Below are 57671 nucleotides of genomic sequence, written 5' to 3'. Positions count from 1 at the left end.
GTGATAGCGCGCGGCGACGTCGCCCTCGTTGAGGATATCGACGGCCTGCCGGTAGAAGCCCGCCGTTTCGGCGTCTGCCGGAATGGTCAGGACGATGCGGTCGCTGGGGCCGCTGCGGGAAACCGCGCAGACGAAGCTGCCGGCGGGCGTGTGCAGCCGGTAGACCGTTTCCAGGAGTTCGTTGAGCGCGGAGGAGAACAGGTTGGAATAGAGCAGCGAATCGCTGCGGTTGTGGCTGATCATGCGGGCGAAATAGGTCGACAGCCGATCGCAATAGGCCCAGTTGGACGCAAAGCCGCCCATGTCCATGTCGAATTCCAGAAGCAAGGCATAGTCGTCCGCTTCCCTCTGCACTGCTCGAAGATCCATTCGCCCCTGCCTCGTGATGTCGTAAGCGGGAACGGCGGCCGCGCGCTTACCTATCTTTCGGGAAATTCCTAGACTATGTAATGTTCGAAGTGCGGGCGATGCGCGGGGCCTGCCAGCGGAGACCGGCACGCACGACATGATATCGGTAGTTGCGCGGCCCCCTCCGAACGTGTGAGGAGCTTTCCATACAATCATGAAGGATTCGTCAAACTTGTCTTCCGCTTCTTCAGCACCCTTCACGGACGGCGATGCCGCGGACCTCGTTCGGCTGCGTCAGGATTTCGCACAACTTGAGGCAGAATACGCCGATCTGAAGCTTCTCTACGAGGCGATGATCGAGCACGGCGAGGCCGTGGAGGACCAGCTGGCCGAGCAGAACCTGCTGCTGGAGCGCACCCAGGCGCGGCTCGACGAGGAGCTGAACGACGCCGGCCGCTACGTCTTCTCCATCCTGCCCGACAAGCGCACTGAAGCGCCGGCGACCGACTGGCTGCTGCTGCCCTCCACCGAGCTCGGCGGGGATTCCTTCGGCTATCACCGGATCGACGACGACCATTTCGCCATCTACCTGCTGGACGTGTGCGGCCATGGCGTGGGCGCGGCGCTGCTCTCCGTCACCGTCATCAACGTGCTGCGCGCCTCGGCGCTCGCGAGCGCGGATTTCCGCGATCCGTCCACGGTGCTGAAGGCGCTCAACGACACGTTTCCGATGGAAAAGCAGAACAACATGTTCTTCACCATCTGGTACGGCGTCTACAAGGCGAGCACCGGCGAACTCCGCTACGCCACCGGCGGCCATCCGCCGTCGATCCTCCTGCGCGGGCCGAACCGCCCAGAGGCGGCGCCGTCCTGCGAGCTTCTCATCACCGTCGGGGGCGTTGCCATCGGCGCGCTCTCGGACATGGACTACGACAGCGACGTCACCCGCGTCTTCCCGGGCGACAGGCTGCTCGTCATCAGCGACGGCACCTTCGAGGTCAACGGGCCGGACGGGGACATGCTGAGCGTCGAGGCGCTCGCCGCGCATGTCGAAGCCCATGCCAGCGGCCCGGGCGACGTCCTTTCCTGGGTGAAGTCCTTCAACGGCGAGGGGCCGCTGCCGGACGATTTCTCGCTGCTGGAAGTGCGCTTCTAGACGCTTTTGCGATCACGCGATCGTGTTCGCGGCGCGGGCTTCATGAAACCCCCTCTGCCTGCCAGCATCTCCCCCGCAAGGGGGGAGAAGGCGGGCTGCCTGCTTTTCCCGACGCTTTTCCCTGCGAGCGTGCCGCAGGTTAAGCCTCTCCCCCTTTGTCGGGAGGGTCTTCAACCCATGGCGATAGCCTTCCGCCCCATCGATTTGCCGATTGCCGCTGGGCGGAATTTCGCTATCGTTCCATCGTCGTAACATCGATTTGGGCAGGCGTGCGGGAGGGCGGCATGATTGCGTTCGTGAAAGGCGGCCTTGCCGCGCTGGCGGTGTCCGCCCTTGCCGGCGGCGCTCTTGCCGCCGAGGCGGACCCGGCGGACCTTGCCGTCGCCCGCAGCCTCGCGACCATGCTGCAATCGGCGCGCGCGGTCGTCTCCACCAACCAGGCGCGGATCAACGATCCCGCGCTCGGCGACAAGGGCCTTTCGGGCGCGGCCGTCCTGGAAAAGGCGATCGCCAATTACCGGGAGGCGACGGGCCGCGATCCGGCCAGCATCGATCCGGCCTCCTACGAGGGCCGGCTCATCCGGGCGCAGATGGACGCCGTGGTCGAGGTGATGGACGCCAACCAGGCGACGATCAACGCCAAGGGCACGGGCTTCAAGGGGTTCATCCCCGCCACCTTCACGCGCCTCGTCAACGAGGCCTTCGAGGCGCGCGTGGGCGCTGAGGCGAGCATGAAGTTCACCGCGCCGCCCGTGCTGATCCGCAACCGCAAGGCCCGGCCGGACGCCTTCGAGGCCGCGGCGATCCGCGACTATCTCGAAAAGGCCGACTGGCCGAAGGGCCAGATCTACTCGGCCCTGGTGTCGGAGGCGGGCGGGGAGCGGGCGCGCGTCATGGTGCCGGAATATTACGTGCCGTCGTGTCTCACCTGTCACGGCGACCCGGCCGGCGAACTCGACGTGACCGGCTATCCCAAGGAAGGCGCCCATGAGGGCGATCTCGGCGGGGTCATCAGCATCGGGCTCATCCCGCAATGAGCCGTTCGTCCCCGTCGTTCCTCTCGCTGCGGCGCCTGTCGATCCGGGTGCGGCTGGTCCTCCTGGCGGCGGTGCTGCTTTTTGCGACCATCGGCAGCAGCCTCTTCACCCGCAGCGAGCTTTCCGCGGCGTTGGAATCGGGCGAGGAGGCCAACCGCATCGCCGAGATCATCGCCCTGTCGGACGACGTGCGCGCCGCCTTCAACGGCCTGCGCTACTGGCAGGCCGACCTTTCCGTCAGCCTCTTGACGCTGGCCGAGACCCGCGCCGGCGAGGCCCGCACGCGGCTTGGCGAACGGCTCGACCGGCTGGCCGAGCATCGCCCGGCCGAGGCCGAGGCGATCCGCAAGGAGGTCGCCCGCTTCGACGCGCTCGCGACCCAGGCGGTCGATGCCTATACCGACGACCAGCGCGTCATCGGCAACACCCATTTCGCCGAGGCGCGGCGCTCCGGCATCAGCGTGGACGAGCAGTTGACGGCGCTGCACGGCGAGCTTTCGCAGCAGGCCGCCGCCGCGCGGGCGAACATCCTCAGGCAGTTCGAGCGGGCGGCCAATGTCGCCTCGCTGCTCTCGATCGCCGCCGTCATCGTCGGCGCGGTGCTGACCATCGTCATCCTCGGCTCGATCCTCAAGCCGCTCGGCGAGATCGTCGCGGCCGTGCGCGGCCTGACGGCGGGCGACGCGGATGTCGTGGTGCCCGAGGCCGCCGCCGACGAACTCGGCAAGGTGAGCGCCGCCCTCCAGCTTCTGAAGGAAGGCCAGGCGGAGCGCGCGCGGCTGACCGAGGAGGCCGAGCACCAGCGCCGCACCCTCGTCGACGCCATCGAGAGCATCGCGGAAGGTTTTACGCTCTACGGGCCCGACGAGCGGCTGCTGATCGTCAACCAGCGTTTCCGCGACATGCACCCCGTGCATGACGAGATGGTGCCCGGCACCTCGACCTTCCGCGACGTCATCGAGGCGGGCGGGCGCCATGTCGTCGAACTCGACAAGCCCTTCGACGAATGGTTCGCCGCCCGGATCGCCTCGCACGACCACAGCGCCACCCGCGTCACCCCGTTCCGCGACGGGCGCTGGATGCAGATCAGCGAGCGCCGCACCCATGAGGGCGGCTTCACCATCGTCTATGTCGACATCACCGAGCTGCGCCAGCGCCAGCAGGAGCTGGAACTGGCGCGCGACGAGGCGCAGCGTGCCACGCAGGTGAAGTCCGAGTTCCTGGCCAATATGAGCCACGAATTGCGCACGCCGCTGAACGCCATCATCGGCTATGCGCAGATCCTCCAGGAGGACGCGGAGGATACCGGCCAGGCGGATTTCCTGCCGGACCTGAAGAAGATCGAGAGCGCCGGCAACCACCTGCTCGGCCTCATCAACGGCATTCTCGACCTGTCGAAGATCGAGGCGGGGCGCATGGAGGTCTATCGCGAGCGCTTCGACATCGGCGCCCTGATGCAGGACGTCGCCGCGCTGATCCGCCCGCTCGCCGCCAAGAACGACAATGCGTTCGTGGTCGAGTGCCCGGCCGATATCGGCACGATCGAGACCGACGTCACCAAGGTCAAGCAGGCCCTGCTCAACCTTCTCAGCAATGCCAGCAAGTTCACCGAGAAGGGGACGGTCACCCTCACCGTGGCGCGCGAGGGCGCGGGCGCCGACCGGCTCCTGTCGCTGACCGTGCGCGACACCGGCATCGGCATGAACGAGGAACAGCTCGGCCGCCTCTTCCAGGCGTTTTCCCAGGCCGACAGCTCGACCTCGCGCAAGTTCGGCGGCACCGGCCTCGGCCTTGCCATCAGCCGCAGCTTCGCCCTCATGCTCGGCGGCGACCTGACGGTGGAGAGCCGGCCGGGCGAGGGCTCGCGCTTCACCTTCATCCTGCCCGATCCGGACGAGGACGCGGCGGACGACGAAGGCCCCGCCGGCGCGGAGGCAGGCCTTGCCGGCAAGCCGGAACAGGGCGAACGGCCCGCGATCCTCGTCGTCGACGACGACGAGGCGTCGATGAACATCATCGGCTCGCATCTCAAGCGCGACGGCTACCGGGTGCTTTATGCCGGCACGGGCGAACAGGCGCTGGAAATGGCGCGCAAGCACCGCCCCGCCGCCATCACGCTCGATATCCTGATGCCGCAGATGGACGGCTGGTCGGTGCTCGTCGCGCTGAAATCCGATCCGGAGCTCGCCGCCATCCCCGTCGTCATCGTCTCCATCAGCAACGAGAAGGCGCTCGGCTTCACGCTCGGCGCGGCCGCCATGCTGGCAAAACCCGTCGACCGCGGGGAACTCAGCGATTTCATCGCGCGGCTGACCGGCGGCAGCCAGGGCGGCACGGTGCTGGTGGTGGAGGACGACCCGGCGACGCGGCTGCTGATGCAGCGCACCGTCGAACGGCTCGGGCGCAGCGTGGCGCTGACGGAGAACGGGCGCCAGGGCATGGCGTGGCTGGCCGCCAATCCGCCGCCGGTCGCCATCCTCCTCGATCTGCAGATGCCGGAAATGAACGGCTTCGAATTCCTCGCGGCCCTGCGCGAGCGGGAGGAATGGGACGCGGTGCCGGTGCTCGTCGTCACCGCCAAGCATCTCAGCAATGCCGAACGGGACCTGCTCAGCGCGCGGGCGACGCAGATCATCGGCAAGGGCAAGGGCGCCCATGTGGAACTGACGCAGGCGCTGCGCGAGGTCATCGTCTCGCGCGCGCGCAAGATCGATCGGGAGTTGACGCCATGACGAGGATCCTGCTGGTCGAGGACAACGAGATGAACCGCGACATGCTCTCCCGCCGGCTGGAGCGCAAGGGCTACGAGGTGATCCTCGCCGAGGACGGCGAACAGGCGGTGGTGCGGGCGGGGACGGACGCGCCGGACCTGGTGCTGATGGATATCGGCCTGCCGGGCATCGACGGCTGCGAGGCGACGCGCCGCATCCGCAGCGGGCCTGCCGGCGCGGGCCTGCCGATCATCGCGCTCACCGCCCATGCCATGAGCGTCGACGAGGCGCGGGCGCGCGAGGCCGGCTGCGACGACTTCGACACCAAGCCGGTGGACCTGCCGCGCCTGCTCGGCAAGATGGAGAAGCTGCTGTCCGGCGCGCCCTGATCCCTCAGGCGAGGCGGTAGGGGATCGTCTCGCGGATGTCCGGATCGACCTGCAGGCGGCCGCGGATCGGCGGCACGGCGCGGCTCGGACAGTTGTTCCGCTCGCACAGCCGGCAGGAAATGCCGATCGGCTCGAAGCGCGAGCGCTCGCCGATCTCAAGGTCGTCCGCATAGACGAACTGGTCGGCATAGGAGACCTCGCAGCCGAAGGCGAGCACGTAGCCCGTGCGCGTGGCGGCAAAGCCGCCGGTGCCCTTGAAGGTCTGCGTCGCAAGACAGAGATAGCGCACCCCGTCGGGCGTCTCGGCGAGCTGGCGGATGATGCCCTGCGGCACCTCGAAGGCCCGGTGGGCGTTCCACAGCGGACAGGCCGCGCCGAAGCGGGCGAATTGCAGTTTCGTCGCGCTGTGCCGCTTGGTGATGTTGCCGGCGCGGTCGATCCGCGCGAAGAAGATCGGCACGCCCTTGCTGCCCGGCCGCTGCAGCGTGGAAAGCCGGTGGCAGACCTGTTCCAGCGAGGCTTCGAAGCGGGCGGAGAGCAGTTCGATATCGTGGCGCAGTTTTTGCGCGGCGGAAAGGAAATCGCCGTAGGGCATGACGAGGGCGCCGGCGAAATAGTTGTGCAGGCCGATGCGACAGATGTCCTTGGCCTCGTCCGTGCGGAAATTCGCCCGCTGCACGATCTCCTCGATCTCGCGCGCCGCATGGAGCTGGGAGACCTGGTGGGCGAGCTGGAAGACCTGCGTCGGGTTCGCCGAAAGCCGGTTGAGCGTCAGGACCTTCCGGTCGCGGTCGTAGTGGCGCAGCGGGCTGTCATTGCTCTCGGCGAAGGCGACCGAAATGCCGAACTGCGCCTTGAGGTGGCCTACGAGGGCCGATTTCCGGTCGAAGCCCGTGCCGTAGAGGCCGGCCGCCAGCGTTTCGGCGAGAACATCGAGCGCGTGCACGTAGTTGTCGACGAAATGGAAGAAGTCGCGCACCTCCTCGTAGGGCGTGGCGCCGAGGCCGGGGGCGTTCTCGCGGTCGTGGTCGAGGCTCGCCAGCTGCTCGCTCTTGCGGCGATAGGCCTGGTGGGCGAGCACCAGCGCATGGGCGAGCGCCGGGGCGTTCTGCGAAATCAACTTGAGTTCCTGGAGGGAAGGGCTGAAACTCTCGAAGATCGGGTCGGCGAGCGCCTCGCTCAGCGCCGAGAGCAGCCGGTCGGTCTCCCCGCGCGAAAGCTCGCTGATGTCGAGATTGAACTTGTCGGCGAGCTGCAAGAGCACGGCGGCGGAGACCGGGCGCTGGTTGTTCTCGATCTGGTTGAGGTAGCTGGTGGAAATGCCGATGCGCTTGGCGAACTGGCTCTGCGTCTGCTGGCTTGCCACGCGCAGCTCGCGCACCTTCAGGCCGATGAACAGTTTTCCGAGCGCCATGTTCGCAATTTCGCAAGTTTCAATTCGCGGATTTATAATTCCACATTCGCGCCCGATCAAGACTTCAGCAAATCCGTGCGAACCGGTATGACTGCCATAGGACACAGTGGGAGCCTTCATGCGCGACATTCTTGAACAACTCGAACAACGCCGCAGCGAGGCAAGGCTCGGCGGCGGCCAGAAGCGCATCGACGCCCAGCACGGCAAGGGCAAGCTGACGGCACGCGAGCGCATCGAGGTACTGCTAGACGAGGGCTCCTTCGAGGAATACGACATGTACGTCACCCACCGCGCCGTCGATTTCGGCATGGCGGGGCAGACCTTTGCGGGCGACGGCGTCGTCACCGGCTGGGGCACGATCAACGGCCGCCAGGTCTATGTCTTCAGCCAGGATTTCACCGTGCTCGGCGGCTCGCTGTCGGAAACCCATGCCCAGAAGATCTGCAAGATCATGGACATGGCGGTGCGCAACGGCGCCCCGGTCATCGGCCTCAACGACAGCGGCGGCGCGCGCATCCAGGAGGGCGTCGCTTCGCTCGCCGGCTATGCCGAGGTGTTCCGTCGCAATGCGGAGGCCTCCGGCGTCATCCCGCAGATCTCCGTCATCATGGGTCCCTGCGCGGGCGGCGCCGTCTATTCGCCGGCCATGACCGATTTCATCTTCATGGTGCGCGATACGTCCTACATGTTCGTGACCGGCCCGGACGTGGTGAAGACCGTCACCAACGAGATCGTCACCGCCGAGGAACTCGGCGGCGCCGGCACCCACACGAAGAAGTCCTCGGTCGCCGACGCGGCCTATGAGAACGACGTCGAGACGCTGGAGAATGTCCGGCTGCTCTTCGATTTCCTGCCGCTCAACAATCGCGAGAAGCCCCCGGTCCGCCCGTTCCACGACGATCCCGCGCGCCTCGAAATGCGCCTCGACAGCCTCGTGCCGGAAAGTTCGACCAAGCCCTACGACATGAAGGAACTCATCCTGGCTTTGGCCGACGAGGGCGATTTCTTCGAATTGCAGGAAGCCTTCGCCCGCAACATCATCACCGGCTTCATCCGGCTGGAGGGTCGCACGGTCGGCGTCGTCGCCAACCAGCCGATGGTGCTGGCCGGCTGCCTCGACATCGATTCCGCCCGCAAGGCCGCGAAATTCGTGCGCTTCTGCGATGCCTTCTCGATCCCGCTGCTGACGCTCGTCGACGTGCCCGGCTTCCTGCCCGGCACCGCGCAGGAATATAACGGCATCATCAAGCACGGCGCCAAGCTGCTCTTCGCCTACAGCCAGGCGACCGTCCCGATGGTCACGCTCATCACCCGCAAGGCCTATGGCGGGGCCTATGACGTCATGGCCTCCAAGCATATCGGCGCCGACGTCAACTATGCCTGGCCGACCGCCGAGATCGCCGTGATGGGCGCCAAGGGCGCGACCGAGATCCTCTACCGCTCGGAACTCGGCGACGCGGAGAAGATCGCCGCCCGCACGAAAGAATACGAGGAACGCTTCGCCAATCCCTTCGTCGCCGCCGAGCGCGGCTTCATCGACGAGGTGATCATGCCGCATTCCTCGCGCCGGCGCATCGCCCGCGCCTTCGCCGCGCTGAACAACAAGCAGGTGGAGACGCGCTGGAAGAAGCACGACACGATCCCGCTCTGACGTTCACCGCCGTCGTGCCCGGGCCTGGCCCGGGCATCCACAATCTGATGCCCGTGGCCGCGATGGATCCCCGGGTCAAGCCCGGGGATGACGGGCGGATAGGCAAGAGACCTGATGTTCAAGAAAATCCTGATTGCCAATCGCGGCGAGATCGCCTGCCGCGTCATCAAGACCGCCCGCAGGCTCGCCATCCCCACCGTCGCGGTCTATTCCGATGCCGACCGCAACGCGCTGCATGTGACCATGGCCGACGAGGCCGTGCATATCGGGCCGGCGCCGTCGGCGCAGTCCTACATCGTCATCGACCGCATCCTCGACGCCATCCGCAAGACCGGCGCTGACGCCGTCCATCCCGGCTACGGCTTCCTGTCGGAAAACGCCGCCTTCGCCGAGGCGCTGGAGAAGGAGGGCGTCGCCTTCATCGGCCCGCCGGTCGGCGCCATCCGGGCGATGGGCGACAAGATCACCTCGAAGAAGCTGGCGGCGGAGGCGGGCGTCAGCACGGTGCCCGGCCATATGGGCCTGATCGAGGATGCCGACGAGGCGGTGACGATCGCCTCGCGCATCGGCTATCCCGTGATGATCAAGGCGTCCGCCGGCGGCGGCGGCAAGGGCATGCGCATCGCCTGGAACGACGCGGAGGCGCGCGAGGGCTTCCAGTCCTCGAAGAACGAGGCGAAGAGCTCGTTCGGCGACGACCGCATCTTCATTGAGAAATTCGTCACGCAGCCGCGCCATATCGAGATCCAGGTGCTGGGCGACAGGCACGGCAGCACGCTCTATCTCGGCGAGCGCGAATGCTCGATCCAGCGGCGCAACCAGAAGGTCATCGAGGAGGCGCCCTCGCCCTTCCTCGACGCGGCAACGCGCAAGGCCATGGGCGAGCAGGCCGTGGCGCTGGCCAGGGCCGTCGGCTACCATTCCGCCGGCACGGTGGAGTTCATCGTCGACGGGAGCCGCAATTTCTACTTCCTCGAAATGAACACGCGCCTTCAGGTCGAGCATCCGGTGACGGAACTCATCACCGGCATCGACCTCGTCGAGCAGATGATCCGCGTCGCCGCCGGCGAGAAGCTCACCTTCGGGCAGGACGACGTGCGGCTGAACGGCTGGGCGATCGAAAGCCGCCTCTATGCCGAGGATCCCTACCGCAACTTCCTGCCGTCGATCGGCCGCCTCACGCGCTATCGCCCGCCGGCGGAAGGCAAGGCGGCCGACGGCACGGTCGTGCGCAACGATACCGGCGTCTTCGAGGGCGGCGAGATTTCGATGTATTACGACCCGATGGTCGCCAAGCTCTGCGCCTGGGCCCCGGGCGAGGGGGCGGAGGCCCGGCTTGCGGCGGTGGACGCCATGGCCCGCGCGCTCGACGGTTTCGAGGTCGAGGGCGTCGGCCACAACCTGCCGTTCCTGTCGGCCGTCATGCAGCAGCCGCGGTTCCGCGAGGGCCGGCTGACGACCGCCTATATCGCGGAGGAATTTCCGGAGGGCTTCCATGGCGTCGAGCCGGGTGGCGAGGCCGCGCGGGTGCTTGCCGCCGTCGCCGCCTCGGTCAACCAGGTGATGCAGGCCCGCGCCGTGCAGATTTCCGGCACGATCGGCAACCACCGCCGCGTCATCGGCAAGGACTGGGTCGTGCGCTTCGGCAGGACCGAGCTTGCCCTGACGCTGGAAACCGGCGTGGAGGGCGCCAGCGTGCGCTTTGCCGACGGCGCCGTCCTGCCCGTCGCCGGCAGCTTCGTGCCGGGCTCCACCCATGCCACCTTCACCATTGCCGGCGGGACGGTCGGCATGAAGGTCGACCTCGTCGGCCCGGCCATCCGCCTGCGCTGGCGCGGCATCGACGTCAGGGCCCATGTCCGCTCGGGCCGGGTCGCCGCGCTCGCCCGGCTGATGCCGGAAAAGCAGCCGCCGGACATGTCGAGGATGCTGCTCTGCCCGATGCCGGGCGTCATCACTTCCGTCAGCGTCAAGGCGGGCGATACCGTCGAGGCCGGGCAGGCGCTCGCCGTCGTCGAGGCGATGAAGATGGAGAACATCCTGCGTGCGGAAAAGCGCGCGGTCGTCAGCCGCGTCGCCGTCGAACCGGGCGCCAGCCTTGCGGTCGACGAGCTGATCATGGAGTTCGAATGATGGCAAACGAGCTTGACCGCAACCGGCAGGAGGGCGTCCGATGAGTGACAAGACGATCGCCGACTGGCAGGCGCTGGCCGAAAAGGAGCTGAAGGCCTCGCCCGAGACGCTGACCTGGCAGACGCCCGAGGGCATCGCCGTCAAGCCGCTCTACACGGCCGCCGATATCGAGGGCATCGACCACCTTGCCTCGCTGCCGGGTTTCGCGCCCTTCGTGCGCGGGCCGCGCGCCACCATGTATGCGGGGCGGCCGTGGACCATCCGGCAATATGCCGGCTTCTCCACCGCCGAGGCCTCGAACGCCTTCTACCGCAAGAACCTGGCCGCCGGCCAGCAGGGCGTGTCGGTCGCCTTCGACCTTGCCACCCATCGCGGCTATGACAGCGACCATCCGCGCGTCGTCGGCGATGTCGGCAAGGCGGGCGTCGCCATCGACAGCGTCGAGGACATGAAGATCCTGTTCGACGGCATCCCGCTGGAGAAGATCTCCGTGTCGATGACGATGAACGGCGCCGTCATCCCCATCCTCGCCAGCTTCATCGTGGCCGGCGAGGAACAGGGCGTCCCGCGCGAAAAGCTGTCGGGGACCATCCAGAACGACATCCTCAAGGAGTTCATGGTCCGCAACACCTATATCTACCCGCCGGCCCCCTCGATGCGGATCATCGCCGACATCATCGAATATACCGCGCGGCAGATGCCGAAGTTCAACTCCATCTCGATCTCCGGCTACCACATGCAGGAGGCCGGGGCGACGCTGGTGCAGGAACTGGCCTTCACGCTGGCCGACGGGCGCGAATATGTCCGCGCCGCGCTTGCCAAGGGGCTCGACGTCGACGATTTCGCCGGGCGCCTCTCCTTCTTCTTCGCCATCGGCATGAACTTCTTCATGGAGGCCGCCAAGCTGCGCGCGGCGCGCCTCCTGTGGACGCGCATCATGCAGGAATTCGAGCCGAAGAAGCCGTCCTCGCTGATGCTGCGCACCCATTGCCAGACCTCCGGCGTCTCCCTGCAGGAGCAGGACCCCTACAACAACGTCATCCGCACCGCCTATGAGGCGCTGTCGGCCGCGCTCGGCGGCACCCAGTCGCTGCACACCAATGCGCTCGACGAGGCGATCGCGCTGCCGACGGAGTTTTCCGCCCGCATCGCCCGCAACACGCAGCTCATATTGCAGAACGAGACGGGCGTGACCAAGGTCGTCGATCCGCTCGCCGGCTCCTACTATGTCGAAAGCCTCACCAGCGAACTGGCGGAAAAGGCCTGGGCGCTGATCGAGGAGGTGGAGGCGATGGGCGGCATGACCAAGGCGGTCGATGCCGGCCTGCCCAAGCGGCTGATCGAGGAGGCGGCGACGCGCCGGCAGGCGGCGGTCGACAAGGGCGAAGAGGTGATCGTCGGCGTCAACAGGTTCCGCCTGGAGGACGAGGCGCTTATCGATACGCTGGAGATCGACAACACCGCGGTGCGCTCGTCGCAGATCAAGCGGCTCGAACAGATCCGGCGGCGACGGGATTCCGCAGCGGTCGCGGCGGCACTCGCGCGCCTTGGCGAGACCGCCCGCACCGGTAAGGGCAACATCCTGGAGGCGGCGGTCGATTGCGCCCGCGCCCGCGCCACCGTCGGCGAAATATCGGATGCCATGCGCGACGTCTTCGGCAGCCATGTCGCCGAGCCGAAGGTCGTCAGCAACATCTACGGCAAGGCCTATGAGGGCGAACCGGAACTGGCGGTCCTGACCGACCGCCTCGGCGAGGTTGCCGGCCGGCTGGGGCGCAAGCCGCGCGTCATGGTGGCCAAGCTCGGCCAGGACGGCCACGACCGCGGCGCCAAGGTCATCGCCTCGGCCTTCGGCGACCTCGGCTTCGAGGTGCTGGCGGGGCCGCTGTTCCAGACGCCGGAGGAGGCGGCCGCCATGGCCGCGGCGAAGGGCGTCGACGTCATCGGCGTCTCCTCGCTCGCCGCCGGCCACAAGACGCTGATGCCGCAGCTTGCCGAGGCGCTGAAGGCGAAGGGCGGCGAGGACATCATCGTCGTGTGCGGCGGGGTCATCCCGCGGCAGGACTATTCCTATCTGATGGAGAACGGCGTGGCCGCCGTCTTCGGCCCGGGCACCAACGTGCTCGATGCCGCCCGGACGGTGCTCGACCTGATCGAAGGCCGCCGCAGGAACCAGTGAGGCCAGCATGCTGAAGCGCGTCAACCACATCGCCATCGCCGTTCCCGATCTCGCCGCGGCCGCCGGACGCTACCGCGACCTCGGCGTTGCGACCACCGAGCCGCAGGACCTGCCCGAACACGGCGTGCGCGTCGTCTTCGTGGAGTTGGAGAACACCAAGATCGAGCTCCTGGAGCCGCTGGGACCGGACTCGCCCATCGCCGCCTTCCTGGAGCGCCAGCCGGCGGGCGGCATCCACCACATCTGCTTCGACGTGGACGACCTGTCCGCGGCCATAAGCACGGCGACGGAAAACGGCATCCGCCTGCTCGGCGGCGGCGTGCCGAAGATCGGCGCGCACGGCAATCCCGTCGTCTTCGCCCACCCCAAGGATTTTCAGGGCACGCTCGTCGAATTCGAGGAGAACTGACGGGCAGACCTCACACATTCGCTTGAAGGACGGGGGAACAATTTGCAGTCGATTGCGTTGAGGCGTACATTGCAAGCGGGAGATTCGACACTCCCGGCTAACGACCGCGGGAGGGTTCCATGGGAACCACTGGCAGCGACGTTTTCGATCTCTTTTCAAAGGCATATGCCAGCACTGCGCGCGAGGAGCTGAGCCTTCAGGAGTACCTGATCGCCTGCCGCGACGACAAGAGCATGTATGCCACCGCGCCCGAGCGCATGGTGGCGGCGATCGGCGCGCCGACGCTGATCGACACCAGCGCGGACGAGCGCCTCGGCCGGGTCTTCGCCAACCGCACCATCAAGATCTACCCCGCCTTCGCCGACTTCTTCGGCATGGAAGACACGATCGAACGCATCGTCGGCTATTTCCGCTATGCCTCCCAGGGGCTGGAGGAGCGCAAGCAGATCCTCTACCTGCTCGGCCCCGTCGGCGGCGGCAAGTCGTCGCTCGCCGAACGCCTCAAGAAGCTGATGGAAGAGCAGCCGATCTACACGCTCGCCATAAACGGCACGATCAGCCCGGTCTTCGAATCGCCCCTCGGCCTCTTCTCCCGCGAGCGCATGGGCGAACTCCTGGAGGACAAGTACGGCATCGCCCAGCGCCGGCTCACCGGCCTCATCTCGCCCTGGGCGACCAAGCGGCTGGACGAGATCGGCGGCGATATCTCCAAGTTCAGCGTCGTCAAGCTGATGCCCTCGCGGCTGCGCCAGATCGCCATCGCCAAGACGGAGCCGGGCGACGAGACCAACCAGGACGTCTCCGCCCTCGTCGGCAAGGTGGATATCCGGCAGCTGGAGAATTTCAGCCAGGCCGATCCCGACGCCTATTCCTACAGCGGCGGCCTCAACCGCACGACCCAGGGCTTGCTCGAATTCGTCGAGATGTTCAAGGCGCCGATCAAGGTGCTGCACCCGTTGCTCACCGCCACGCAGGAGGGCAGCTACAACGGCACGGAGAATTTCGGCGCCTTCCCCTATCAGGGCATCGTGCTTGCCCATTCCAACGAATCCGAATGGCTGCAGTTCAAGCACAACAAGAACAACGAGGCCTTCCTCGACCGCATCCTCGTCGTGAAGGTGCCCTATTGCCTGCGCGTGACCGAGGAGCGGCTGATCTATGAAAAACTGCTGCGCGAGAGCGAGCTGGCCGACAGCCCCTGCGCCCCGGAAGTGCTGGAAAACCTCAGCCGCTTCACGGTCGCCACGCGCCTTTCCCCGCACGAGAACTCGCCGACCTACACGAAGATGCGGGTCTATGACGGCGAGAACCTGAAGGACACCGACCCCAAGGCGAAGTCGTTGCAGGAATACCGCGATGCCGCCGGCATCGACGAGGGCATGACGGGCGTCAGCACGCGCTTCGCCTTCAAGGTGCTGTCGGAGACCTTCAACTACGACACCAAGGAGGTGGCGGCCGATCCCGTGCACCTCATGTACATCCTCGAACAGGCGATCCGGCGCGAGCAGTTTCCAAAAGAGGTCGAGGCGAACTATCTCGACTTCATCCGCTCCGAGCTTGCCGCCCGCTATGCCGAGTTCATCGGCCACGAGATCCAGAAGGCGTATCTGGAATCCTACAGCGAATACGGCCAGAACCTGTTCGACCGCTACATCGCCTATGCCGATGCCTGGCTGGAAGACCAGGACTTCAAGGACCCCGACACGGGCCAGATCCTCAACCGCGAGATCCTCGACAGCGAATTGTCGCAGATCGAGAAACCCGCCGGCATCGCCAATCCCAAGGACTTCCGCAACGAGGTGGTGAAGTTCACCCTGCGCGCCCGCGCCCGCAACAACGGGCGCAACCCCTCATGGACGAGCTACGAGAAGCTGCGGGAGGTCATCGAGAAGCGCATGTTCGGCCAGGTGGAGGATCTTCTGCCCGTCATCAGCTTCGGCTCGAAGAAGGACAGCACGACCGAGAAGCAGCACGCCGAATTCGTCCAGCGCATGACGGCGCGCGGCTATACGGGCCGCCAGGTCCGCCGGCTCGTCGACTGGTACATGCGCGTCAACAAGGCCGGCTGACCATGCCGAAGCGGGGGACTGGCGCATGCCGAATTTCATCGATCGCCGGCTCAATCCCAAGGACCGGAGCCTCGGCAATCGCCAGCGCTTCCTCAAGCGCGTGCATGACGAGCTGAAGCGCACGATCCGCGACCAGGTGAAATCCGACAGGATCGCCGACGTGGACGCCGCCCATGGCGTGCCGATCCCGCGGCGCGGCGCGGACGAGCCGAGCTTCCGCCATTCCGGCGCCAGCGGCGAGCGGCACCATGTGCTGCCCGGCAACCAGACCTTCTCGCCCGGCGACCGGATCCGCAAGCCCGAGACGGGCGGCGGGGGCAACGGCCGCGGCCCCGGGCGCGGCGAGGCGGCGGACGATTTCCTCTTCATCCTGTCGCGCGAGGAGGTGCTGGACCTCTTCTTCGAGGACCTGGAGCTTCCCGACCTCGTCAAGCTCAACCTGCGCGAGACCGTCACCTACAAGCCGCACCGCGCCGGGCTGACGACATCCGGCACGCCCACCAACATCAATGTCGGGCGCACCATGCGCAACAGCTTCGGGCGCCGCATGGCGCTGCGCCGCCCGAGCGAGCGGGAATGCCGGGTGCTCGCCGACGAGATCGCCGCGCTGGAAGGAGAGGAGCGGCTGTCGCTTTCGCAGCGCAACCGGCTCGCGCAGCTTCGCCAGGAGCTGGAGGTGCTGGAGCGCCGGCGCCGGCGCATCGCCTATGTCGATCCCGTCGACGTGCGGTTCAACCGCTACGAGCGCCAGCCGCTGCCCAATGCGAGCGCGGTGATGTTCTGCCTGATGGACGTTTCCGCCTCGATGGGCGAGCGCGAGAAGGACTTGGCGAAACGCTTCTTCGTGCTGCTGCACCTCTTCCTCAAGCGCCGCTACGAGCGCATCGACATCGTCTTCATCCGCCACACGGACGAGGCGCACGAGGTGGACGAGGAGACCTTCTTCTTCAGCAAGCAGAGCGGGGGCACGGTCGTGTCGACCGCGCTGGAGGAGATGCAGCGCATCATCATGGACCGCTATCCCTCCAATATCTGGAACATCTACGCCGCGCAGGCCTCCGACGGCGACAATGCCAACGGCGATTCCGAGCGCTGCGCCGCGCTTTTGCGCGACGAGCTGATGAAGCTCTGCCAGTACTACGCCTATGTCGAGATCATCGACGAGCGCGAAAGCGATATCTTCGGCACGACGGACAACGGCACCTCGCTGTGGCGCGCCTATCGCACGGTCGACGGGGCGGTGGGAAATTTCCAGATGACGCGCATTTCCCGGCCCGCCGATATCTACCCCGTCTTCCGCAAGCTCTTCGCCCGGCACCAACCCCGCTCCGTGCGCGGCTGAGGGGGCAGGCGGATGGCGAAACGACCGGCTTCCTCCCTGCTGTTCGAAGGCTCCGAATGGAATTTCGCGACCCTGTCGCATGCCTATGACGCGATCGAGGCCATCGCGATCGGCGAGATGGGGCTCGACGTCTACCCGAACCAGATCGAGGTCATCTCCTCCGAGCAGATGCTGGACGCCTATTCGTCGGTCGGCATGCCGCTGATGTACCAGCACTGGTCCTTCGGCAAGCGCTTCGTCTTCGAAAGCCACCTCTACCGCAAGGGCTATCGCGGCCTCGCCTACGAGCTCGTCATCAATTCCAATCCCTGCATCACCTATCTCATGGAAGAGAACACCATGCCGATGCAGGCGCTCGTCACCGCCCATGCCGCCTTCGGCCACAACCATTTCTTCAAGAACAACTACCTGTTCCGCCAGTGGACGGATGCCAGCGCCATCCTCGGCTACATGGATTTCGCCAAGAAATACGTCGCCAAGTGCGAGGAGCGGCATGGACCTGCGGCGGTGGAGGAGATCCTCGACGCCGCCCATGCCCTGATGGACCAGGGCGTCTTCCACTATCGCCGCCCGCCGCGGCTGTCCTCGGAAAAGGTGACGGAGCGGGCGCGCGAGCGGCTGGAATACGAGGAACAGACCTATAGCGACCTGTGGCGCACCCTGCCGACGGCGAGCGGCAATGCCGGCATCGAGGCGGCCGAGCAGGAGGCGCTGGAGCGCAAGCAGGCGCTGAACCTGCCGGAGGAGAACCTGCTCTACTTCCTGGAGAAGCACAGCCTGATCCTGGAGCCCTGGCAGCGCGAGATCCTGCGCATCGTGCGCGTCATCGCCCAGTATTTCTATCCGCAGGGCCAGACCAAGGTGATGAACGAGGGCTGCGCCACCTTCGTGCACTATACCATCATCAACCGGCTGTTCGACCAGGGCCGGATGAGCGAGGGCGCCATGCTGGAGCTTCTGGCGAGCCACGCCAACGTGGTGTTCCAGCCCGATTTCGACGATCCGCGTTTTTCGGGCCTCAATCCCTATGCGCTCGGTTTCGCGATGATGCAGGACATCGAGCGCATCTGCACCCGGCCGACGAGCGAGGATCGGGACTGGTTCCCCACCATCGCCGGCAATGGCGACTGGCGGGCAACGCTGCTCGACGCCTGGGAGAACCACCGCGACGAATCCTTCATCCTGCAATATCTGAGCCCGACGCTGATGCGCCGCTTCCGCCTGTTCCACCTCACCGACCGCGCCGACGAGCGGTTCTGCGAGGTCGCCTCCATCCATGACGAGCGGGGCTATTCGGCCGTGCGCGCCGCGCTCGCCCGCAATTACGATCCCGGCGTCAACCGGCCGGATATCCAGGTGGTCGACGTCGACCTCCTAGGCGACCGGCAGCTTCGGCTGCGCCACCGGGTGAAGAGCGGCATCCTGCTGAACGAGGGCGACCGCGACGCGACCCTCGCCCATGTCCGCCGGCTGTGGGGCTACGACGTCAGCCTTGCCGGCGTGGACGCGGAGACGGGGGCTTCGCTCTATGAGTGTTCGGCGACGGAAGAGTGATTGGCGTCGGAATGTAAAGCTCCCACAAGGGCAGGGCCATCGCCTGTGGAGGAAACCGGTGCTTCCTTCCCTTCTCCCCGCGGGGAGAAGGGGAGAACGGCAATGTCGAGTTCCACTTGCAACGATCCCACCCCTGTGGGGAAGGCTCTTCACGCCCTCCGCGATTGCCCCGCCTTCTCCCGCACCGGCGGGACGGCGTCGGTGCAGTACTGGTCGTAAAGGCTGCGGTATTTCTCCGCCGCGCCGAAATCGCTGTAGCGGGGCAGCGCCGTCATGTCCGTCTTGTTGAGCACGACGCCGACGACCTTGGCCTCGATGCGGCTTTCGGCGGCAAGCAGGTCGCGCACCAGCGGCGAGGGGGTCTTGCCCCATTCCACCACGAAGAGGAAGCCGTCCGCCAGCGGCTCGAAGGTCTTCACGTCGACGACCGGGGCGAGCGGCGCGAGATCGACGACGATATAGTCGAAGGTCTGGCGCAGTTCGTCGAAGAGGCGCTTCATGGCGGCCGAGGCCATCAGCTCGTGGGGATGGTGGGCCTCGCCCGCGCCCGGCCGGCCGCCGGCCGGCAGCACGGCGAGCTTGCTGCGGCGGTCGACCTTGATCGCCTGGTTCCAGGCGGCCTGGCCGAGCAGCACCTCCACGAGGCCCGCCTGCGGGGCGGGTTTCAGCATGCCGGTGAGGCTCGGCCGGCGCAGGTCCGCGTCGATCAGCAAGGTGCGCTTGCCGCCGGCGGCCAGCAGCGCGGCGAAGTTGATCGCGACGGTCGACTTGCCCTCCTGCGGCAGGGCGGAGACGATGCCGATCACGCGGCTCTCGCGCCCGTGCAGCATCGTGTCGGCCGCGAGCCGGGCATGGCGCAGCGTCTCGGCGAAGGCCGAGCCCGGCGCGTCGAGCACGATGCGCGTCATGCGCTCGAAGGGGATGACGTCGCCCTCCTCCGTGCCGCCGTCCTCGGGCCGGGCGGGCTGCGCGCGCTCCTTGCGGGCGCCGACCAGCGGCAGGTAGCCGAGCGGGCGCAGCCCCAGCACGGCGCGGATGTCGTTGCCGACGCGGAAGGCGCGCTCGCGCATCTCCTGCAGGACGGTCAGCGCGCCGCCGCCCATCAGGCCGAGCACCAGCGACAGGCCCATCACCAGCGTCTTGCTCGGGCTGGAGGCGGCCGTCGGCACGCCGGCATCGGAGATCACCCGCGCCTTTGCGATGGGGAAGGACTGCTGCTGCGTCGCCTGCTCGTAGCGGGCGAGATAGGCGTCCGACAGCGTCTTCAGCGCCGCGGCCTGCTGTTCCAGCGTGCGCAGCTGCACCAAGGAGCGGTTCGCCGCCGCATTGCTGCCGGCGACCTTCTCGATGTTCTCGCGCAGCGAGGCCTCCCGCGCGCGGGCGACGTCGTAGTCGTTGCGGTAGCTCGACGTCAGCTGCTGCAGTTCCTGGTAGATCTGCCGGGCGACGTCTTCCTTCTCGGTCCTGAGCGCCGCCGCCTGCGGATGGTCGGCGCTGAAGGCGCGGGTGATCTCCTCCTCGCGCTTGACGACGGCGTTGTAGCGGCCGCGCAGTTCCTGCATGGCGGAATTGTCGCCTTGCCGGGCCGGGATCGTCGCATTGGCGACGGCCTTTTCCGGCCCCTCCTCGACGATGGCGCGGAACTGGTTGTAGCGGGCGGACGCGCTGGCCGCGTCGGCCTGCGCCACGATGAGCTGGCTGTTGAGGTCGGCGAGCTGCTGTTCCGACATGAGCTCGCCGCGCGCGGCGGTCAGGCCGTTCTCGTTGCGGTAACGCTCCACCGCCAGCGCCGCGGCCTGCGAGCGCTGCTGGATATCGGCCAGCCGCTCCTCCAGCCAGGCGCTTGCCTGCGCGCTGGCATCGACATTGGCGTCGAGCTGGCCGGCGAAGAAGGCCTCGGCATAGGCCTTGGCGATGGTCGCCGAAAGCTGCGGGTCGGGCGAGCGGAAGGAGACCGCGACGACGGAGCTGCGCGCGACGCGCTCGACGCCGAGGGCCTGTTGCAGCATCGCCGCCGCCTTCTGCCGCCGGCCCTCCGCTTCCGCTTCCGCCGAGGGGGCGGGACCGTCCGAGCCGAGGGCGGCGAGCGCCTTCACCCAGCCCTTGGCGACAGAGACGGGCGATTGCGGCGGGTTGAGGATCGTCTCGTTCTGCGAAAGATCGAGCGTATCGACCACGCGCAGCGCCAGCCGGCCCGATTTCAGGATCTCGATGGCGCTCGCAAGGTGCGTATCCGCCTGCTGGCTCGTCTGCGGCGTGGTCTCGGCCTCCTCGGCATAGCGCGACAGCTCCTCGTCGAGCAGGATCTGGGTCATGGCCGTATAGAGCGGCGTCGCGAAGACGAGGTAGAGGACGCCGAGCGCCAGCGCCACGACGACGGAAAGCGCGATCAGCCGCGCCCGGCGCATGAGGATCGTCACCAGCCGGTTGAGATCGATGAAGCTGTCGGACGCATCCGGCTCCCTGCGGAAAAGACTGCCGTACGGCACGGTGCGGTGATGCATGGGGCTCCGTTCTGCCTTTCGGCTCCTTGGTCGCTGCCTATGCGGATCCCGAGCCCGGTGGTCCGGGATCCGCTTTCGTCAGGCGGCGCGTACGCCGCCGCCGTGGGCCATCACGAGATTGCGCAGCGGCTCGTAAAGCGCGCCGCCGAGGTCCGGGCGGGCCAGCGCGAAGGCGACATTCGCCTCGATGAAGCCCTGCTTGGAGCCGCAGTCATAGGTCCGCCCCTCGTAGGTATGGGCGTGGAAGGGCTGCGTGGCGGAGAGTTTCAGCATGCTGTCGGTCAGCTGGATCTCGTTGCCCGCCCCGCGCTGCTGGCGGGCGAGATGGCCGAACACCTCCGGCTGGAGGATGTAGCGCCCGTTGAGGAAGAGGTTGGAGGGCGCCGTGCCCGGTGCCGGCTTTTCCACCATGTGGGTGACGGCAAAGCCGTGGCGCACGGCCGCGCCCCTGCCGACGATGCCGTATTGCGAGGCGTCCTCGGGCGCGCATTGCTCGACGCCCACCACGTTGCCGCCGACCTCGCCATAGAGGTCCATCAGGCCGGACAGGCAGCCGCGCGGGCCGAAGGACACCATGTCCGGCAAGAGCAGCGCGAAGGGCTCGTCGCCGATCAGGTCGCGCGCGCACCAGACCGCATGGCCAAGGCCGAGCGGGGCCTGCTGGCGGGTGAAGCTCACCGCGCCGGCCGCCGGCAGCAGCCGGCCGAGCTCGCTGACCGCGGCCTCCTTGCCGGAACGCTCCAGCGAGGAGATCAGCTCCGGCGTGTCGTCGAAATGGTCCTCGATGACCTGCTTGTTGCGGCTGGTGACGAAGACGACATGCTCGATGCCGGCCTCGCGCGCCTCGTCGAGCGCATATTGCACGACTGGGCGATCGACGATGGTCAGCATTTCCTTCGGCATGGCCTTGGTGGCCGGCAGGAAGCGGGTGCCGTTGCCGGCAACCGGGATGACGGCCTTTCGGACGGTCTTGGTTCGCTCCATGGCATTATCCTTTGTTCTTGAGCGGCAGGTCTTCCGCTGTCGTTGGGGAAAGGGCCGAGGGCGCCGTCAGGCGGCGCCACCGGGCGGCGATCGGCATCGAAAGATGCCGGAGCGCGACGGGGTCGCCGAGCGCCACCTTGAGGGCGGGCCCGAGCGAACGGTTCTTCAGATGCTGGACGAGCGCGAGGAAGGAGCGCGTCTCCTTCAGGTTGCGCGTGCGCCGGCGCTGGGCGGCCGCGGCCGCGCCCTGAAGCGGGAAGCGGGCGAGGAAGCGCCGGTCGCCGGCCAGCATCGCATCGACATGGTGGAGGCGCAGCACGCGCGAGATCGAGCCCGCACGGATGTGGTAGACATAGCCCGCCTCGGGCACGATGGCGGAGGCGCCGCCCGCGGCGAGCACCGAGGCGAGCAGGAGATAATCCTCGCCGATGCGCAGCGCCTCGTCGAAGGCAAGGTCCTTCTCTTCGAGGAAGGACCGGCGGAAGACCGGCTTCATGTAGCCGAAATTGTGCGTGGCGCGGAAGATCCGATTGGCGTCGATGAAGACGGGCAGCGTCAGGCCCGGCATGGCGGCAAGGTGCGCCGCGTCGAACATCGGCTCCCTGCGGCCGTCCGCATGCAGCACGTCGATATTGTCGACGACGACGACGGCGCCCTTCGCCTCGGCGGCGGCGATCATGCGGCAGAGGCGATCCGGCCGCATCGTGTCGTCGGCGTCGAGCACCGCGATCCAGCGGCCGCGCGCTTCGGCAAAGCCGGCATTGCGCGCCCCGCCCGGCCCGCGGTTGCGGTCGAGCGGCAGGAGCGTCAGGCCGGGCGTGCCGAGCGCGGCGACGGTCGCGCGGGTTTCGTCCGTCGAGCAATCGTCGACGACGAGGATCTCCACCGTCAAGCCCTCCTGCGCGGCGGCGCTGCGGATCGCCTCGCCGATCGTGTCGGCCGCGTTGTAGGCGGCGATGACGACGGAGACGTCGGGGCCGGTATCGGGGGGCGGAAGCGTCCGGTTCATCGCGCCGCGGCCTCCATCCGTCCGTAGGGTTCGATGGCGCGGGCACCGTAAAGCCCGCCGATCACGCCGGCATGCAAAAGGCCGCGCAGCAGGAAGCGATTGCGCCGCGCCGGCAGGAGGACGAGGGCCGTCGCCGCCGCAAGGCAGAAGCCGGCTTTTACGGCCGCCAGCCCCGCCGCGCCGGCCCGGCCCGTGCCGCGCCCGGCGAGAAGCCGGCCGTGGGTCTGGCCCATGCGCAGCCGGCGCTGCGCCAGCCAGGAGAACCGGGCGCGCGCGGGCGGAACCGGCTCGTTGACCCAGGCCTTTCCGGCAAAGGCGATACGCCCGCCGGCGGCGTGCACCTCGGTGAAGAAGGCGGTGTCCTCGCCACCGCTGCGACCGAGCGCATGGTCGAACCGGCGGCCGGCGATGGCCGGCGCGGCAAGGCGCAGCAGCACGTTGCAGGTATAGCCGGTGCGGATCTCGCCGCTCACCCAGACGGGGCGGGTGGAATGGAAATCGCCGCGCCGCATCCAGCCGGGGGCGTCCGGCCCGTACTGCGCCCTGACCGGGCCGAGGACCACGTCGGCGCCGCCCGTCGCCGTGGCGAGCAGGCTTTCGAGCCATTGCGGCTCCGCCGTCTCGTCGTCATCGATGAAGGCGAGGAAATCGGCATCGGCCGCCTCCAGGCAGGCATTGCGGGCGAGCGAGATGTTTCCGGCCGGGCAATGCACATAGGCAAGCGCCATCGGCAGGTTTTTGCGCGCGGCCTCGGCGCAAGGACGGGCGCTCGGCTCCACGTCGTTGTCGGCGACGATGACGCGCAGGGTAACGCCCGGCGGCACCTTAAGCGCGGCGAGCGAGGCCAGTGTCTCGCCCAGCGCCGCCGTCCGCCGGAAGGTGCAGACCGCGATGTCGATGCGGAGGGCAGCCGTCATGCCGCGACCCTCCGCTGTCGGATGTCGAGAAGCTCGCGCCAGAAGCCGGCGGACCAGGCGAAATGCATGATCATGGCCGAGACGGCGGCGAGCGGGCCATAGGGGTTGCGCTGGCCGAGCGCCATCCAGGCGCCGTAGCCGAGGCAGGCGGCCGCCCACAGCGCGAAGGGCACGGCGGCGATCCAGGTGATGGCCGCCAGGAACGCGCCGGCCGCCACCGGCGCCACCATCAGGGGCAGAAGCTGGCGCAGGCTCGGGCGCGCGCGGTGCTTCAGGAAATTGCGCGCCCGGCCGCGGCCGTAGCGGAAATATTGCCGGAACAGCGGCCCGGCGCTGGCGCGCGGATAGTAGACCATTGCGGTGCGCGCGGTCATCCAGATCCGGTAGCCGGCTTCCCGCAGGCGGTAGTCGTATTCGGCATCCTCGTTGGCGGTGAAGCTCTCATCGTAGCCGCCGACCGCGCGGAAGGCGGAAATGCGCATCAGCGCGTGGTGGCCATGGTCTGCCCAGTGGCTTTCCGCCCCGGCGCGGTGCTTCGCGCCGCCATTGCCGAGCACGGAATTCTGCGCGAAGGCCGTCGCCTTCTGGAAGGTGCCGAAGCCGACGGTCTGCATGGCGACGACGACGGAATCGGCCCCGGTCGACAGCGCCTCCTCGACGAGCACGCGGCAATAGTCCGCGGGATAGGTGCCGTGCGCGTCGATGCGGATGAGATAATCGTGGTCCATGCCGAAGGCCTCGACGGCAAGGTTCACGGCGGCGCTCTGGATGCGCTTGGGATTGTCGAGGAGGTGCAGGTTCGGCATGCTTTCCGCAAGGTCGGCGGCGATGGCGCGCGTGCCATCCGTGCTGCCGCCGTCGGCGATGACGAGCGTGGCGTTCAGCCCGGCCAGTGCCGGCTCCAGTTGCCGCACCAGCGGCTCCAGGTAGCGCGCCTCGTTGAGGCACGGGATCACGATCAGGCACCGCACGGATGAGATGGGATCAATGGTCATGGCAATCCACCTTGCTTGTCAGAAGGGAGGGAACGGGCGCGGGCTCCGGCGCGCGCAGCGCGGCGAGGCGCTGGACGAGCGCCGCGCAATCGGCCCGGTCGTGGATCCAGGGTTTCGGTCCGAGTTCCGCGAGGGCGGCGTGCAGCGCGCGGTCGCTGTCGCCGTCGAAGGCGGCAAAGCGCGTCACCAGCGTTTCGAGACGGGCATCGCGCAGCGCGATGCCGATGCCGTGCCGGCCGGCAAGCCGCGCCGTCTCCGTGCCCCCGAGGACGATGGGCAGCGCGCCGTGGCGGCAGCTTTCGTAGAGCCGGTTGGGCAGCAGCCAGGCGGAGTTCAGCCCCTCCTCGAAGAAATCGATCGCCCAGGCGAGGTCGACGTCGCGGTAGATGGCGGCAAGGTCTTCCGGGTTGCGGTAGGGGCCTTCGAAGCGGAGGAAGGGTTCGCGCGCCACGAGGCCGTCGAAATCGTCGAATTCCGAGCGCGCCGGCCGGCCGCGCAGGATCACCTCGAACCGACCCTCCATGCGCCGCGTGAAGGCGGCAAGGAGGTCGAGCGACCTGCGGCAGCGGATCGCGCCGAACCAGCCGATGCGCCAGGGCTCGCCCGCCGGCTTTTCTGCCCGCGGGGGCAGGGCGGCGGCTGGGCCGTCCAGTTCCAGCACGCGGTTCTCCACGAGGTGGACCGGCGCCGTGACGCCGGAAAGCGGCCTGAAATAGTGCTCCACGAAGGCCGGCGAGCTGGTGACGAGGAGGCCGGCCTTGCGGGCGAAATGGCCTTCGGCCGCGCGCAGGCCGCGGCTCGCCATGCCCTTGCCGGTCAGCAGCCGGTGGATGTCGAGGCATTCATAGGCGATCGGAACGGCGCCGCCGAAGATACCCTGCGCCCGGCCGACCAGCGCCAGCATTTCGAGATTACGCGCCAGGATGACGTCCGGCCGCGCCGTGCCGGCCAGCCGGCGGGAAAGTGCGGCGGCGGCGCGGGCGACGGCGGCAAGGCGCTGGGCGAAGCGGGCATCCCGCGTCGCGCCGAGCTCCACGGGCACGACGCCCTCCACCGCCGCGAGCCGGTTCTCGCCGCGCCGGAAGCCGGCCAGCGTCACCTCCGCCCCGCCCGCCCGCAGCATCAGCACGCGGCGGCGCACGGCGGGGTCGGAAAGATCGTGGACGAGATAGAGCACCCGGAGCATCGGCGGTTTCCCGGTCAGTTCAGCAGGCAGGCGACGGAGCCGGCGAAGGGGCAGGCATCGCCCTCGGCGGTGAAGGCGACGCGCTCCACCTCCAGCGTGGTCGGCCCGGCGAAGGCGAAGCGGCCCATCCAGCCGGTCAGCGTGTCGCTGCCCCAGAGCGAGAGGAACACCTTCTGGGCATTGTCCGGCAGTGCCGCGGGGTTCGTCACCTCGTGCACGAGGGCGCCGTTGACGTAGTAGCGCAGCCGCTCCTTCTGCCAGACGAAGGCATAGTCGTTGAAGCCGCCGTCGGCCGGGGCGGCAAGCGGCACGAGCTTCTCGTTGCCGCCCTTGCCGGCGACATACTGGTTGAGCTGGACGCGCGAGGTGTCCTTGCCCAGCACCTCGAAATCGATCTCGTCGTGCGGCTTCTTGTCGGCCGGGCCGATATAGGTGAAGAAGGCCGAGTTGAGGCCGGGGCCGGTCGCCGCCTTCATGCGCACCTCATAGGTGCCGTAGCCGTAGCGCTTGCGGGTCTGCACCTCGCCGCAGGCATAGTCGCGCTCGCCGGCCTTCGCGGCGTCGAAGGAGAGCCGCAGCCTGCCGTCCTTGACCGCGACCTGATCCTTCGACCAGGTGCAGTTCTGGTGCGCGCCGTTGTTCCAGCCGTCGGAGACGTACCAGAGGGTCTTGTCGAGCGTATCGAACTCCTCCACGAAGGAGGCGCCGCCGGCGCCTTCCTGCGCGGCAAGGGGGGCGGCTGCGGCAAGCGCCGCAAGCAGCGCGCCGGCGCGAAGGGTGTTCTTCGGGAAAGCGGTCATTCCGGTTACCTCCGTTGGGCGATGGAACCGTTCGGCTCCATCGGCGGATGCGGGCGCCGGCCGGCGGGCGCCTGCGGGCGGCCCTGCCGGCGGCCGGTGAGGATGGCGTGCAGCGATGGCGTGAAGCGCCGCGCCGCGGCATGGCTCACGACAAGCACGGCGAGGGCGAGGAGAGGGCTTGCGACATAGAAGAGCGGGTAGGCGTCCGCGCCGCCGATGCGGTTCCAGACCATCCAGAACAGGACGAGCAGCGGATAGTGTGCGCAGAAGATCCAGAAGCTGAGGCCGCCGAGCTTCGCCAGCGCTTCGCCCGGCGCGGTGCGCACCAGGGGCGCCGAGAGCGCCCAGGCCCCGAAGATGCCGGCGATCGCCGTCAGGCTGCGCAGCATGTCCAGCCAGGCCGGGAATTGCGGGCCGAAGGCGAAGAGGGCGAGCGACAGCGCCACCGCCATGGCAAGCACGGCAAGGACGAGCGGCACGGCGAAGCGGTCGAGGCGGCGGATGTCGAAGCGGTGCAGCGCGGCGCAGACGCCGAAGCTGAAGCCGAACAGGATGGATTTCTTCAGGAAGATGCCGTTCGGCAGCGGCAGCACCGCATAGGCGAGCATCAATGCCAGCACGGTGCGCGGATAGCGCAGCACGGCCATGGCGATGAGCGGCGAGAGCAGAAGGCAGAGGAGCAGGTCGCGCAGGAAATAGAGCGGGATGTTGACCGGCCAGGCTTCGATGGCGAAGGCGAGGTTCATCCAGTCGCGCGGCGTGGCGTTCAGGACGTCCGGCAGGTAGCCGAAGCCGATGCCGCGCGCCTGCGCCGCCAGCACGAGGAGAAGGAAGGCCGTGTTCCACAGGAGGAACGGCAGGAGGATCGTCGAGGCCTTGCCGCGCAGCGTCCGGCGATAATCGAACCCCGCAAGCCCGCGCTGGAAGAGCAGGTAGCCGGAAATCGCGCTGAGGCAGGGAACGCCGATCCTGAACAGGCTGTCGCCGAGGAAGACGCGCAGCCAGTCGAAGGCGCCGAACTGCCCGGCATAGGGGCTGGTCGCCGGATCATAGGGCACATGCACGAGGATGATGCCGCTGATCAGCATGATGCGCATCAGGTTGATCCGCTGTGAAACGGTCGCGTCGATATCCACGGTGTCCGTCACCCCTCTGGTGTGCCGCTCCCCCAAGCGGCCGTTCAAACAAGAGCAGACTCGAGCCTACGAAGCGGAGTCTGGGTGACGGGACGGAGAAAAATATGGCGGCGCAACAAATTCGCGGGAGCGGAAGGTTGCATTGCAGCATAATGACAGGTTCGGCGCCGCGCGCGGAAGGGGAATTCAGGGCCCTGTCCGGCAAGACCAAGCGCCGGGGCATCAATTCTTTGAAGCCTATTCGAATATACTGATCTGCCTGCAATTATGGGGTGCAAGACCCCCGTGAAGTTTTTTCCGAGACTTTGCCGAATCGGCCCGGCATCGGCGCGATTGCGGCCGGCCGGAGCCGAAATGCGGCGGGCTCAGGGCAGGACGGGCGATGGCTTGGGCCGGCGCGCGAGGTCGAGGAGCTTGCGCAGCAGCGGGCGCTCCGTCAGGAGGACCAGCCCGCCGTATAGCAGGCCGCCGAGCGCGATGCCGGCGGCAAGCTGCAGGCTGGCCGGCAGCCGGTCGGCGAGCACATGGTCGAGGGCGTAGCGCACGGCGAGCGCCATCAGCGCGGCCGTCAGCATCGGGCGCACGGCGCGCGCGAAGCCGGAGAGGAAGGGCGTGCCGTCGGCGCTGAACACCAGTTTTGAATAGCCGACCAGCACGAGTGCGTTGACGATGCAGAGTGCCGTCATCGCCGCGACCAGCGTGCCCTGATGGGCGCCGTAGGCGACGGCGGCGGTGGTGACGACGGCGCGGCCGACCGCCCAGCGGAACAGTGCGCCGCCATGGCCGGCGCCCTTCAGATAGGGGATGAAGGTGCTGCAGGGCGTCAGGATGCCCTTCGACAGCGCGAGCAGGCCGAGCACCGGCCAGGCCGCCGCCCATTGCGGGCCGAACAGCAGGAACATTGCGGGTTCGGCAAGCGCCCACAGGCCGAACATCATCGGGGCGAGCAAGAGGGTCGTCACCTGCGTTGAGAGCATCAGCGCCTGCGAGCGGCGTTCGCGGTCGTGCATCATCGCGCTGAAGGCGGGGAAGAGCACGCCCATGACGGCCGACAGCACCACCTGGTTGGGAATGCTGGAAAAGCGGTTCGCCGCGGAATAGGCCCCGGCCTCCGCCAGCCCGAGGAAGCGCGAGATGACGACCATCGGCGACTGGAAGGTGACGAAATTGGCGATCTCCGAGCCCATCAGCCCGAGGCTGAAGCGCGAAAGCCGCGTCACCTCGCCGAGACGGAAGCGAAGGCGCGGCAGGTAGCGCGAGACGAAGAACAGGCCGGCCAGCCGCACGACGCCCGCCACGAAAAGCTGGACGACCAGCGCGACGACGCCGAAGCCGGCAAGCGCCAGCGCGACCGCGGCGATCGCCGCCAGCGATTCGGACATCATGCTCCACAGCGCGTCCTTGCTGAACTGCATGCGCCGGGCGACGAGCGCATAGGCGACGTCGCCGGCAAGCTGCAGCGGAACGAGCAGGCTCATCAGGCGGAGCAGGGGGGCGGCATCGGCCGCGCCGAGCCAGCCGGCCAGCGGTTCGGCCCAGAAGAACAGCCCCGCCGCCATCAGGAAGGCGAGCGCCAGATTGGCCCAGAAGACCGAGTGGATCGTCTCCTCGTCCTCCCGCGGTTCGAGGATGAGGGCCGAGGCGAGACCCGCCCCGCCGATCATCGCCAGGAACTGCACGAGGGCGAGCGCGACGGCCACCGCGCCGAACTCCTCGGGCGAAAGCAGCCGGGCGAGAATGGGCACCGTGACAAATTTAAGCCCGAATGTGCTTGTCTTGGATAGGACGCTCCAGCCGACGTTTCGCGTCACCGACTTTGCGTTCACCTCGTGGGACATGGCGGATACCTGCTCGAAAAAGGAGCCCAGCGACGACAAAATGCCTGCGCCGGAAACGGCCGCGCCCCGTGGGAGGAGACCATGCGAAACTCTTTCTAGAGAAACCACAGGGACGAAAAGATGGCGAAGCTGACAGTTATCATCCCCTTCTACCAGAAGGAGCCGGGCATCCTTGGGCGTGCGCTCAGGTCTGTTTTTGCCCAGGAACTCAACGACGTCGACGTGATCGTCGTCGACGACGAATCGCCCTATCCGGCCGATGGCGACATCATCGCGCTTTTACCGGAAGAGCAGGCGCGCGTGCGCATCGTGCGGCAGGAGAATGCCGGGCCGGGCGGGGCGCGCAACACCGGGCTCGACCATGTCGCGCCGGAAACCGAGCTCGTCGCCTTCCTCGATTCGGACGACACCTTCGCCCCCGGCCACCTTTTCCGCGCCCATGCGGCGATGACCCGGTACGGGGCCGATTGCTACTTCGCCTCCATCACCGGGGGCGATGCCTTCTACTATCATTTCGGCGTCGCCGATCTTGCGCAAAGCGAGGCCGTGGTGCGGCTCGAGGAGGATCCGCTCCTCGTCGAGATCCCCGGCCTGACGCAGGTCATGCTGAAGAACTGGAGCTTCCTGCACCTCTCCGCCATGGTCATCGGCCGGCCGCTGATCGAGCGCGTGCGCTTCGACGCGGCGCTGCGGCTTGCCGCCGAGGACGTGCTGTTCTTCTGCGATTGCGTGATGGCGGCACGGCGCGTCGTGCTCGGTGCGGAGGCGGGCGCGGTGCGCGGCGAGGGGGTCAACATCTTCCACGGCGTCGACAACGATTCCCCGCAATTCCTGCGCCAGCAGTTCAACACCTGGCTGGCGCTCGACCGGCTGGAGACGCGCTTCACCGGCCGAACGGCGGAGGTGGCGTCGCTGCGCGCCTACAAGCAGACGGCCCGGCGCCAGGCGCTGTGGGGCCAGGCGCGGCGCGTCAGGCGGCGCAAGCTGCCGCAATTCGACATGCTGGCCCGCTGGGCGCTGCGCGATCCGCGGCTGATAGCCAGCGCCGTCGCGCTCGCCGTCGGCAAGGTGTCCGGCTGACCTTTTCCCCGATCCGCTTTTCCAAGGAGGTGACATGAAGCCCTATTACTGGGAATCGCAACACGGCAATTTCGGCGACGACCTCAATCTCTGGCTCTGGGATTTCCTGCTGCCGGGGTTTCGCGCGGTCCATCCCGACGTGCTGCTCGTCGGCGTCGGCACGGTGCTGAACAGGGCGCTCCTGCCGGAAGCGGGGCGCAAGCTCGTCATCGGCAGCGGCTTCGGCTATGGCGAACTGCCGGACATGCGGGATGAAAGCCTCTGGGACATCCGCTGCGTGCGCGGGCCGCTGACGGCGGAGAAGGTCGGCGTGCCGGAGGCGCTCGGCATCGTCGACCCGGCGGTGCTGGTGGCCGACATGCCGGAATTCGCCGACCTGCCGAAGCGGCACGGCTGCAGCTTCGTGCCCCATTGGGAATCGGCGGTGGCGGGCCTCTGGCCCACCGTCTGCGCAACCGCCGGCCTCACCTATATCGACCCGCGCGGCGAGGCGAAGGCGGTGATCCGGGCGATCGCGCAGTCGGAGCGGATCGTCGCCGAATCCATGCACGGCGCCATCCTCGCCGACGCCTTCCGCGTGCCCTGGGTGGCCGTCAGCACGTCGGACGGCATCAACAGCTTCAAATGGCGCGACTGGGCGGCGACGGTCGGCGTGGACCACCGGCCGCGGCGCGTGCCGATCTCCAGCCGTGCCGAGGCCATCGTCAAGGGCGCCCGGTTCTGGGGCGTCGATTACGAGGGGCGCAGTACCGAGCCGGCGCAGGCGGGGGACGTGGCGGTGGCCGACCGTGCGCCATCCGGCACGGGCCTTCGCCTTGCCGCCAAGCAGGTGCTCGCCGCCCCCTCGACGCTGGCGCTCTGGCAGGCGAGCCGCGCCGAACCGCAGCTCAGCGCGGATGCCCGTCTCGCCGCGCGCAAGGCGCGGCTCTACGAGGTGCTGGAGGGCGTGCGGCGCGACTACTCCTAGAGCGATTCCGGCAAAAGTGCGGAGCGGTTTTGCGTTCGGAGTTGCGGCAGACGAAAGGTCAGAGCGGTTCGGCGGGCAGCAGGTAGCGCAGGCCCGCCGCGGCCGGGGCCTGCGGGCGAAAACGCCGCCAGGCGGCCTCGGCCTTGTCGCGCAGGATGCCGCCGGCGATGGCCGGCAGGGTGGCGGGATGGCCGAGGGCATGGGCGAGCGCCGCCCCGGCGCCGCGCTCCCGCTTGCGGTCCAGGAAATGGCGCAGCGCATGGCGGTCGCCGACCTGCCGGCAATGCCGGCGCATGACGTCGCGCGCCTCCGGCGGAAGACCGCCCGCCGCAAGGATCGCTCGCTCGGCAGCGTGCAGCGCCGCCAGGTCCTCAGTGCGGTGCCGGCCGCTGAGCGAGGTCTCGCGCACCAGCGCGCCGTAGCCGCAGCTCTCGATCACCGTATAGCGCGCGCCGTTCGCCAGCGCCCGCACATAGAGTTCGTAATCCTCGCCGAGCCGCATCTCCTCGCGGTAGCGCAGCCCGTACGCGTCGAGGAAGGCGCGGCGCATGACGGGCTTGAGGAAGCCGAGCTCGCCGCGCGGGGCGCCGCGGCGGGAGATGTTGCCCTCCACGAAGGTCCTGAGATCAAGCCGGCGCGGGCGCGGCGCGAACCGCGCGGGCTGGCGAAGCGGCTCGGCCTTAGCCATGAAGGCGATGTTGTCGGCGATGAAATCCCAGTCCGGGCAGGCGAGCATCTGGCGAAAGCGGCCGGGAAAGAACACGTCGTCCGCATCGAGGATGGCGACGAGCGGCGCGCGCGACACCGCGATCGCCCGGTTGCGGGCGGCCGACGGCCCGCGATTCTCGGTGAAGCCGAGGATCTCCAGCCGGCCGCTGGCATCGTTCGCGGCGGCGGCCGCCGCCATGGTGCGGTCGTCCGATCCGTCGTCCACCACCACGACCTCGGCCACCTCCGGCTGCGCGAGGGCCGAGGCGACGGCCCGCCCGATCGTGTCCTCGGCATTCCTTGCGGCAATGATGACGCAGACCGTTTCTTCCCGGGTCATGAACATCCCCCGTCACGCGTTGAACCATGGCGCGGACCCTGTCCGCTGCGATGCAGCATGGAAGGGGAAAGGGGCACAAAAACGGCCTGGAGCGGGTGGGGCATCTCATAGGGAAGGAAATCGTCGCGGCAGCTTCCCCCCGCGGGGGAGAAGGCAAGAGTGGCGATGTGGCACAGAGAGGACGGCCGGTCAGGGCTTGGAGTGGCCGGGCTCGTTGATCGAAACGGCAACCTTGCTCTTTGCCGTATCCCGGGCCGTATCCCGGGCCGCATCGCGGGTCTTGTCGGCATCGGGCGCGCCGGGGTCCATCTGGCGCCGGCGCTCTTTCGCCTCGCGCCGGACGAGGAAGAGCGTGGCGAGGAAATAGCCGACCTGGATGAGGATGGCGCAGAGGAAGGTCTGGAGCGCGGTGGTGGCGAGCGAACCGGTGGAAAGGTAGGTCACCACGGCAAAGGCGACGAGCGCGATGGCCATGCTCAGGAAGAAGCGCGGCGCATAGGCCGTGCTGTCCCGCCATTTTTTGTCCGGCACGCGTGTCATCGTTGGATTCGCCTTCTCCTCGCAGGCTGCTCGGCACTATACCGGGCCGATTCAACCGGTGCAATCAAGGGTGAGAACCCGTGGGCCGTCGCACCGGTTCCACCCTAGCCCGGCTCCCCTTGCGCTTCCGTTAAGCCGATTCGCTGCCTTCTTCCTGCCCAAATCCGGGCCGGGTTCACGCCACATGCGGGTTGTCGCGCCGCCAGCCTATCCAACCGGTTGCGCCGGCCGCGCCGGCCGATCAAATTTTGTTACGGTTTCAGCGGCTTTTCGCCGAAAACTGTGCGTTGCAAAAACAATATTGCAGTGCAAAATACCCTGCTGTTTGCATGTATAGTTTTGCTATGTACAGTTTTATTAAAATCTATATGGTATTATGAATCGTAATTAACCCTCAGAATTTTCGCCAAAAGAAGTGATATCCAAGTTTATCCAGAAAGAGAAAAGAAACTATCACGTCTCGTTGACGGGAGATAACTTCAGTAGCGACGGCGATAAGATAGAAGAACTTCAATTTAGCACATCACTGATTTCTGAAATACAGACGCGACCGCCTTGTCCGTGGTTTCACATTTTAAAAAACAAACTGTGACCACACAATCCGCATTGGATGCCGGGGCGCGTCCGATGGGACCGACCCTATCGCAAATCCAAGTGGAGCCATCTCTATGAAGTCCGCGACACGATCGGCCAGTTCGCCGTATTTCAGTTCGTTCGCCACCGGCGCCCCGCCGGTGGGGGGGATATCGAAACGAAGCTTCGACATCCTGGTGGCGCTGGCCGCCTTCATCCTCATCAGCCCCGTCTTCCTGATGATCATGGCGCTGGTGAAGTTTTCCGACGGCGGCAGCGTCTTCTACGGCCACCGCCGCATCGGCTATAACGGCACGACCTTCCGCTGCCTGAAATTCCGCACCATGGCGGAAAACGGCGATGCCATCCTGCAGCAATACCTGAAGGACAACCCCGCCGCCTACGAGGAGTGGCGGGCCTCGCGCAAGCTGCAATACGACCCGCGCGTGACGGTCGTCGGCACCGTGCTGCGCAAGCTCAGCCTCGATGAGCTGCCGCAGCTCTTCAACATCCTGCGCGGCGAGATGAGCCTCGTCGGGCCGCGCCCGGTCGTCGAGGACGAGCTGGAGCTCTACGAGGCCTCCGCCGTCTACTATCTCCAGTCGCGCCCGGGCCTCACCGGCCTCTGGCAGGTCAGCGGGCGCAACGACGTGTCCTATGCGGCGCGCGTCGCCTTCGACACGCACTATGTGTGCAACTGGTCGCTGGTGAGCGATCTCATGATCGTCGCCCGCACCATCCCGGCCGTCTGCCTTTCGCGCGGCAGCTATTGAACCGGAAGAGCGTCCGCGGCCAAGGTCGCGGGACGCCCGGAAGACAGGGGTTTTCATGAAGACGAAGACATCGCGCGCGGCGCTCTGCCTCGCATTCCTCCTCCTTGCGGCTCCGGCGGGCGCCGAGATTTCCGAATACCGGCTCGGGGTGATGGACAAGCTGCGCATCCGCGTTGCCGAATGGCAGACCGCCGAAGGGGCGGTGCGCGACTGGAGCGCCGTCAGCGGCGACTACGGCGTGGGGGCCGACGGGTCGGTCTCCGTGCCCTTCCTCGGCGCCCTGCCGGCGGACGGCCGTACCGCCGCCGAGCTTGCCGAGGAGATCGGCAGCAAGATGCAGGTGCTGTTCGGCCTGCGCGACCGCCCGTCCGCCTCGGTGGAGATCGCCGAATACCGGCCGGTCTACCTTGCCGGCGAGGTCCAGACGCCCGGCGCCTATCCCTATGCGCCGGGGCTGACGGTGCTGAAAGCCGTCAGCTTCGGCGGCGGCCTGCGCCGCGCCGATGCCGGCCAGCGCTTCACGCGCGATTTCCTGCGCTCCGAGGGCGAGGCGGCCGTCTTCCTTGCCGAGCGCAACCGCCTGCTGGTCCGCCGTGCGCGCATCCAGGCGGAGATGAACGACGCCAAGGGCATCGCCATGCCGAAGGAGCTCGGCGATACCGAGGAGGCGCGCGCGCTGATGGAAAGCGAGGAGGCGCTGATGGTCTCGCGGGAGAAGCGCCTGCGCCTGCAACTGATGGCGCTCGCCGATCTGAAATCCCTGCTCGACACCGAGATCGGGGCGCTGGCCAAGAAATCGCAGACCCAGACGCGGCAGCTCGAACTCGTCGCGGCCGATCTCGACAAGGTCGACACGCTCGCCGAAAAGGGCCTGGCGATCAGCTCGCGGCGGCTGGCGCTGGAACAGCGCACGGCCGACCTGCAGGCGGCCCTCCTCGACATCGACACCGCCTCGCTGAAGGCCAAGCAGGACATCAACAAGGCCACCCAGGACGAGACCACCTTGCAGAACGACTGGGACGCGCAGCTTGCCCAGGAATTGCAGAACACCGAGCAGGAGCTCGACACGCTGGCCCTGAAGCTCGGCACCAGCCGCAGCCTCATGTCGGAGGCGCTGATGCAGTCGGCCGATGCGGCCGCCTTCAAGGACGGGCTCTCCTCCGCCAATATCGGCTATTCGATCCTGCGCACGGTGCAGGGCAAGGCCGAGCGGATACCCGCCACCGAGACGACGCCGGTCCTGCCGGGCGATATCGTCAAGGTGGAGCTGAGCCTGAAGACGCAGTGAGGCGGCCATGCGGATCGCCAAGGCCAGCCTGATCGACCCCGGCGCCAACGCGGCCTATGCCGCGACGGCCGTCGCGCTGTCCTTTTTCGTCTTCGCCTATTCCTTCCGCTTCGGCCAGGTGTCGATCCTCGCCTATTACGCGCTGTGGCTGCCGCTGGTTGCCGTCGATTACCGGCGGGTGCTCGGCAACTATACGCGCTACGGCTGGATTTTCGCCTTCGCCGTCTTCGCCTGCCTCTCGGTCTTCTGGTCGCAGGCGCCCGGCGTCACGGCGCGCGCGGGCGTGCAATATCTCTCCCATGTCGTCTGCGCGCTCATCGCCATGCGCGTCGTCGACACGCGCACGCTGGTGCGCGGCGGGCTTGCCGGCACGGCGCTCGTTTTGTGCTATTCGCTCCTCTTCGGCGTCTACCATCTCGATCCGCTCGATGGCACCTACAGCTTCGTCGGCGCCTTCGCCTCCAAGAACCAGCTCGGCTTCTACGCCTCGCTCGCCGTGCTCTTCGCCTGCGCCGCGCTCGTCCTCGGGGCCGAGCGCGGGGCTTGGAAGCTCGTCGCGCTTGTCTGCGTGGCCGTCGCGCTCTATTGCCTGAAGGCCTCGCAATCGGCGACCTCGGTGCTGACCACCGCCGCCGTCGCGGGCCTCTGCCTCGGGCTGAAGGCGCTGGAATGGCTGGCGCCGGCGCATCGCAAGATGCTGTTCCTGGTGCTCGCCGTCTTTGCCGTCCTCGTGCTTCTCGCCGGCGCCTATGGCGGCGGCTATGCGATGCTGCTCGGCGCCTTCGGCAAGGATGCGACGCTGACGGGGCGCACCTATCTCTGGCAGCAGGGCATCGAGACGGCCATGGCTGCGCCCGTCGTCGGCCTCGGCTACCAGGCCTTCTGGGTGCAGGGTTTTGCGGAGGCCGAACGGCTGTGGGCCGCCTTCTTCATCGGCACCCGCTCGGGCTTCCATTTCCACAACACCTTCATCGCCGCGACGGTGGAGACCGGGCTGGTCGGCTGCCTGCTCCTGTCGATGGTGCTTTTCGCCGCGCTCGCCGGCCATCTCCGCCGGCTCCTTTCGGCGGCGCACGACCTGGAGGCGCTGGTCCTCTTCACCGTGGCGGCGCTGCTCGCGGTGCGCACCTTCGTCGAGATCGACATCCTAAACCCCTATCATGTCGGCTCGTTCCTGCTCTATTTCGCCGCCGGCAAGCTGGCCGATGCCCGCCGCGCCGGAAGGGCGAAGCCGGTCCATCGTGTCCTGTTGCCGCCGCGCGCAGAAGGCCCGGTCCGCTCATGACGGAAGAAACCCGGCCGGCGACGCTGTACGGCATCCAGTACCTGCGGGCGCTCGCCGCGCTCGCGGTCGTCCTCTTCCACGCCGGCGAACGCAGCGGCCATCCGCTGGCGATCGGTGCGGCGGGCGTCGACGTCTTCTTCGTCATCAGCGGCTTCATCATGTGGGTGATCGTCGCGCGGCGCCCGGTCCCGCCCGGCCGCTTCCTTGCCGAGCGCCTGCGCCGCGTCGTGCCCGTCTACTGGCTGGCGACCGGTGTCATGGTGGCGGGCGCGCTGCTGGGCCTCTTTCCCAATCTCGTGCTGACGGCGCCGCATCTCCTCGCCTCGCTGTTCTTCGTGCCCTTTGCCTCGCCGAGCAGCGGCGAGGTCTGGCCGCTGCTCGTCCAGGGCTGGACGCTCAACTACGAACTCTTCTTCTACGCCGTCTTCGCCGCCTGCCTGTTTCTGCCGGCGCGCCTGCGGCTTGCCGCCGTCGCCGCCGTCTTCCTCGGCCTCGTCGCGCTCGGCCTCACGGTGGCGAGCGAGAATCCGCTCTTCGTCACCTATACCCGGCCGATCATCCTGGAATTCGTTGCGGGCATGCTGATCGGCCGGCTGTGGCTCGCCGGTCGGGTGCGCGGCCGGGGGCCCGGCCTTGCGCTCGTCGTGCTGTCGCTTGCCGGCTTCGCCGCGATCGGCCTCCTGCGGCTGCCCTTCGACGAATGGACCTGCGGCCCGCTCGCGGCCATGCTGATCTACGGCACGGCGGCGCTGGAGCGGGCGGGCGGCGTGCCGCATCTGCGGCTTCCCGCGCTCCTCGGCGATGCCTCCTATTCGATCTATCTCTGGCATACCTTCGCCATCTCGGTCGTGGCCAAGGCGGGAACGATGCTCGGTCTGGCGCCCGCGCTCGTCTTCATCGCCGCGGTCCTCGCCGGCGTCCTTGCCGGCCTTGCCGGCTACGGCCTCGTCGAGCGCCCGCTGCTGCGCGGGTTTTCCGCAAAGCGCCGCCCGGAGGCCGTCCGCAAGGCAGTCGCCGCCGAGGGATAACGCATCCATCTGCCTGCCGGCACCTTCTCCCCGCGGGGGAGAAGGGGAAGGAGGCAATGCTGAATTCCACATGCGACTGCCTGGCCCTCAGGGGGAGAAGGTTGGGCGCCCGCATTTCTGGCGCAGAGGGTGTCGCGGGTTAGCCCCTCCCCCTTGTTGGGAGGGGACTTCACACTGGGCGATTGCCCTCCGCCCCGAGCGGCGGAAAGGTGAGCTCCACCACCGTGCCCTTTCCCGGCGCCGAGAGGATGCGGGCGTCGCCGCCGCTCTGGCGCACGAAGCCGTAGACAACGGCAAGGCCGAGGCCGGCGCCGCCTTCCTCGTCGCGCGTGGTGAAATAGGGCTCGAAGGCCTTGTCGGCAGCTTCCGGCGTCATGCCGATGCCATCGTCGGCCACCGAGACCACGACGCCGGCCTCGCCATTCAGGCAGCGGATGAGGATCGTCCCGCCCGACGGCATGGCGGCGGCGGCATTGAGGCAGAGGTTGAGCACGGATTGCTCGAACAGAGCCGCGTCGAGCAGCACCGCCGGCAGACCTTCGGCGATGTCGAAGACGAGCCGGCACTTCTCGCCGACGGCGATCTCCAGCACGTCCGCCATGCCGCGCAGCAGCGCGCCGATCTCCACCGCGCCGGGATGGATCGGCTGCTGGCTGCCGATGGAGAGCATGCTGCCGGCGAGCGACCGGCCCCGGTCGGCCGCCTTGCGGATGCGGGCGAGGTGCCGCTTCTGCCGGTCGTTGAAGCCGGTCTCGCGCTCCAGCAGGCCGAGGCTGCCGGTGATGATGCCGATCATGTTGCCGACCTCGTGGCTCACCTGGTGCGTCATGCGCATGATGCCGTCGAGGCGCTGGATCTTCGCCGTCTCCGCCTCCTGCCGGTCGATATCGGTGACGTCGCGGGCCAGAAGCACGATGCCGCCGTCCGGCTGGCGCGACAGCGAGACCTCCGTCACCCGCCCCGCCGCGGAACGGTGGCGCAGCACGGAACGGTCGCCGAGCGCGCCCGCCTCGCCTTCGGCCGGCAGCAGCGACGGGTCGATCTCGGGGATCGGCGTGACGAACCTGCGCACCGGCAGCTTGCGCGCCGAGCCGGACCAGCCGACCAGCTCGATGACGCGGCGGTTCATGGTGATCGGCCTGCCGCGCGGGTCGAACAGCGCGATGCCCTCGTTCATGGTGCGGAAGGTGGAGCGGATGGTGCGCGCGGCGGCCTCGGCGGTGCGCCGCAGCCGCGAGACGCGCTCGACGCTCTCGCGGAAGGCGCGGAAGGCTTCGAGCAGCCGCACCAGCTCGGTCTCCGTGCCGTCGTAGCGCGGCGCGTCGACATCCTTGCGCCCTTCCGCCAGCGCGTTCATGCCGGTCGACAGTGCGACGATGCCGCGCGAGACGCGCATGACGGAGCGGATGGAGAAGATCGCCATCACCAGGACGAGAAGCGCGGCGAGGGCGACGATGACGAGCAGGCGGCTCAGCGCGTCGGAGGTCGAGACGAGGTCGTCGTTGAGGCTGCGGGCGACGGCCTCGCTCTGGGTCTCCGTCGCGTGCGAGAGGTCGCGCGAGACGGAATGCAGGCGCGAGACGGCGGCGCGGATGGCGAACATTTCGAGGAGGTAGCGCGTCTGCGCCTCGAAGACGCGCTCGTAGGGCGCGAATTCGGCGGTGGAGAACCCGTCCGGGGCGGCGCGCGCCAGGCGCGGCGCGGTTTCGGCGACGTAGCGGCGGCGCAGCTCCCCGAGCTGGAACAGGCTGTCGGAATTGGAGGCCGACTGCACGATGGCGTTCAGCCGTCGGCGGAAATCGGCATCCGCAAGGCCGCTGCCGGTGGCGATCTCGCCGAGCGCGGCGGCGGCCTCGGCCTTGTGCTGCTGGGCGCTGTCGGCGTCCCCCGCCAAGGTCGTGGTCTGCGTGCGGATCGTCTCCAGAAGCTCGACGATGCGGGTGCTGGCAAAGCCCTTGGCGCCGGCCTCGCGGCTGTCCGGCGCCATGGTGCGCAGCAGCGCGTCGACCTGCGCGACCACCGAGCGGCTCTCGCTGGAGACCCGGTAGGGCGAGGTGGCGTTCATCAGGAAGGGCGCGCTGGAGACGAGGTCGGAGACCTGGCGCGAGACGAGCGAGGCCTTTGCGAGGCTCGAAAAGGCCTGCAGGCCGTAGCTCGCCATCTCCTCGCGCGCCCGCTGAAGGCCGTAGATGGCGATGGTCGAGAGGCTGAAGACGAGCACGCAGATGAAGACGATCGCAAAGGGCAGACGGAAGGCGATCGAGGAGAGGAAGGGGCGGCTGATCACGGCGAAGGCTCGCCGTCGTCGGTATCGAGCACGTAGCCCTTGCCGCGCCGCGTCTTGATGTGGCGCGGCAGGTCCGGGTTGCGCTCGATCTTGCGGCGCAGGCGCAGCACCAGCACGTCGACATTGCGGTCGATGTAGCGGTCGCTCTCCGCGCCGAGCCGGTCGAGGATCTGCGCGCGGCTGACGGGGGTGTTCGGCGTCTCGGCGAGGATCTCCAGCAAGGCGAATTCCGCGCCGGTCAGCGACTTGCCGGGATCGGTGCGGCAGACGGCACGGCGGTTCGCAAGGTCCACCGACCAGTCGCCCAGCCTCAGCGCGGCCGGCTCGTGCTCGCTGTCGCGCTCGGGCTTCAGCGAGGGGATCGTGCGGCGCAGCACGGCCTTGATGCGCGCGGTCAGCTCGATCGGCTCGAAGGGCTTGACGACATAGTCGTCCGCCGCCGTCTCCAGCCCCAGCACGCGGTCGGCGGCGCTGCCCGCCGCCGTTACCATGACGATGCCGATATTGGCCTGCGCGCGCAGGCGCTGGGCGAAGACGCGGCCGGAAATGCCCGGCAGGTTATGGTCGACGAGCACGAGATGCACGCTTTCGCGCGCCAGCACGCCCGCGGCCGCCTCCGCCGACGGCGCGGTCACCGGTATCCAGCCCTCCGCCTCCACCAGGTCGGAGATGAGTTCCGCCATGTCCGGATCGTCCTCGACGATCAGAATCCGCACCCTTTCGTTCAACACATGCCCGTCCTCCCGCGCCCATCATAGTGAGGCCCGCCCGATTGTTCAAAGCGGCTCGCATTATGCGGCCTTGTCACATTTGTAACCTTTGTCATCTTTGAGGGAAGGCGGGGGCCGGCGCTGTAAGAACGGTAACCATTCTTCGATTGCGGCGCGCGGCGGATATGCCATTGTGAGCGCGGAGATCGGGATGCCCGCCGTTGCGAGGCATTGCGAATGGGAGGAACATCGTGAGAGGCATCAGCGCTTTCGGCGCGGGCATGGCCGTGTGGCTGTGCACCGCCACGGCCGGCATGACGGCCCCCTCGCTCACCGTCCTGTGCGGTGTGGACGAGGCGTGGTGCGCCGTCATGCAGAAGGCCTACGAGGCGAAGACGGGCCTTGATATCGCGATGACGCGGCGGAGCACCGGCGACATCCTCAACCAGATCCGCGCCGAAAAGGCCGCGCCCACCGTCGACGTCTGGTGGGGCGGCACGGGCGACACGCATCTTCAGGCCGGCTCGGAGAACCTGCTGGAACCCTACCAGCCGGCGCATGCGCGCGACATGCTGCCCTGGGCGCAGAACTTCTTCGCCATGTCCGGTGGCCGCTCGGCCGGCATCTATGCCGGGGCGCTGGGCTTCGCCTACAATGCCGAGCTGCTGCGCGCGGCAAAGCTGCCGGCGCCGACCTGCTGGAAGGACCTGACGGACATCGCCTATCGCGGCCGCATCCAGAGCGGCAATCCGAACTCCTCCGGCACCGCCTTCACGACGCTCGCCACCCTGGTGCAGCTCTTCGGCGAGGAGGAGGCCTTCCGCTATCTCGCCGCCCTCAGCCGCAACATCGAGCGCTACACGACCTCGGGCGCGGCGCCGGTCAAGGCGGCGGCGCGCGGCGAGGTGCTGATCGGCATCTCCTTCATGCACGACGCCGTCACGCAGAAGGAGGCCGGCTCCCCGCTCGTCATCGTCGCGCCCTGCGAGGGCACGGGCTACGAGATCGGCGCGGTCAGCATCGTCAGGGGCGCGCGCCATGTGGAGGCGGCGAAACGCTTCGTCGATTTCGCGCTGAGCCCGGAAGGCCAGGCGACGGGCGCGGCCGCCGGCCAGAACCAGGTGCCCTCGAACGCCATGGCGAGCCTGCCGCTCGCCGCCCCCGATATCTCGCTGATCAAGATGGTGGACTACGACTTCGCCACCTTCGGCTCGCCGGAAGAACGAAGTCGGCTGCTCGAGCGGTTCGACGCGGTGGTGTCCGCGACGAACTGATCGAGACCGGAAGCAACCCTATTCGACAACACGCGAACGCGCCGCCCGCGGGCAGCCCGAAGGCCCCGCCGTGCCCGTTCGCACCGCAGATCAAAACCAGGCAACAGGAGGATGCCCCATGAAGACCACAACCCTTTCCCTCATGCTTTTCGCCGGGACGGCGCTTGCCGCCCTGCCGGCGCAGGCGGCCGGCGAACTCAACCTCATCTGCTCGGCCGACGTCGTCATCTGCGAGCAGATGAAGGGCGATTTCGAGAAGGCGCATAGCGACATCAAGGTGAACATGGTGCGCCTGTCCTCGGGCGAGACCTATGCCAAGGTGCGCGCCGAGGCCCGCAACCCGAAGACCGACATCTGGTGGGCCGGCACGGGCGACCCGCATCTCCAGGCGGCAGCGGAGAACCTGACGCTGGAATACAAGTCGCCGAAGCTCGATGAGCTCAACGACTGGGCGAAGAGCCAGGCCGAAAGCTCCGGCTACAAGACGGTCGGCGTCTATGCCGGCGCGCTCGGCTGGGGCTACAACACCGAGATCTTCAAGTCGAAGGGTTTCAAGGAGCCGCTGTGCTGGGCCGATCTGCTGGCGCCGGAACTGAAGGGCGAGATCCAGATCGCCAACCCGAACTCCTCCGGCACCGCCTATACGGCGCTTGCCTCCCTCGTGCAGATCATGGGCGAGGACCCGGCCTTCGACTACCTGAAGAAGCTCAACGACAACATCTCGCAATACACCAAGTCCGGCTCGGCGCCCGTCAAGGCGGCGGCGCGCGGCGAGACGGCGCTCGGCATCGTCTTCGTGCACGACGCGGTGGCGCAGGCCTCGGAAGGCTTCCCGGTCAAGTCGGTCACCCCCTGCGAGGGCACCGGCTACGAGATCGGCTCCATGTCGATCATCAAGGGCGCGCGCAACCTCGACAATGCCAAGATCTGGTACGACTGGGCGCTGACCCCGGAAGTCCAGTCGCGCATGAAGGATGCGAAGTCCTTCCAGCTTCCCTCCAACAAGAGCGCGGAAATCCCGAAGGAAGCGCCGCGCTTCGAGGACATCAAGCTGATCGACTACGATTTCGCCACCTACGGCGACCCGGCCAAGCGCAAGGCGCTGCTGGAGCGCTGGGACCGCGAGGTCGGCGCGGCCGCCAATTGATTGCTCATGGGCGGTAGCCTTTGAAAACCCCCTCTGCCTGCCGGCATCTCCCCCCACAAGGGGGAGAAAGCGGGCGGCAGGCGCAGAGCCCGGATCTTGAAAGACGAGGGTGCTGCGCGTGAAGCCCCTCCCCCCGTGGGGAGGGGTTGGGGAGGGGTCTTTCCGGCACCTGCCCCCCGGTGTTCCTACACTCGATAAACAGCGAGGTCGGCCATGAGACATGGCAATCGCAGGCTGGACGCGGTCCTGATCCTGGGCGTGGTCGCTTTGACCCTTCTGCCCTGGTACCGGATCGACGGCGGCTTCTACGGATTCGGTTGGCTGGCCGGTTTCCCCCTTTCGACCGAGGCCGCGCCCGGTCTCGTGCAGATCGCCGTGCATGGCCGCCATTGGCTTGCCGGCGTCGTTCTGCTGCTTCTCCTTGCGGTCGCCGCGCGCGGCATGGCGGACCCGATGCGCCGCGGCGGCGCGCTGGCCTGGCTCGGCGCGCTCGGCGTCTTCTTCCTGACGTTGCAGGGCCTTGCCATCGGCTTTTCCGGCTGGACCTGGGCGGTGAGCGAAAGCCTGTTCGGCGCGCTTTCGGACGGCCAACCCTCGATGGGCGCGGGCGCCGTGCTCTCGGCCGTCGTCTTCGTGCTGCTCTTTTCCTTCGGCCTTGCCGAGCGCGGCGTCATGAAGGGCGATGCCTTCGTCGTCAGCGCCATTTCGCTGCTCGTCTTCCTCGTCGCGGTCTTCGTCTTCTATCCGATCAGCAGCATGTTCGCCGGCGCGGTGCAGGATTTCGACGGCTCGTTCAATCCGGCGGGCTTCATCCGCAACATGCAGGATCCCGGCATCTGGAGCCTGAACTGCGTTATCGGCGGCGCACGCTGCGGCGTCGCCTGGCGCACGCTGTGGCTCGCCATCATGACGGGGCTCGGCTCGACGCTGCTCGGCCTTGCCTTCGCGCTCGTCGCCACCCGCACGCGCTTTCCCTACAAGAAGGGCCTGCGGCTCCTCACCATCCTGCCGATCATCACGCCGCCCTTCGTCATCGGCCTCGCGCTGACGCTGCTCTTCGGCCGCGCCGGCGTCATCACGCAGGGGTTGTCCGATCTCTTCGGCATCGAGCCCGGCCGCTGGCTCTACGGCCTCACCGGCATCTGGATCGCCCAGGTCCTCTCCTTCACGCCGATCGCCTTCCTCGTCCTGATCGGCGTCGTCGAGGGTGTCAGCCCGTCGATGGAGGAGGCTTCCACGACGCTGCGCGCCGACCGCTGGCGCACCTTCCGGCGCGTCTCGCTGCCCCTCATGAAGCCGGGTCTCGCCAATGCCTTCCTCATCGGCTTCATCGAGAGCATGGCCGATTTCGGCAATCCGCTGGTGCTCGGCGGCAGCCACGGCGTGCTGTCGACGGAAATCTTCTTCGCCGTCGTCGGTTCGCAGAACGATCCCTCGCGCGCGGCCGTCCTCGCCATGGTTCTGCTCGTCTTCACGCTCTCGGCCTTCCTCGCCCAGCGCGTCTGGCTGGCCGGCAAGAACTTCGCCACCGTGACGGGCAAGGGCGACAGCGGCTCGCATATCGCCCTGCCGCGCGGCGTGTCGATCGGCGTGCACGCCATCGTCATCCCGTGGGGCCTGTTCACGCTGGTCGTCTACGGCATGATCCTCGTCGGCGGCTTCGTGAAGACCTGGGGCCTCGACAATTCGCTGACGCTCGACCACTACGTCAAGGCTTTCTCCATCGGCTTCGACGGCGGCGCTGCTTGGGGCATCGCCTGGACGGGCGTCGCCTGGAACTCGTTCTGGACGACGATGGAGATCGCGCTGATCTCGGCGCCGCTGACGGCCGCCGTCGGCCTTCTGACGGCCTATATCATCGTGCGCCAGAAGTTTACCGGCAAGAACGTCTTCGAGTTCGCGCTGATGATGAGCTTCGCCATTCCCGGCACGGTCATCGGCGTCAGCTACATCATGGCGTTCAACCTGCCGCCGCTGGAGATGACCGGCTCGGCGCTGATCCTCATCGCCTGCTTCGTCTTCCGCAACATGCCCGTCGGCGTGCGCGGCGGCATCGCGGCGATGAGCCAGCTCGACAAGAGCCTCGACGAGGCCTCGCTGACGCTGCGCGCCGGCAGCTTCCGCACCATCCGCAAGGTCATCCTGCCGCTGTTGCGGCCCGCCATCACCGCCGCGCTCGTCTATTCCTTCGTGCGCGCCATCACCTCCATCAGCGCCGTCATCTTCCTCGTCAGCGCCGAATACAACATGGCGACCTCCTATATCGTCGGCCTCGTCGAAAACGGCGAATACGGCGTGGCGATCGCCTATTCCTCCATGCTGATCGTCGTGATGATCACCGTCATCACCGGCTTCCAGCTTCTCGTGGGCGAACGGCGCCTGCGCCGCGAGAACCGTGTCGCCGGCCTTGCCCCCTCTCGTCAGGAGAAAACCGCATGATCAACCAGAAAGCCGGTTCCGTCACGTTCGAGAACGTGAAGAAGACTTTCGGCGCCTTCACCGCCATTCCCGACCTGTCGCTCACCATCGAGCCGGGCACGCTCGTCACCCTGCTCGGTCCCTCGGGCTGCGGCAAGACGACGACGCTGCGCATGCTCGCCGGGCTGGAACATCCGACGGCCGGGCGCATCCTCATCGGCGGCAAGGACGTCACCATGCTGCCAGCCAACGAGCGCGACGTCTCGATGGTCTTCCAGTCCTATGCGCTCTTCCCGCACATGACCTCGCTCGACAATGTCGCCTACGGCCTCGAATCCTCCGGCCTCTCGCGCAGGGAGGCGCGGGAGAGGGCGGAGGAGGGGCTTTCGCTCGTCGGCCTTGCCGGCATGGGCGGGCGCCTGCCGGCCGAGCTTTCCGGCGGCCAGCAGCAGCGTGTCGCCGTCGCCCGCGCGCTGGTGCTGGAGCCGCAGGTGCTGCTGCTCGACGAGCCGCTCTCCAACCTCGACGCGCGCCTGCGCCGCCGGGTGCGCACGGAGATCCGCGAACTCCAGCAGCGCCTCGGCTTCACCGCCGTCTATGTCACGCACGACCAGGACGAGGCGCTCGCCGTCTCCGACCGCATCATCGTCATGAAGGACGGCGAGATCGCCCAGTCGGGCGCCCCGCGCGAGCTTTACGAGTTCCCGGCCTCCTCCTTCATCGCCGATTTCATGGGCGAGGCGAATGTCATCGCCTGCGAGGTGGTCGGCATCGACGGCGCCGAGGCGGATATCCGCATCGGCAGCCTCACGCACCGCGTGCCCGCCGGCCGGGCGAAGCCGGGCGCCGCCAGCCTTGCCGTGCGCCCCGGCGCGGTGACGCTCGCCGAAGGGCGCGGCGAGGGGCTTGCCGGCCGCATCCTGCATTCGGCCTATCTCGGCGACCATGTCGAATACGAGGTGGAGACCGATGTCGGCACGCTCTTCATCGTCGACCATGCCGTGGACCGCATCCTGCCCGCCGCCTCCGACGCCACGCTCGGCTTCAAGAACCGCGGCATCGCCCTCATCAGCAACTAGAGCAATTCCGCTTTTCTTCGAATCGCGGAACCGCTCTATCTTTTTGTTTTTACGCAATTCCGGACGCAAAACCGCTTCGCACTTTTGCTGGAATTGCTTACCCAAGGAAGAACAGCATGACGTCGCAAGAGACGGACCTCGACAGGCGCTTCGTCCTCGCCAAGGCCATCGCCCAGGAGGCGGGGGCCATGGCGCTCGATTATTTCAATCGCCGCGACAGCCTGGTGATCGAGACCAAGCACGACCCGCAGGACGTCGTCTCCATCGCCGACCGCAATGTGGAGAAGCTGCTCCGCGAGCGGGTCGCGGCGACGTTTCCCGACGACGGCTTCCTCGGCGAGGAGTTCGGCCACACGGCGGGCGCCTCCGGCTATACCTGGGTCGTCGATCCCATCGACGGCACCGCGCCCTTCGTCAGCGGCATGCCGAACTGGTGCGTCTCGGTCGCCGTGCTGCACGGGAACGAGCCGGTCATCGGCGTCATCGGCGCGCCCTGCCACAACGAGCTCTATGCCGCCGCGGCCGGCAGGGGCGCCAAGCTCAACGGCAAGGTTCTGGCGCTCGACCCCACCCGCAACGTGCGCAACGCCATGACGGGCATCGGCGCCAACGGCCATGTGACGCCGGAGGCCATGGCCGACATCGTCAGCCGGCTGCTCCAGGCCGGCGGCACCTTCATCCGCAACGGCTCCGGTGCGCTGATGCTCGCCTATGTCGCGGCCGGCCGGCTCGTCGGCTACTACGAGCCCTACATGCACGCCTGGGATTGTCTTGCCGGCTATTGCCTCGTGAAGGAGGCCGGCGGCTGGCACCACCCGTTCCCGGTGGAGGGCGAGCGGCTGACCAAGGGATCGCCGGTCGTCGCCGCCGGCCCGGGCGCCCGCGCCGACCTCGCAAAGCTGGCCGGGCTTGCCTGAAAACGCGGTTTGCCTATCGATGCACGGCTGTGCAATATTGTATTGACAAGCGCCGACCCTTGATGATTGACTGCACCCATTGAGAAGCCGGGATGGGAGGAAACGATCCCGGTTTCCCTGAAGGAAGTGCGGCGGCCGGCATATGCCGGCGGGGGAGGCGGCATTGCACGGCTTTGCGAACGAGGTTGAGCGCAGGAAAGGCGGGGCCCATGGTCGCGCCTGATGCGCTCCTGGCGCCGGCGGCGCGTGGCGGCGCCCGCTGGCGTTACAGATTGCGCCTTGCGCTGCGCGAGCCGACCACGGTGATCGCCATCCTCATGGCGGCGCTGTTCAGCTATCTCATCGTCGTGCCGATCCTGTCGATCCTTGCGGACGCGGCGACCGTGCAGTTCGGCGACGAGCGGCGCACGGCGGGCGAAACGGGCAGCGTCACCGCCTATTATTTCTACCGCGCCTTCGCCTCGCCCGTCGCCTACGATCTCTTCTGGGAGCCGCTCGCCAACACGCTGAAGGTCGCCTTCGGCGCCATCGCCATCTCGCTGTCGGTCGGCGGCGTGCTCGCCTGGCTGGTCGCGCGCACCGACATGTTCGCCCGCCGCTGGTTCGCCACCGCCCTCATCGTGCCCTACATGCCGCCGGCCTGGACCTTCGCGCTCGCCTGGACGACGCTGTTCAAGAACCGCACCGTCGGCGGCCAGCCGGGCTGGTTCGAGGCGATCGGCCTTTCGCCGCCGGACTGGCTCGCCTATGGCCAGGTGCCGATCACCATCATCCTCGCGCTGCACTACACCCCCTTCGTCATCCTGCTGTTCGGCTCGGCGCTGCGCCGCTTCGACAGCCAGCTGGAGGACAGCGCGCGCATTCTCGGCGCACCGGCCCGGGTCGTCGCCCTGCAGATCATCCTGCCGCTGATGCGCCCCGCGCTGCTGTCGGCGGTGCTGCTCATCTTCGCCAAGTGCCTCGGCGAGTTCGGCGTGCCCTATGTGCTCGGCCTGCCGGTGAAGTTCGACGTGCTGGCGACCTCGCTCTACCGTTCCATCGGCTCGCGCCAGACGGGCGTTGCGGGCGTGCTCGCCGGCGCCATCATGCTGATCGGCGTCCTGGCCATCATGGTCGACGCGCATCTCGCCCGCGAGGCCCGCCGCTTCGTCACCGTCGGCTCCAAGGGCGCGATGAACCGGCTGTCGCGGCTGAAAGCCTGGCGCTGGCCGGCCAGCGGCTTTGCCGCCGCCGTCTTCCTCGTCTCCGTCGGCATGCCGCTCCTGACGCTGGCGCTCTCGACGGTCATGCACCAGCCCGGCAGCTTCGCCTGGTCGAACTTCACGCTCGACTACTGGATCGGCCGGGACCTGCCGACCATCGCCATGCGCACCGGGATCCTGCTCAGCCCCGATCTCTGGCAGGCGGCGTGGAACACGATCACGATCGTCGGCATCGCCTCCGTCTGCTCGGGCATCCTCGGCGTGCTGACGGGCTATGTCGTGGTGCGCACGACCATCCGGCCGCTGGCGATCTTCCTGCGGCAGGTCACCTTCATGCCCTATCTGGTGCCCGGCATTGCGTTTGCCGCGGCCTATCTCTCGCTCTTCGCCGTGCAGCGCGGGCCGATCCCCGGCCTCTACGGCACGACGCTGATCCTCATCCTCGCCCTGATGGCGGACCAGATGCCCTATGCGTCCCGCGCCGGCATCTCGGCCATGATGCAGCTCGGCAAGGACCCGGAGGAGGCGGCGCAGATCGTCGGCGCCGGCTGGTTCCGCCGCATGACGTCCATCGTCATCCCCATCCAGAAGGGCTCGCTCGTCACCGGCATCCTCCTGCCCTTCATCTCGGGCATCAAGGGGCTCAGCCTCTTCGTCATCCTCGCCGTGCCCGCCACGGACGTGCTGACCACCTTCTCGCTGCGCCTCGTCGACTACAACTACACCCAGGCCGCCAATGCCGTCGTGCTGATCATCGCCGGCCTTGCCTATGGCGGCACGGTGCTCGCCCAGCGGCTCACCCGCACCAACCTTGCCGAGGGACTTGGAAACTGATGCCCGATATCGTTCTCAGCAACGTGCAGAAGTCCTACGGCGCCGGCGCGCCCAACGCGGTGAGCGACCTCGACCTTCACATCCGAGACGGCGAGTTCATGTGCCTGCTCGGCCCCTCCGGCTGCGGCAAGACGACGACGCTGCGCATGATCGCGGGTCTGGAGAACCTGACGGACGGCGAGATCGGCGTCGGCGAGAAGATCGTCGACAGCCCGGCGCGCGGCGCCTTCGTCGGCCCGGAAAAGCGCGGCATGGGCCTCGTCTTCCAGTCCTATGCGCTCTGGCCGCACCTTACCATCGAGCGCAACACGGATTTCGGCCTGCGCCTGCGCAAGGTGCCGAAGGCCGAGCGCGAGGCGCGCGTGACCGAGGTCATGACGGCGCTGGACATTGAGAAGTACCGGCACCGCTATCCCTCGCAGCTTTCCGGCGGCCAGCAGCAGCGCGTGGCGCTCGCCCGCATGCTGGCGGTCAATCCCGGCGTGCTGCTGCTCGACGAGCCGCTGTCCAACCTCGATGCGCGTCTTCGGCTCGAAATGCGCGCCGAGCTGAAGCGCATTCATGCCGCCTTCGGCACCACCATCGTCTTCGTCACGCACGACCAGTGGGAGGCGATGACGCTCGCCACCTCCATCGCCGTCATGAACGAGGGCCGGCTGCAGCAGCTCGGCACGCCCAACGACATCTACGACCGGCCGGCCAACCGCTTCGTCGCCGAATTCGTCGGCAGCCCGCCGATCAACATTCTCGAAACCGCGACCGGCCATGTGCTGGATCGCGCCGCATCGCATTGGCTCGCCGGTCGGCTCGGCGAGAGCGCGGGGGTCGGTTCGGTGGGCTTCCGGCCCGAGGCCCTGCAGATCGCGCGCTCGGAGGCTGCCGTTCCCGGCGACAGCTTCCGCCATGCGGCCGAGGTCACCGGCATCCTGCCGACCGGCGGAAGCTGGATCATCGAGCTGAAGGTCGACGGCCGCGCCCTTTTCGCCACCACCACCGAATGCCCGGTGCTGAAGGGCGGCGAGCGGGTCTTCGTCCATGCCCGGCCGACGGCCATGCACGTCTTCGACGCGGCGGGCCTCAGGCTCGCCGGCGCCGACGACACGCTGGCGCGCGCCGCCTGAACCGAAACGGAAACTGAAACCCGCGCCATCCGATGGGAAGAGACGGACGGGGCGAAGCTGGAGGAGGAGAGCATGCGGAAATACGGTTTACTGGCAGGCGTCGCGCTGGCGCTGTGCATGGCCGGCGGGGCGCTGGCGGAGGATTTCAACCTCGACGCCCTCGTCGAGGCGGCGAAGACGGAGCCGCCGCTGACGGTCTATGACAGCACCGGCAAGATCGTCGACATGGTCGAGGCGTTCAACGCCAAATACGGGCTGAAGGCGGAGGGCGCGAAATCCAAGGCCACCGCCCAGCTCGAAACGATCATCCGCGAATCCCAGTCGGGCAATATCCAGACGGACGTGTCCTTCATCTCCGACCCCTCGGCGGTGGTCGGCCAGCTGATGCCCGCCGGCTTCGTGGAGAACTGGGTGCCGCCGGATCTGGCAAAGGACATCTCGCCCGAGGCGCACGACCCGCTGCTGATCGTGTCGAGCCCGAACATCCTCGCCTACAACACCAAGCTCTACGACAAGTGCCCGATCACCAATATCTGGCAGCTCACGGAGGCGGAGTGGAAGGGCAAGTTCGCCATGCAGGATCCGCTCGGCAAGCCGTCCTACACCGACTGGTTCAACCAGATGCGCAGCCGCATCGACGACAAGATCGCCGCCGCCTACGAGAAGCAGTACGGCAAGAAGCTGGAGAGCGACCTCGGCAGCGCGACGGAGGCCTTCGTGGCGGCGCTGGCCGCCAACGGCCCGCTGCTGACGGATTCGGATTCCGCCGCCGCCGAGGCCGTCGCGGCGCCCGGCCAGAGCGAGCCCTTCGTCGGTCTCGTCGCCTCGGCCAAGTTCCGCGACAATGCGGGCAAGGGCTTCTCGCTCGGCCTTTGCGCCGGGGTGGATCCGATCATCGGCTTCTCCAACCCGACGGTCGGCGTCATCGTCAAGGGCTCGGACAGCCCGAACACGGCAAAGCTCTTCGTCCACTATGCCATGACGGCCGAGGGCATCGCGCCGCAGGCCGAGGACGGCAAGCTGTCCAGCAACCGCACCGTCGGCCTGCCGGACGACGAGCCGTCGGGCATCGGCAAGCACCTGGAGGCCCTGCTGAACTACGACCCCGCCACGGGCCTCGAAGACTGGGACAGCCGGCAGGACTGGCAGGATTTCTGGCGCGTCCACTACAAGCGCTGAGCGAAAGACGGGCGGGCCGTTCCCCGGTCCGCCTGCCGCCTTGCGGCGGGAACGACGAGATGAAAACGAACAGGGCAGGAAAGACAGGGCACATGAGCATTGACGAGGGGGCGATCGACCGCCGGGAGGCCTTCCTGCACACGCTTGTCCGCGAGGCGGCGGAGCTTGCCCGCGCCGGCTTTGCCCGGCAGACGGGGCAGGCGGTCAGCATGAAGGGCCCGCAGGACTACCTGACGGAGACGGACGGGCAGGTGGAGGACCATCTGCGCGCCCGGATCTCGGAGGCTTTCCCCGAGGACGGCTTCCTCGGCGAGGAGAGCGGCGGCGAGCCCGGCAGGCAGGCCTGGGTGGTCGACCCCATCGACGGCACGGCCAATTTCGCCCGGGCGATCCCGCATTTCTGCGTCGCCATCGCCTTCATCGCCAACGGCGAGGTGCAGCTCGGCGCCATCGTCAACCCCGTGCTGGACGAGGTCCATTTCGCCCGCCTCGGCCGCGGTGCGCGCCGCAACGGCACGCCGATCCGCGTCGCCGGCACGAGCGACATTGCCGCCACCTCCTTCGAGATGGGCTGGTCGAACCGCCGGCCGCTCGCCCGCTATATCGGCGCGCTCAACGCGCTGTTCGAGGCGGGCAGCAATGTCAGGCGCGGCGCCTGCGGGGCGCTGGGGCTCGCCTATGTTGCCGACGGGCGCAGCGACGGCTATGCGGAGCTGCACATGAATTCCTGGGATTGCCTTGCCGGCCTCCTCCTCGTGCGCGAGGCGGGCGGGGTGACGGGGCCGTTCCTGTCGCTCGGCGGGCTGACCGCCGGCGCGGCGGTGCTGGCCGCCGCGCCCGGCGTCGCCGCCATCCTGTCGGAGGCGACGGGCATTCCCCTTCTGACCGGGCCGGACCTGCTGGCCGCGGCGGAAGAAGAGCATCGGAGAACCGCATGACCGAAAAGAAAACCCGTCATTACGACCGCCCGCCGATCAGCCGCGTCTACGAGAACCTGCCGGGCTTCGGCGTCGATCTCTTCGTCGGCGGCCGCGAGGGGGCTTCGGACGTGCCGCTGCTGCGCCGGAACGGCATTTCCACCGTGCTCAACTGCGCGGTCAATCTCGACTTCAACTATGTCGCCGCGCCCGATGAGGTCTCGCATGACAGCCGCGTCGGCTACGGCCCGGCGCCGATCCGCTATTACAAGCTCGGCATCGTCGACGGCCCCGGCAATCCCGACACGATGTTCCTCGCCGGCTACTATCAGCTGCTCGGCGCCTTGCAGCAGGTGCTGCCGGAAAAGCCGAGCTACCCGATGCGCGAGCGCGGCAACGTGCTGGTCAACTGCCGGGCCGGGCGCTCCCGCTCGGTGATCCTCGCCGCGCTCTTGCTGCACCTGCAGATTCCCGGCGAATTCCCGACGCTCGGCTCCGCGGTCGATCATGTGCGGGTGAAGCGCGAGCTGCGCCCCGACGAATGGCACGAGACGCCGAAGCCCATGCTGGTCGCCGCCGCCGAGAGCGCCGCCGGCTGGGTGCGCCTCGTCGAGGCCGACCGCGGCTGCGCCGCTGCCCCCGCAAGGGCCACCGCATGATCCGCATCGCCGTCATCGCCGATCCGCATGTGCATGATTGCGCCTGGATTCCCGAGGGTTCCGGCCTGCCCGGCGCCATCCGCAGCTTTGCCGAGACCGCCGCCTCGACACGCGTCTTCAACGAGAGCATCCCCGCCTTCCGCGCCGCGCTGGACCATGTCGCCGCGGCGGGCGTGAAGACCGTGCTCCTCGTCGGCGACCTCACCGACGACGGCCAGCGGCCGAACATCCGCGCCGCGCTCGCCCTTGTCGCGGAATATCGCGAGCGCCACGGCATCCGCGTGCTGATGACCCCCGGCAACCACGATTTCTACGCCCTTGCCGGCCGGCCGCAGGACAAGAGCTTCCTCATGGCCGACGGCACGCCGGTGCTCCTCAAAAGCGCCGATTGCCCGGAGGCGGCGACGCTCGGCACGGCGGAGGCGCTCGCCATGCTCTCCGGCCTCGGCTTCATGCCGGAGGCCGGCGACCTGCACTGGGAAAGCCCCTTCGGCACGGACCCGGCCTGGTCGGCGCGCAGCTACGAGGCGGTGAGCCCGGACGGCGGCACGCGCTGCCGGATGATCGATTCCTCCTATCTCGTCGAGCCGGCGGAAGGCCTCTGGGTGCTCGCCGTCGACGCCAATGTCTGCGTGCCGCGCGACGGGGCGCGCGACCTTGCCGATCCCGGAGAGTTCCACGATCCGACCGACGGCGGCTGGCGGGCCGTGCTCGCGCACCGCGCCCATCTCTTTGCCTGGATGGCGGATGTGGCGGCGCGGGCCAAGGCTAGGGGCAAGCGGCTCGTCGCCTTCTCGCACTATCCGGCGCTCGATCCGCTCGGCGGCGTGTCGAGCGAGGAGGTCGCCCTGTTCGGCGCCACCGGCCTTGCCCGCCGCGCGCCGACACCGGCGGTGGCCGATGCCTTCGCCGCGACCGGCGTTTCCCTGCATTTCTCCGGCCATCTCCATGTCAACGACACGGCACGGCACGAGACGGGCGCGGGGCGCTTCGTCAATATCGCGGTTCCCTCGCCGGTCGGCTACGGGCCGGGCCTGAAGATCGTCGACCTCTATGCCGACCGCAGCGAGATCCGCACGCTTTGCCTCCGGCAGGTGCCCGGCCACGACGCGGCCTTTGCGGCCTACCGCACCGAGGCGGCGCGGGAGGGGGCGGAGGAGCCCGCCGCGAGTTCCGCGCCCGACCACGGCACCTTCCTCAGCCGCCATCTCGTCGACCTCGTGCACGGGCGCTACCTCGCGCGCGAATGGCCGCGCGACATGGTGGAATTCGTGCGCACGGCGACGGTCGCCGATCTTGTCGAAACGCTCGGGCTCGCCGCCGCCGGCGCGCCGGCCTTCGGCCTCAGAGAGCTCGTCGAGGACTGGTATCGGCTGCGCAAGGCGGGCGAGCTCAGCCATGCGGACATTCCGCCCGACCGGCTCGCCTTCTACCGCGACCTTTGCGCAAGGGCGCCGCAGATCGAGGGCGACGGCCTGCCGGCCCGCTTTTCCACGCTGCTGCGCATGATGCGCGCCTATCTCGACCGCCCGCCGAACCGGGATTTTTCCCTCAGCCTGCCCGACCTTATCGTCCGGGCGCTTTAGAGTTTGTCAGGGAAAAGTGGGAACCGGTTTTCCCGAAGAGACAAACGAAAACAAAGAAACCTGGAATCTGTCAGGTTCGGAATGAACCTGACAGATTCTAGGGTCGCACGCTCTTGCGCCAGGCGACCTGCGTCGGCAGGCGCTTGGGCGGGGCGGGGTCGGCCTCGTCCTTCTCGATGATGGAGACGATATGGTCGGCGATCTCGCCGATCGGCTGGCGGAAGGTGGTGAGGTTGTAGCCGAGCCAGCCGGCCTGCGGGATATCGTCGAAGCCGACGACGCACAGCGCCTCGGGAATGTCGAGGCGGAATTCCAGCCGCGCCACGTCCATGAAGCCGAGCGCCAGGAGGTCGGTGACGCAGAACACGCCGTCCGGCCGGCTGGAGGCGCCGAGCAGCCGGCGGGCGCCCTCCGCGCCGGTCGCGTAGCTGGTCGGCCCGGCGCGGCTCACCGGCGCGTCGATGCCGAGTTCGGCGGCGGCCGCAACGAAGGCCCGTTCGCGCGCCACGATGCTCGGCGTGCCCGCCGTCGAGCTGACGACGGCAAGGCGCCGGCAGCCGGCGCGGTGCAGCATCAGGCAGGCCTCGCGCGCCGCGCTCTCGTTTTCCACCAGCACGATCTCCGGCCCCCCGATCAGGTCGTCGCGGTTGATGAGGATGACGCGCTGGCCGTTCTCGATGCAGGTCTCGATCAGCGAGACGGGCGGCGCGCCGGACACCACCACCGTGGCGTCGGCGCGGTAGTTCAGCGTCTGGCGCAGCGCCGCCTCGACATTGTCCGGCTGGCCGGCGGTGTTCAGCACCATCACCACCTTGCCGATCGCCTGCAGCTTGCGCGTGGTGATCTCCACCACGTTGGAATGGAAGGGCGCCTGCAGCTCCGCCACGATCATGCAGACGATGCCCGACCGGTGGTGGATCAGCCCGCGCGCCAGGTGGTTGACGTGGTAGCCGAGCTTTTCCGCCGCCGCCAGCACCTTGGCGCGCGTCGCCGGCGAAACGCTGGCTCCGTCGGTGAAGGTGCGCGAGACGGCCGAGCGCGAGACGCCCGCAAGCTCGGCCACGCGGATGGCGCTGACCGAGGCCTTTTTCGGCCTGGACCTGGATGTCGACACGTCGTGCTGCCTCCTGTAGCGTCTGCGCATATTTGCGCATAGTCTTCGCCCTGTGCAAAGCCGCAGCCCGGCAGATTTCCCCGGAAAAGCAGGAAATTGATGGGGAAGCTCGGCCCGGCTTCGCGCCCGGCCCCGCACAGGTTTTCGCACGCCTGTGCAAGAGGCCCCGCGCCGATCCGGCGAGGCCAAGGGAACGCAAAATCGTCTTTCGCGTTATGGCTGCATGACGGACCTGATCGAGACGGATGAATGGCGGGAAGAAGCGCTCTGGAGCCTGGCGCGGGCGCATTCCCCGCTCATCGGCACCGCCATTCACGATGGCCACCTGCTGCGCGGCGACCTTGCCGCGCGCATGAGGCTCGACGCCGCCGGCCGGCTGCGCGAGGAGGACCCGTTCACCGCCGCCTTCATCGGCGATCTCGGCAACCGCGTCGTCGTCCACCGCTCGCGCTTCGAGGTGGACCTCAACCGGCCGCGCGACGGGGCGGTCTACCTCAGCCCGGAACAGGCCTGGGGCCTCGACATATGGGCCGAACCGCCCGGCGAAGAGGCGCTGGAAAGCCTGCTCGGCCAGCACGACGGCTATTATGCCATGCTCAAGGCCGTGCTGTCGGACATGGAGCGCGCCCATGGCCGTTTCGTCCTCCTCGACATGCACAGCTACAACCACCGCCGCGCCGGCCCCGATGCGCCGCCGACGGAGCAGGCCGACGCGCCGGATATCAATATCGGCACCTTCTCCATGGACCGGGCCTTCTGGGCGCCGGTGGTCGACGCGTTCATGGCCGCGCTGCGCCAGCAGCCTTTCGCCGGCCGGCGGCTCGATGTGCGGGAGAACGTCGCCTTTGCCGGCAAGGGCGAGCAGACGCGCTTCGTGCACGCGC

45 protein-coding genes (2 of these 45 cut by a window edge) are annotated in these 57671 nt (G+C 67.9%); 29 read left to right on the top strand and 16 right to left on the bottom strand.

All coding sequences use genetic code 11. The annotated features are described in order from the left end of the window. Positions 1-369, bottom strand: partial view of a ubiquinone biosynthesis methyltransferase UbiE gene (locus AB3G45_RS27865; protein ID WP_367833779.1) — the 5' portion only. Its footprint begins 150 nt before the window's first position; the window shows 369 of its 519 coding nt (coding positions 1-369); it begins with the start codon at positions 367-369; its stop codon lies off the left edge, out of view. 211 nt (positions 370-580) lie between these two features. Between AB3G45_RS27865 and AB3G45_RS27860 the strand changes: the two genes are divergently transcribed. From AB3G45_RS27860 to AB3G45_RS27845, 4 genes are all read left to right on the top strand, one after another. Next, the gene (locus tag AB3G45_RS27860; RefSeq protein ID WP_367833778.1) at positions 581-1504 is read left to right on the top strand and encodes a PP2C family protein-serine/threonine phosphatase; all 924 of its coding nucleotides are present in this window, start codon (positions 581-583) and stop codon (positions 1502-1504) included. Positions 1505-1788: 284 nt separating this feature from the next. Further along, the gene (locus tag AB3G45_RS27855; protein WP_367833777.1) at positions 1789-2541 is read left to right on the top strand and encodes a DUF3365 domain-containing protein; all 753 of its coding nucleotides are present in this window, start codon (positions 1789-1791) and stop codon (positions 2539-2541) included. After that, positions 2538-5273 (top strand): response regulator, encoded by a 2736-nt coding sequence (locus AB3G45_RS27850; RefSeq protein ID WP_367833776.1) that lies wholly within the window; start codon positions 2538-2540, stop codon positions 5271-5273. The genes AB3G45_RS27855 and AB3G45_RS27850 overlap by 4 nt, the downstream gene beginning before the upstream one ends. Continuing rightward, on the top strand, positions 5270-5641 hold the full coding sequence (locus tag AB3G45_RS27845; protein WP_367833775.1) for a response regulator: 372 nt from the start codon (positions 5270-5272) through the stop codon (positions 5639-5641). Before AB3G45_RS27850 ends, AB3G45_RS27845 begins: the two co-directional genes overlap by 4 nt. Before the next feature lie 4 nt (positions 5642-5645). On the opposite strand, the gene AB3G45_RS27840 is transcribed toward AB3G45_RS27845, so the two are convergent. Next, positions 5646-7055, bottom strand: a complete 1410-nt coding sequence (locus AB3G45_RS27840; protein WP_367833774.1) for a short-chain fatty acyl-CoA regulator family protein — start codon at positions 7053-7055, stop codon at positions 5646-5648. 118 nt (positions 7056-7173) lie between these two features. Between AB3G45_RS27840 and AB3G45_RS27835 the strand changes: the two genes are divergently transcribed. The 7 genes from AB3G45_RS27835 to AB3G45_RS27805 all read left to right on the top strand — a co-directional run bounded on the left by AB3G45_RS27835 (position 7174) and on the right by AB3G45_RS27805 (position 18392). After that, the gene (locus AB3G45_RS27835) at positions 7174-8706 is read left to right on the top strand and encodes an acyl-CoA carboxylase subunit beta (RefSeq protein ID WP_367833773.1); all 1533 of its coding nucleotides are present in this window, start codon (positions 7174-7176) and stop codon (positions 8704-8706) included. A 114-nt stretch (positions 8707-8820) separates the two neighbouring features. Further along, positions 8821-10839 (top strand): acetyl-CoA carboxylase biotin carboxylase subunit, encoded by a 2019-nt coding sequence (locus AB3G45_RS27830; protein WP_367833772.1) that lies wholly within the window; start codon positions 8821-8823, stop codon positions 10837-10839. 40 nt (positions 10840-10879) lie between these two features. Next, positions 10880-13018 carry a methylmalonyl-CoA mutase gene (gene scpA, locus AB3G45_RS27825; protein ID WP_367833771.1) on the top strand — a complete coding sequence of 713 codons (2139 nt, stop codon included), beginning with the start codon at positions 10880-10882 and terminating at the stop codon, positions 13016-13018. Positions 13019-13025: 7 nt separating this feature from the next. Next, positions 13026-13427, top strand: a complete 402-nt coding sequence (mce, locus tag AB3G45_RS27820) for a methylmalonyl-CoA epimerase (protein WP_367833770.1) — start codon at positions 13026-13028, stop codon at positions 13425-13427. Between the two features lie 119 nt (positions 13428-13546). Next, positions 13547-15496: a PrkA family serine protein kinase gene (locus AB3G45_RS27815; RefSeq protein WP_367833769.1), complete on the top strand. Its 1950-nt coding sequence runs from the start codon at positions 13547-13549 to the stop codon at positions 15494-15496. Positions 15497-15521: 25 nt separating this feature from the next. Then, positions 15522-16838 (top strand): YeaH/YhbH family protein, encoded by a 1317-nt coding sequence (locus AB3G45_RS27810; RefSeq protein ID WP_367833768.1) that lies wholly within the window; start codon positions 15522-15524, stop codon positions 16836-16838. A 12-nt stretch (positions 16839-16850) separates the two neighbouring features. Next, positions 16851-18392 carry a SpoVR family protein gene (locus tag AB3G45_RS27805; protein ID WP_367833767.1) on the top strand — a complete coding sequence of 514 codons (1542 nt, stop codon included), beginning with the start codon at positions 16851-16853 and terminating at the stop codon, positions 18390-18392. A gap of 149 nt (positions 18393-18541) precedes the next feature. Here the strand turns inward: AB3G45_RS27805 and AB3G45_RS27800 are convergent, their stop codons facing one another. From AB3G45_RS27800 to AB3G45_RS27760, 9 genes are all read right to left on the bottom strand, one after another. Next, positions 18542-20896, bottom strand: coding sequence for a polysaccharide biosynthesis tyrosine autokinase (locus tag AB3G45_RS27800; protein ID WP_367833766.1), 2355 nt, complete (start codon positions 20894-20896; stop codon positions 18542-18544). 78 nt (positions 20897-20974) lie between these two features. Next, entirely contained in the window at positions 20975-21880 is a 906-nt protein-coding gene (locus tag AB3G45_RS27795; RefSeq protein ID WP_367833765.1) for a UTP--glucose-1-phosphate uridylyltransferase, read from the bottom strand. A 4-nt stretch (positions 21881-21884) separates the two neighbouring features. Beyond that, positions 21885-22889 carry a glycosyltransferase family 2 protein gene (locus tag AB3G45_RS27790; RefSeq protein WP_367833764.1) on the bottom strand — a complete coding sequence of 335 codons (1005 nt, stop codon included), beginning with the start codon at positions 22887-22889 and terminating at the stop codon, positions 21885-21887. Next, the gene (locus AB3G45_RS27785; protein ID WP_367833763.1) at positions 22886-23806 is read right to left on the bottom strand and encodes a glycosyltransferase family 2 protein; all 921 of its coding nucleotides are present in this window, start codon (positions 23804-23806) and stop codon (positions 22886-22888) included. Before AB3G45_RS27785 ends, AB3G45_RS27790 begins: the two co-directional genes overlap by 4 nt. Continuing rightward, entirely contained in the window at positions 23803-24801 is a 999-nt protein-coding gene (locus tag AB3G45_RS27780; RefSeq protein WP_367833762.1) for a glycosyltransferase family 2 protein, read from the bottom strand. Before AB3G45_RS27780 ends, AB3G45_RS27785 begins: the two co-directional genes overlap by 4 nt. Further along, entirely contained in the window at positions 24791-25987 is a 1197-nt protein-coding gene (locus AB3G45_RS27775; RefSeq protein WP_367833761.1) for a glycosyl transferase family 1, read from the bottom strand. Before AB3G45_RS27775 ends, AB3G45_RS27780 begins: the two co-directional genes overlap by 11 nt. Positions 25988-26001: 14 nt before the next feature. Next, positions 26002-26787, bottom strand: coding sequence for a glycoside hydrolase family 16 protein (locus AB3G45_RS27770; protein WP_367833760.1), 786 nt, complete (start codon positions 26785-26787; stop codon positions 26002-26004). Positions 26788-26792: 5 nt separating this feature from the next. After that, positions 26793-27935, bottom strand: coding sequence for an acyltransferase (locus tag AB3G45_RS27765; protein WP_367833759.1), 1143 nt, complete (start codon positions 27933-27935; stop codon positions 26793-26795). A 353-nt stretch (positions 27936-28288) separates the two neighbouring features. Further along, positions 28289-29761 (bottom strand): lipopolysaccharide biosynthesis protein, encoded by a 1473-nt coding sequence (locus tag AB3G45_RS27760; RefSeq protein ID WP_367833758.1) that lies wholly within the window; start codon positions 29759-29761, stop codon positions 28289-28291. Between the two features lie 120 nt (positions 29762-29881). Between AB3G45_RS27760 and AB3G45_RS27755 the strand changes: the two genes are divergently transcribed. Continuing rightward, positions 29882-30841: a glycosyltransferase family 2 protein gene (locus tag AB3G45_RS27755; RefSeq protein ID WP_367833757.1), complete on the top strand. Its 960-nt coding sequence runs from the start codon at positions 29882-29884 to the stop codon at positions 30839-30841. Positions 30842-30875: 34 nt separating this feature from the next. Further along, positions 30876-31808: a polysaccharide pyruvyl transferase family protein gene (locus AB3G45_RS27750; protein ID WP_367833756.1), complete on the top strand. Its 933-nt coding sequence runs from the start codon at positions 30876-30878 to the stop codon at positions 31806-31808. A gap of 58 nt (positions 31809-31866) precedes the next feature. Here AB3G45_RS27750 and AB3G45_RS27745 read toward each other — a convergent pair whose 3' ends face one another. Both AB3G45_RS27745 and AB3G45_RS27740 read right to left on the bottom strand, forming a co-directional pair. Beyond that, positions 31867-32862 (bottom strand): glycosyltransferase family 2 protein, encoded by a 996-nt coding sequence (locus AB3G45_RS27745; protein WP_367833755.1) that lies wholly within the window; start codon positions 32860-32862, stop codon positions 31867-31869. A 183-nt stretch (positions 32863-33045) separates the two neighbouring features. Beyond that, on the bottom strand, positions 33046-33330 hold the full coding sequence (locus AB3G45_RS27740; RefSeq protein ID WP_367833805.1) for an exopolysaccharide production repressor protein: 285 nt from the start codon (positions 33328-33330) through the stop codon (positions 33046-33048). Positions 33331-34064: 734 nt separating this feature from the next. Between AB3G45_RS27740 and AB3G45_RS27735 the strand changes: the two genes are divergently transcribed. Genes AB3G45_RS27735 through AB3G45_RS27720 form a run of 4 tightly spaced genes read left to right on the top strand, consistent with a single transcriptional unit; the run spans position 34065 to position 38343 of the window. Continuing rightward, on the top strand, positions 34065-34742 hold the full coding sequence (locus AB3G45_RS27735; protein WP_367833754.1) for a sugar transferase: 678 nt from the start codon (positions 34065-34067) through the stop codon (positions 34740-34742). A gap of 55 nt (positions 34743-34797) precedes the next feature. Beyond that, positions 34798-36030 carry a polysaccharide biosynthesis/export family protein gene (locus AB3G45_RS27730; protein ID WP_367833753.1) on the top strand — a complete coding sequence of 411 codons (1233 nt, stop codon included), beginning with the start codon at positions 34798-34800 and terminating at the stop codon, positions 36028-36030. Positions 36031-36037: 7 nt separating this feature from the next. Next, on the top strand, positions 36038-37315 hold the full coding sequence (locus tag AB3G45_RS27725) for an O-antigen ligase family protein (protein ID WP_367833752.1): 1278 nt from the start codon (positions 36038-36040) through the stop codon (positions 37313-37315). Next, positions 37312-38343, top strand: coding sequence for an acyltransferase family protein (locus AB3G45_RS27720; RefSeq protein ID WP_367833751.1), 1032 nt, complete (start codon positions 37312-37314; stop codon positions 38341-38343). Before AB3G45_RS27725 ends, AB3G45_RS27720 begins: the two co-directional genes overlap by 4 nt. Positions 38344-38512: 169 nt before the next feature. Here the strand turns inward: AB3G45_RS27720 and AB3G45_RS27715 are convergent, their stop codons facing one another. Together AB3G45_RS27715 and AB3G45_RS27710 are read right to left on the bottom strand one after the other, a co-directional pair. Further along, complete coding sequence (locus AB3G45_RS27715; RefSeq protein WP_367833750.1) at positions 38513-40630, bottom strand: nitrogen regulation protein NR(II); 2118 nt, start codon at positions 40628-40630, stop codon at positions 38513-38515. Further along, positions 40627-41361 carry a response regulator transcription factor gene (locus tag AB3G45_RS27710; protein ID WP_367833749.1) on the bottom strand — a complete coding sequence of 245 codons (735 nt, stop codon included), beginning with the start codon at positions 41359-41361 and terminating at the stop codon, positions 40627-40629. Before AB3G45_RS27710 ends, AB3G45_RS27715 begins: the two co-directional genes overlap by 4 nt. Before the next feature lie 260 nt (positions 41362-41621). On the opposite strand from AB3G45_RS27710, the gene AB3G45_RS27705 reads away from it, so the two are divergent. The 11 genes from AB3G45_RS27705 (at position 41622) to AB3G45_RS27655 (ending at position 55673) form a co-directional block, all read left to right on the top strand. Then, the gene (locus tag AB3G45_RS27705; RefSeq protein ID WP_367833804.1) at positions 41622-42614 is read left to right on the top strand and encodes an ABC transporter substrate-binding protein; all 993 of its coding nucleotides are present in this window, start codon (positions 41622-41624) and stop codon (positions 42612-42614) included. 118 nt (positions 42615-42732) lie between these two features. After that, positions 42733-43761, top strand: a complete 1029-nt coding sequence (locus tag AB3G45_RS27700) for an ABC transporter substrate-binding protein (RefSeq protein ID WP_367833748.1) — start codon at positions 42733-42735, stop codon at positions 43759-43761. 213 nt (positions 43762-43974) lie between these two features. Next, positions 43975-46200 (top strand): ABC transporter permease, encoded by a 2226-nt coding sequence (locus tag AB3G45_RS27695; protein ID WP_367833747.1) that lies wholly within the window; start codon positions 43975-43977, stop codon positions 46198-46200. Then, positions 46197-47258 (top strand): ABC transporter ATP-binding protein, encoded by a 1062-nt coding sequence (locus AB3G45_RS27690; protein ID WP_367833746.1) that lies wholly within the window; start codon positions 46197-46199, stop codon positions 47256-47258. The genes AB3G45_RS27695 and AB3G45_RS27690 overlap by 4 nt, the downstream gene beginning before the upstream one ends. Before the next feature lie 116 nt (positions 47259-47374). Continuing rightward, a complete protein-coding gene (locus tag AB3G45_RS27685) occupies positions 47375-48175 on the top strand; it encodes an inositol monophosphatase family protein (RefSeq protein WP_367833745.1) in 801 nt (266 codons plus the stop codon). Positions 48176-48384: 209 nt separating this feature from the next. Continuing rightward, entirely contained in the window at positions 48385-50211 is a 1827-nt protein-coding gene (locus tag AB3G45_RS27680; protein ID WP_367833744.1) for an ABC transporter permease, read from the top strand. Next, positions 50211-51332, top strand: a complete 1122-nt coding sequence (locus tag AB3G45_RS27675; RefSeq protein ID WP_367833743.1) for an ABC transporter ATP-binding protein — start codon at positions 50211-50213, stop codon at positions 51330-51332. The genes AB3G45_RS27680 and AB3G45_RS27675 overlap by 1 nt, the downstream gene beginning before the upstream one ends. A gap of 72 nt (positions 51333-51404) precedes the next feature. Beyond that, positions 51405-52511: an ABC transporter substrate-binding protein gene (locus AB3G45_RS27670; RefSeq protein ID WP_367833742.1), complete on the top strand. Its 1107-nt coding sequence runs from the start codon at positions 51405-51407 to the stop codon at positions 52509-52511. A 92-nt stretch (positions 52512-52603) separates the two neighbouring features. Further along, entirely contained in the window at positions 52604-53449 is an 846-nt protein-coding gene (locus AB3G45_RS27665) for an inositol monophosphatase (RefSeq protein ID WP_367833741.1), read from the top strand. Further along, positions 53446-54087 (top strand): dual specificity protein phosphatase family protein, encoded by a 642-nt coding sequence (locus AB3G45_RS27660; RefSeq protein WP_367833740.1) that lies wholly within the window; start codon positions 53446-53448, stop codon positions 54085-54087. The genes AB3G45_RS27665 and AB3G45_RS27660 overlap by 4 nt, the downstream gene beginning before the upstream one ends. Beyond that, a complete protein-coding gene (locus AB3G45_RS27655; protein ID WP_367833739.1) occupies positions 54084-55673 on the top strand; it encodes a metallophosphoesterase in 1590 nt (529 codons plus the stop codon). The genes AB3G45_RS27660 and AB3G45_RS27655 overlap by 4 nt, the downstream gene beginning before the upstream one ends. Before the next feature lie 97 nt (positions 55674-55770). On the opposite strand, the gene AB3G45_RS27650 is transcribed toward AB3G45_RS27655, so the two are convergent. Then, entirely contained in the window at positions 55771-56787 is a 1017-nt protein-coding gene (locus AB3G45_RS27650) for a substrate-binding domain-containing protein (protein ID WP_367833738.1), read from the bottom strand. A gap of 223 nt (positions 56788-57010) precedes the next feature. Between AB3G45_RS27650 and AB3G45_RS27645 the strand changes: the two genes are divergently transcribed. Continuing rightward, positions 57011-57671 carry the 5' portion of an N-formylglutamate amidohydrolase gene (locus tag AB3G45_RS27645; RefSeq protein ID WP_367833737.1) on the top strand. It continues 173 nt past the right edge of the window, so the window shows 661 of its 834 coding nt (coding positions 1-661); its start codon is at positions 57011-57013; its stop codon lies beyond the right edge, outside the window.

Source organism: Shinella sp. S4-D37 (genome assembly GCF_040812195.1).
In the GTDB taxonomy this organism is placed as follows: Bacteria; Pseudomonadota; Alphaproteobacteria; order Rhizobiales; family Rhizobiaceae; genus Shinella.
The sequence above is the reverse complement of the archived record's forward strand: the minus strand, read 5'-3'. Positions and strand labels throughout refer to the sequence as shown.

Excerpts from the sequence above, each read along its gene's own strand:
- AB3G45_RS27685 (WP_367833745.1), top strand. The coding sequence starts at position 47,375 with ATGACGTCGCAAGAGACGGACCTCGACAGGCGCTTCGTCCTCGCCAAG.
- AB3G45_RS27690 (WP_367833746.1), top strand. The coding sequence starts at position 46,197 with ATGATCAACCAGAAAGCCGGTTCCGTCACGTTCGAGAACGTGAAGAAG.
- AB3G45_RS27660 (WP_367833740.1), top strand. The coding sequence starts at position 53,446 with ATGACCGAAAAGAAAACCCGTCATTACGACCGCCCGCCGATCAGCCGC.
- AB3G45_RS27655 (WP_367833739.1), top strand. The coding sequence starts at position 54,084 with ATGATCCGCATCGCCGTCATCGCCGATCCGCATGTGCATGATTGCGCC.
- AB3G45_RS27835 (WP_367833773.1), top strand. The coding sequence starts at position 7,174 with ATGCGCGACATTCTTGAACAACTCGAACAACGCCGCAGCGAGGCAAGG.
- AB3G45_RS27705 (WP_367833804.1), top strand. The coding sequence starts at position 41,622 with ATGGCCGTGTGGCTGTGCACCGCCACGGCCGGCATGACGGCCCCCTCG.
- AB3G45_RS27810 (WP_367833768.1), top strand. The coding sequence starts at position 15,522 with ATGCCGAATTTCATCGATCGCCGGCTCAATCCCAAGGACCGGAGCCTC.
- AB3G45_RS27840 (WP_367833774.1), bottom strand. The coding sequence starts at position 7,055 with ATGGCGCTCGGAAAACTGTTCATCGGCCTGAAGGTGCGCGAGCTGCGC.
- AB3G45_RS27845 (WP_367833775.1), top strand. The coding sequence starts at position 5,270 with ATGACGAGGATCCTGCTGGTCGAGGACAACGAGATGAACCGCGACATG.
- AB3G45_RS27830 (WP_367833772.1), top strand. The coding sequence starts at position 8,821 with ATGTTCAAGAAAATCCTGATTGCCAATCGCGGCGAGATCGCCTGCCGC.
- AB3G45_RS27745 (WP_367833755.1), bottom strand. The coding sequence starts at position 32,862 with ATGTTCATGACCCGGGAAGAAACGGTCTGCGTCATCATTGCCGCAAGG.
- AB3G45_RS27750 (WP_367833756.1), top strand. The coding sequence starts at position 30,876 with ATGAAGCCCTATTACTGGGAATCGCAACACGGCAATTTCGGCGACGAC.
- AB3G45_RS27675 (WP_367833743.1), top strand. The coding sequence starts at position 50,211 with ATGCCCGATATCGTTCTCAGCAACGTGCAGAAGTCCTACGGCGCCGGC.
- AB3G45_RS27800 (WP_367833766.1), bottom strand. The coding sequence starts at position 20,896 with ATGCATCACCGCACCGTGCCGTACGGCAGTCTTTTCCGCAGGGAGCCG.
- AB3G45_RS27730 (WP_367833753.1), top strand. The coding sequence starts at position 34,798 with ATGAAGACGAAGACATCGCGCGCGGCGCTCTGCCTCGCATTCCTCCTC.
- AB3G45_RS27805 (WP_367833767.1), top strand. The coding sequence starts at position 16,851 with ATGGCGAAACGACCGGCTTCCTCCCTGCTGTTCGAAGGCTCCGAATGG.
- AB3G45_RS27740 (WP_367833805.1), bottom strand. The coding sequence starts at position 33,330 with ATGGCCATCGCGCTCGTCGCCTTTGCCGTGGTGACCTACCTTTCCACC.
- AB3G45_RS27755 (WP_367833757.1), top strand. The coding sequence starts at position 29,882 with ATGGCGAAGCTGACAGTTATCATCCCCTTCTACCAGAAGGAGCCGGGC.
- AB3G45_RS27670 (WP_367833742.1), top strand. The coding sequence starts at position 51,405 with ATGCGGAAATACGGTTTACTGGCAGGCGTCGCGCTGGCGCTGTGCATG.
- scpA (WP_367833771.1), top strand. The coding sequence starts at position 10,880 with ATGAGTGACAAGACGATCGCCGACTGGCAGGCGCTGGCCGAAAAGGAG.
- AB3G45_RS27760 (WP_367833758.1), bottom strand. The coding sequence starts at position 29,761 with ATGTCCCACGAGGTGAACGCAAAGTCGGTGACGCGAAACGTCGGCTGG.
- AB3G45_RS27700 (WP_367833748.1), top strand. The coding sequence starts at position 42,733 with ATGAAGACCACAACCCTTTCCCTCATGCTTTTCGCCGGGACGGCGCTT.
- AB3G45_RS27725 (WP_367833752.1), top strand. The coding sequence starts at position 36,038 with ATGCGGATCGCCAAGGCCAGCCTGATCGACCCCGGCGCCAACGCGGCC.
- AB3G45_RS27780 (WP_367833762.1), bottom strand. The coding sequence starts at position 24,801 with ATGACCATTGATCCCATCTCATCCGTGCGGTGCCTGATCGTGATCCCG.
- AB3G45_RS27680 (WP_367833744.1), top strand. The coding sequence starts at position 48,385 with ATGGTCGCGCCTGATGCGCTCCTGGCGCCGGCGGCGCGTGGCGGCGCC.
- AB3G45_RS27795 (WP_367833765.1), bottom strand. The coding sequence starts at position 21,880 with ATGGAGCGAACCAAGACCGTCCGAAAGGCCGTCATCCCGGTTGCCGGC.
- AB3G45_RS27790 (WP_367833764.1), bottom strand. The coding sequence starts at position 22,889 with ATGAACCGGACGCTTCCGCCCCCCGATACCGGCCCCGACGTCTCCGTC.
- AB3G45_RS27770 (WP_367833760.1), bottom strand. The coding sequence starts at position 26,787 with ATGACCGCTTTCCCGAAGAACACCCTTCGCGCCGGCGCGCTGCTTGCG.
- mce (WP_367833770.1), top strand. The coding sequence starts at position 13,026 with ATGCTGAAGCGCGTCAACCACATCGCCATCGCCGTTCCCGATCTCGCC.
- AB3G45_RS27850 (WP_367833776.1), top strand. The coding sequence starts at position 2,538 with ATGAGCCGTTCGTCCCCGTCGTTCCTCTCGCTGCGGCGCCTGTCGATC.
- AB3G45_RS27665 (WP_367833741.1), top strand. The coding sequence starts at position 52,604 with ATGAGCATTGACGAGGGGGCGATCGACCGCCGGGAGGCCTTCCTGCAC.
- AB3G45_RS27785 (WP_367833763.1), bottom strand. The coding sequence starts at position 23,806 with ATGACGGCTGCCCTCCGCATCGACATCGCGGTCTGCACCTTCCGGCGG.
- AB3G45_RS27720 (WP_367833751.1), top strand. The coding sequence starts at position 37,312 with ATGACGGAAGAAACCCGGCCGGCGACGCTGTACGGCATCCAGTACCTG.
- AB3G45_RS27815 (WP_367833769.1), top strand. The coding sequence starts at position 13,547 with ATGGGAACCACTGGCAGCGACGTTTTCGATCTCTTTTCAAAGGCATAT.
- AB3G45_RS27855 (WP_367833777.1), top strand. The coding sequence starts at position 1,789 with ATGATTGCGTTCGTGAAAGGCGGCCTTGCCGCGCTGGCGGTGTCCGCC.
- AB3G45_RS27695 (WP_367833747.1), top strand. The coding sequence starts at position 43,975 with ATGAGACATGGCAATCGCAGGCTGGACGCGGTCCTGATCCTGGGCGTG.
- AB3G45_RS27775 (WP_367833761.1), bottom strand. The coding sequence starts at position 25,987 with ATGCTCCGGGTGCTCTATCTCGTCCACGATCTTTCCGACCCCGCCGTG.
- AB3G45_RS27735 (WP_367833754.1), top strand. The coding sequence starts at position 34,065 with ATGAAGTCCGCGACACGATCGGCCAGTTCGCCGTATTTCAGTTCGTTC.